The following is a 56364-nucleotide window of genomic DNA, read 5'->3' as shown; positions in this document are numbered from 1 at the left end:
CTGCCGCCGTCCGATCCCGTCAAGGCCGTCGGGAAGGGCGCCGATCTGGCCGGACGGCTGGTCGAGGAACTGCGGCCGGCCGTCCTGCACGCGGTCAGCAACCATCTGAACGCGGCCGTCGCGCTGGAACTGGGACGCCGCCACGGCATCCCCGTCGTCTACGAGGTGCGGGGCTTCCTGGAGGACTCCTGGCTGTCCCGCGACCCCGCCCACCGCGAGACCGACGACTTCTACCGGCTGACCCGCGAGCTCGAAACGCGCCGGATGGCCGAGGCGGACGCCGTCGTCACGCTCGGCGAGGCGATGCGGGCCGAGATCGCGTCCCGCGGCATCCCCGAGGAGAAGATCTTCACGGTCCCGAACGGCGTGGACGAGGCGTTCCTGGAGCCGCTCCCCGGCGCGCGGGACCTGCGCGAGCGACTCGGCATCCCGGGGACCGCGACGGTCGTGGGCCTCACCTCGTCGTTCTACGGCTACGAGGGCATCGACACGCTGATCGACGCCGCCGCCCTGCTCCGCGACCGCGGCGCGCCCGTCACGCTCCTGCTCGTCGGGGACGGCCCGGAGCGGACGCGGCTCGAACGGCGGGCCGCCCGGCACGGGGTTCACGCCGTGTTCACCGGGCGGGTGCCGATGGAGTCCGTTCGCCGATTCCACGCCGTCCTCGATGTGTTCGCGGTTCCGCGCCGGGCGGACCGGGTGTGCCAATTGGTGACGCCTCTCAAGCCGATCGAGGCGATGGCAGGGGGAATCCCCGTCGTAGCCAGTGATGTCAAAGCTCTGCGGGAAATCGTGGAACCGGGCGTGACGGGCGCGTTAACAGTTCCGGAAGACCCGGAAGCATGGGCGAATTGTCTGGAAGATCTGGCTTACGCTCCCGATCAAAGACAGAAAATCGGACGGTCGGCCCGGGAATGGGTCGCGGCGGAACGCACCTGGCGCGCCGTCACCGAGCGATACCGGGCCGCCTACCGACTCACCTAGATCGAAGGGAGCCGGGCGCATGGATCTTGTGGTCATCGGACTCGGCTACGTCGGCCTGCCGCTCGCGCGGGAGGCCTGCCGGGCCGGCCTGCGGGTCGGCGGCCTCGACCGCGACGCGCGCGTGGTCGCCGGCCTCAAGGCGGGCCTGTCGCACATCGACGACGTCTCGCCCGCCGAGATCGAGGAGATGCTGGAGGCCGGGTTCGCCCCGAGCCTGCACGAGGACGTCCTGGACGGCGCCCGCACCGTGGTCATCTGCGTGCCGACGCCGCTGTCGCCGGAGGGCGGCCCCGACCTCACCGCCGTGCGCGGCGCGGCGGAGGCGGTCGCGCGGCACCTGGAGCCGGGGACGCTGGTGGTGCTGGAGTCGACCACCTACCCGGGCACGACCGAGGAGGTCGTCCGGCCGATCCTGGAGACGTCCGGCCTGGTCGCGGGCGAGGAGTTCCACCTGGCGTTCTCGCCGGAGCGGATCGACCCGGGCAACCCGGTCTACGGGGTGCGCAACACCCCGAAGATCGTCGGCGGGCTGGGCCCGGCGTGCGCGTCGGCGGCGTCGGCGTTCTACGGCAAGTTCGTCGACCGGGTCGTGCAGGCCAGGGGCACCCGCGAGGCCGAGATGGCGAAGCTGCTGGAGAACACCTACCGGCACGTCAACATCGCGCTGGTCAACGAGATGGCGGTGTTCTGCAACGAGCTGGGCATCGACCTGTGGGACGCGATCGACTGCGCGGCCACGAAGCCGTTCGGGTTCCAGGCGTTCCGGCCGGGGCCGGGCGTCGGCGGGCACTGCATCCCGATCGACCCGAACTACCTGTCGTACAAGGTCAGGTCGCTGGGCTACCCGTTCCGGTTCGTGGAGCTGGCCCAGGAGATCAACGACCGGATGCCCCGGTACGTCGCGGAACGCGCCCAGCAGCTGCTCAACCGGGAGGGACGCGCGCTGAAGGGCGCCCGGGTCGTGCTGCTCGGCGTCACCTACAAGGCCGACATCGCCGACCAGCGCGAGTCGCCGGCCCGCCCGGTGGCGCGGCGGCTGGCCCGGCTGGGCGCCGACCTGGCGTTCCACGACCCGTTCGTCGCGTCCTGGGACGTCGACGGCGCGCCGGTCCCGCACGCGGGCGACGACCTGGCCGCCGCGCTCCGGGAGGCCGACCTGGCGATCGTGCTGGCCGACCACGCCGCCTACGACGCCGGGACGCTGACGCGGCACGCGCGGCTGCTGTTCGACACCCGCGGCCGGACGCGCGACTCCCAGCTGGACACCGTGGAACTCCTCTAGCAGAGGGGGACGAGTCGCCCGGCAGCGTCCATGTCGAGGACGGCGGGAATTCATCGGCAATTTCCCTCAGCCGCCGAGAATCGGACGTAGATGATGATTCCAGCGCGTTACGGAGTGAGTGTGATGCGGGTCTGTGTTTGCACGGTGGTGCACCATCCCGAGGACGCACGCATTCTGCACCGGCAGATTCGCGCGCTGCTCGACGCCGGCCACGAGGTCACATATATCGCCCCATTCCGGGCATGCAATGCGACCCCGTGGCGGCAGATCAGCCCGGTGGACGTCCCGCGGGCCACGGGGCGGCACCGGCTCCGGGCCCTGCGCGCCGCCCACCGGGCGCTCACCGAGCACGCCCGGTACGCGGACGTGGTCCTGCTGCACGACCCCGAGCTGCTGGTGTCCCTCCCCCGCGAGGTCCGGGAGCGGACGGTCGTGTGGGACGTCCACGAGGACACCGCCGCCGCGCTGTCCGCCAAGGACTGGCTGCCCGCCCCGGCGCGGCCCGTGCTGCGCCCGGCCGTGCACCGTCTGGAGCGGCGCAGCGAGCGGCGGCACCGGCTGCTGCTCGCCGAGGAGGGCTACCGGGCCCGGTTCCGCGGGGACCACCCGGTCGTGCCCAACACCACCTACGTCTCCGACCGGCCGCCCGGCCCGCCGGACGGCCGGCGCGCCGTCTACGTCGGGCAGCTGTCCCGGGCGCGCGGCGCCCTCGACATGATCGAGATGGCCCGCCCGCTGGCCGCCGAGGGCATCCTGGTGGAGCTGATCGGCGCGGCCGACGCCGACGTCCGGGACGCGCTGCGGAGCGCCCAGCGGGAGGGGCTCGTGCGCTGGTACGGGTTCGTCCCGAACGACCGGGCGCTGCGGATCGCCGAGGGCGCGATGGCCGGGCTGGCACTGCTGCACGACGAGCCGAACTACCGGCACTCGATGCCGACGAAGGTCGTCGAGTACATGGCGCACGGCATCCCGGTGATCACCACGCCGAACCCGGCGGCGGTCGGCATCGTCGAACCGGCCGGCTGCGGGCTGGTCGTCCCGTTCGGCGACCCGCAGGCCGCCGCGAAGGCCGTCCTGGGGCTGCGGAACGACCCGGCCCTCCGCACGGAGCTGGGCAAGCGCGGCTACGAGGCGGCCCGCGCGCGGTTCCACTGGCCCGTCCACGCCGCGCGCTTCGTCGCGCAACTGGAGGCCTGGGCGGACCGCTCCACCGAGGCGGTCGCCGAGCCCGTCCCCGAGTTCTGACCCGCCGGTCAGGTGGGGTGGTGCAGCCGGAACGCGACCGACCGGGCGATGCGCGCGGCGGCGCCCGGCGGGCGGTTCGCCTCCACCACCACGACGTACCGGGCGACGCGCAGCGCGATCATCCCGGCGGTCGGGCCGATCTCGTACGCCTCGTCCCCGCCGATGTCGCGGCGCCGCCGCGCCTGCGCCTGCGTGGCCTGCAGGGCGTCCAGCATCCGGGAGGCGGCCTCGTCCGTCTCGGCCACCCAGCGGACGCTCACGGTGAGGCCCCGCACGGCCGGATCGGTGTCCTCGGACGCGCGCACGGACGGCTTCGGCGACCCTGACGTGCTCGGCTTCGGGCTCTTCTCGTCGTCCGCGTCGTCCCCGGACTCCCGCTTGGCGCGTTTGCCGCGTTCGTCGCGTTCGTCGCGCGGCTCGTAGGTGCAGGACACCGGGCGCGGCAGCCGGACCGGCCCCGCCGACGCGCGGCTCGGCGCGGCCGTGTAGCCGTCCATCCGCGCCGTGACGAGGTCGGTCCTGGTGAGCAGCGAGCACGCGTCCGGCCAGTCCGCCACGGGCACCCCGCCGAGTTCGGCCGGGCCGGTGCCGGTGCGCCCGCCGCGCAGGGCGAGCAGCCGCGCCGCACCGTCCGGGCGGGGCGCCGCCTGCGGGACGGACACGTACAGCAGCCCGCCCGCCGCCGCGAGCCACGGCCGCGCGCCCGGCAGGTCCGGGTCCATCGAGAACGGCGCGGGCGCGGTGGTGGCGCTGCCGTCGCCGGGCTCGACGATGTCGACGCCGGCCGGCAGCAGCCCCTCCGACAGCCGCGGGCGCAGCGCGAAGACGTGCCCGCCGGCCTGCGCGAGCGCCGCGTACGCGGGGACGTCGCGGCCCCAGTCGACCCGCCCGGACGCCACGTCCACCGCCTCCATGCGGGCGCCGCCGGACCCGTCCGGGTGGTAGACGACCACGAGCCGCCCCGGCGTCAGCACCCCCGGGCACATCAGGTCGCCGCACACCCCGTCGCCCTTCCAGACGCCGAACTGGCCGCCGTCCGCGCCGAACGCGCGCAGCGCCGTCCCGTCCGAGGCGAGCGTCACCCCGTCCAGCATCGAGACCTCGGGCGACTCCTTGGAGCCGAGCCGCTCGTCCCAGCGGACGGTGCCCTTCGCCGGGTCGACGGCCAGCAGCCGGCTGCGGCGCCGCCCCGCCTCCTCCCGGCAGTCCAGGCCGAACGCGGCGAGGTCCTCCCGGCCGTCGGACGGGTGCGCGCCGCCCTCGAACAGCCGGCAGCCGCGCGGCAGCGCCAGCCGCCACACCCGGCTGCCCGTCACCGCGGAGACGCCGAACAGCGTGCGGTGCCGCTCGTCGGTGGTGAGGACAATGTCCGATCCGGCGGGCCAGCGCAGCGTCGTCCGGGACACCGCCGCGGGACGCTCGCCCTCCCGCCGCCACAGCAGCCCGCCCGAGAGCGCGTCGAAGGCGACGAGCGCCCGGTCGCGCCGGTCGCCGTTCCGCTCGAAGTAGGCGACCAGCCGGGACCGCGTGGACGTCCAGCCGAGCAGCGTCCACCCGGAGCGGCGGTAGCTCCAGCGGTCGCCGCCGGTCCGCGCGTCCCGCACCTCCAGCCCGTGGCCGGAGGCGGTCACGACCTGCCCCTGCGCGACCTGGTAGGCGACGCCGTCGTAGCCGCCGGCGGCGCCGTGCTGCATCCGGGTCGTCTTCTCCCAGCTCACCGCGAGCGGGCCCGGGGGCGGCCCGACCTCGCGCTGCGGCGTGACGGGCTCGCCGGTCACGGTGTGCCGCACCTGCCACCATTCGGCGCGCAGGACGTACGTGTCGACGAGCACGACGCACAGCGCCACGGCGACCGCGGCGGAGACCAGCCCGAGCACGACGCGGACCCTGCCCACGGACTCCGGTCGGCCACCAGGCCGCTGCCGGCTCCCGACCACTACCGCGCCGCCTCCTCCCGCTGATTACTGTGTCTGGGACGACACCCACCATGCCGTGTGAGAGGCGCCGGGCGCGACAGAACGGAGTCGAACCGTGGAGGTCTTCACCCGCTGGCACTCCTGGGACACGGTCCGTGCGGACATCGCCGCGTCCGGTGCGCCGGTCGACGTGGACGCGCTGGGCGCGGCCGTCGCCGCCGCGCGGCAGTGGCACGGCGATCAGAAGCGTCCCACGGGCGCACCCTACGTCGAGCATCTGCTGGAGGCCCTCGAAGTCCTGGTGCGCGGGGCCGGGGTGACCACACCGGCCGTGCTGACCGCCGCGATCCTGCACGACGTCGTCGAGGACACCCCCGCGACCCTGGCGGACGTGGAGGCCGAGTTCGGCGCGGAGGTCGCCGAACTGGTCGACTGGGTCACCAAGCCGCCCGCAGCCGGCGCCGGACGCCAGGCCAAGCGCGCCGCCAAGGCCGCCTACCTGCGCCGCCTCGGTGACGCCCCGGCCGAGGCCGTCCAGGTGAAGCTCGCCGACCGCGTGAGCAACGTCCAGACCCTCGGCGACATGCCCCCGGACTTCCAGCGCCGCTACTACGCCGAGACCCTCACCTACATCGTCCCGCTGACCGCGCCCCACCCCTGGTTCAGGGCCTGGTACGCGTCCTGGCGGACGGAGTACGCCCACCTGCTATGACCGGACGGTCACGGGGGTGGGATGATCGGTGCATGGAGCGGGAGTGGGTGGTCGAGGAGAGCGTCGCCGTCGCGGCGGAGCCCGGCGAGGTGTACGCGGCCGTCGCCGATCTGCGGCGGATGGGCGAGTGGAGCCCCGAGGTGTTCGCCATCTGGGTGCGCGGGCGGACGATCGGGCCGGACACGAGGTTCGTCGGGTTCAACCGCATCGGGTGGCGTGTGTGGTTCACCACGTGCCAGGTGACCGCGGCGGTGCCCGGCACGGCGTTCGCGTTCCGGGTGTCGAGCTTCGGGGTACCGGTGGCGTTGTGGGGGTACCGCGTCGAGGACGTCTCGGACGGCCCGTCCGCGCCCCGGACGCGGCTCACCGAGTACTGGGAGGACCTGCGCCGCGACGGCCGGGGCGCGAAGTTCGTCTCGGTGCTCGGCAAGGTCTTCACCGGCGTCCCGGCGGAGCGGCGCGCGGCCGTGAACCGCGCGGGCATGCGCGCCACCCTCGACCGGATCCGGACGGCCGCCGAGAAGCGGTAGGCCCCGGTTCTTGGCAGCAAAACGAGAACCTGTTCTACTAAGCGGTGTGACAAGCACCGTGCAAGCGCATGCGATCCAGGGCGAGCGGGTCACCCTTCCGGTGCGGATCCGCGACGCCGCCGTGGCGTCGGCGATGTTCGCCGTGCCCGCCCGCGCCGCCCAGGCCGTCATCGCCTACTCCGGGCTGGACGTCGCCGAGCCGCTGCCCGGCCGGGCGGTCTGCTCGCTGGCCTTCGTCCGGTACGCGGACGGAGACCTCGGGCCCTACCACGAGTTCGCCGTCGCGTTCCTGGTGCGCCCGCCCGGCCCCGCGCCCGCCGGGATGCGCGGACGGCTGCGCGGCGTCGGGGCGTTCATCCACTGGCTGCCGGTCAACCAGGAGTTCACGCTGGAGGCCGGGCGGACGATCTGGGGGTTCCCCAAGGAGATCGCCGACATCCCCATGGACCTGGCCGGGCGCGTCAAGCGGTGCGCGGTGCGGCTCGGCGGGAGGACGGCGATCGAGATCGCGGTGAAGCCGGGCGTGCCGATGCCGGGGAGCACCGCCGCGCCGAAGGTCGACGCCTACTCCTGCATGGACGGCGTCACGCGCCGGACGCCGTGGACGCTGACGCCGTCCGACGTGCGGACGCGTCCGGGCGGGGCGAAGGTCGTCCTGGGCGACCACCCGGTGGCCGAGGAACTGCGGGGACTGGGGCTGGATCGCGCGCGGGCGCTGAGCAGCAGCACGGTCGGGCATCTGCGGATGGTCTTCGACGGCGCCGAGGAGGTGCGCCGGTGAAGCGGACGGCGCTGGTCACGGGCGCGGCGGGCGGGCTCGGCGCGGCGGCCGCGCGGCGGCTCGCGGCGGCGGCCTGGGACGTCGTCGCGGTGGACGTCGACGAGGCGGGCCTGGCGGAGACCGCGCTGCGATCGCCCAACATGCACGTGCGGACCTGCGACGTCACCGACCCCAAGGCCGTCGTGGACGTCCTGGCGGTGATCGGTCCCGTGCACCGGGTCGTGCACGCCGCCGTGATCGCGCCGGCCGCGCCCGTGCTCGAGCAACCGCCCGCCGAAGTGAAACAGGTTCTCAGCACGGACGTGTACGGCACCATGCACGTCGTACGCGCCACGCTGCCCGGCATGCTGGAGCGCGGCGCCGGCGAGCTGATCCTCTGCGCCCCGCCGCCGGAGCCCGGCGCGACGACCGCCGCGTCCGGGGCCGTCGCCGCGTACGCCGAGGCCCTGTTCACGGAGCACGGCGGGCGCGGGGTGACGATCCGGTGCGTCCACCTGGACGATGAGACCCCGGCGCGCCTCGTCCTCGACGCGGTGGACCGCTCGCTCGCCCGCCCGCCCGGCGACCTGCACGTCCGCCCCCGGCGCGGACGCCGCCCGCTCGCCCGGACGGCCGCCCCGCGCTGAACCGGGGCCGACCGATTAAGCTGTCTCCTTCGCCCCTCCGGGGGGCCGGGGGACGTCCCCGGCGCGACACACGTCCGAGGAGCAGCCTGCATGTCGTCCCAGGTCACCGGGCGGCCGACCGGTCCCGGCGGCACGGTGAAGGATCAAGAGATCGCCGCCGAGCAGCGCTACGTCGACATCGCCTACGCCCGGCTGGAGGAGATGCGCGCCGACGCGCAGGCCATGATCCGCGAGGGCTTCCGGCAGTCGCTCGCCGGCACCAAGGCCTCGCTCGTGGACCGCGACGCCATGGTCCACCAGGCGTCGCTGCGCGCCCAGGCCCTCGACATCGCCGACGACGGCCTGGTCTTCGGCCGGCTCGACCTGCTGCCCGGTGAACAGGCGGCGGGTGAACAGGCGGCCGCGGAGGTCCGCTACATCGGGCGCATCGGCGTGCGCACCAGCGAGCACGACTCGCTCGTGATCGACTGGCGGGCGCCCGCCGCCGAGGACTTCTACCGCGCCACCCCCGAGGACCCGCGCGGCGTCGTCCGCCGCCGCGTCCTGCACTCGCGCGGGCACACCGTCGTCGACCTGGAGGACGACCTCCTCGACCCGGACGCGGCCGACGGCATGACGATCGTCGGCGACGGCGCGTTCCTCGCCTCGCTCGCCCGCACCCGCGAGGGCGCGATGCGCGACATCGTCGCGACGATCCAGCGGGAGCAGGACGAGGTGATCCGCGCCCCCGCCGACGGGACCGTCCTGGTGCGCGGCGCCCCCGGCACCGGCAAGACCGCCGTCGCGCTGCACCGCGTCGCCTACCTGCTGTTCCGGCACCGGCGCCGGTTCGGGTCGCGCGGCGTCCTCGTGATCGGCCCGAACCGGCGGTTCACCGCCTACATCGAGCGGGTGCTGCCGTCCCTCGGCGAGGGTTCGGCGACGCTGCGCTCGCTCGGCGACCTCGTCGACGGGGTCACGGCGACCGTCCACGACCCGCCGCGGCTCGCCCGCGTCAAGGGCGCGGACGCGATGGTGCACGTGCTGCGCCGCGCCGTCGCCGACCACGCGCCGGGCGCCCCCGACGAGCTGCGCGTCGTGTTCAAGGGCGTCGTCGTCACGCTCGACCGGAACCGCCTCGACCGGATCCGGAACGACCTCCACCGGCGCAGCCGCGGCAGCGTGAACGCGGCGCGCGGGCGGGCCGCCGAGATGCTCCTGGACGCACTCTGGGGCCGCTTCAACGACGTCGGCGGACCCGAGGCGGCCGAGGCCGAGGAGAGCGCCGAAGCGGGCCTGTGGAACGCGATCCTGGCCGCCGACGGCCTCGCCTCCCTCGACGACGAGCCCGCCCGCGGCCGGCAGAACGGCGACCCCAAGCGCGCGCAGTTCGACGCCCGCGTCCGCGAGCAGCGCGCGTTCACCGACTTCCTCGTCGCGTGGTGGCCGATCCGCCGCCCCCTGGACGTCCTGCGCTCGCTCGGCGCCCCGGCCCGCCTCCGCCGCGCCGCCGGCCGCGACGTCGACCGCGCCGACATCGACCCGCTCGCCGCGTCCTGGGCCGGCGGCGCCCCGCTCAGCTACCAGGACGTCGCGCTCCTGGACGAGCTCGACGCGCTGCTCGGCTCGCCGCCCCGCCCGTCCCGGCGCCGGAAGGCCCCGTCCGAGGAGGACCCGTTCGTCGTGGACGGCGTCAACATCCTCACCGGCGAGGAGGTCGTGGACGAGACGTGGGAGCCGGAGATGCAGGAGCTGACCACGTCCATGGAGCGCCTCGAACGCTCCCGCCGCGTGGACGACGGCGTGATCGAGGAGCGCCCCGAGTACGCGCACATCGTCGTGGACGAGGCGCAGGACCTCTCCCCCATGCAATGGCGCATGCTCGGCCGCCGCGGCCGGCAGGCCAGCTGGACCATCGTCGAGGACCCGGCCCAGAGCGCCTGGGAGGACCTCGGCGCCGCCCGCCGGGCCATGGAGACCGCCCTCGGCGGCGAGAGGCCGTCCCGTGGCCGCCGCCGCGCCCGCAAGCCGGCGCCTCGGATGCGGCACGAGTACGAACTCACGACGAACTACCGCAACTCCACCGAGATCGCCGCCGTTTCGGCCCGCGTCCTCGCCCGCGCCCTTCCCGAAGCCCGTCCGGCCCGCGCCGTCCGCACGTCGGGAATCGACCCGATCGTCCGCGTAGTCCCCGAGCCTGACCTGGCCGCCGCCGCCCGCCAGGCGACCGAACGGCTCCTGGACCAGGTCGAGGGCACCATCGGCGTCATCGTCCCCATGGCCTCGGACGAGTCCCGGCCATCGCCCACACCGCTTCCGCCACCGCCCGCCACCACCCAGACCTCCCTCTTCGACGACCCCACCAGCACGACCGGCACGACCGGCACGACCACGGCGGACGGCGGGAGTGCGGCGTGGACGGCGGCCGACCGGGAGAGGCTCGGGGAGGGACTGCCGGAGCGCGTCCAGGTTCTGGACGTGCTGGAGGCCAAGGGGCTGGAGTTCGACGCGGCCGTGATCGTGGCGCCGGAGACCGTCGCCGCGCAGTCGCCGCGCGGGATGCGCGTCCTCTACGTGGCGGTGTCCCGTGCGACGCAGCGGCTGACCGTGCTCACCGCCGATCCCGAATGGCGCGACACGCTGCTGACCGGCTGAGTCACGCCCATCGCCGATCTGCCCTGCCCGCGACACCGCCGCCCGGCTGCGGGAGGCGGCGCGCGAGGGATAAATGCCCGTCCGCGCGGGTTAGGCTGACGATGCCCCCTTTCGCCCGGGTGAACGGAGATCGATGAGCGGCCGGAACCCCGCGCCCAGACGCAGCTACGGCGGCCGGTCGGCGGAGGAGCGCCGCGCCGAGCGGCGGGAGCGGCTGCTCGCCGCCGGGCTCGAACTGTTCGGGACGCGCGGCTACGCGGCGACGTCCATCGAGCGGCTGTGCGCGACGGCGAGCGTGTCGACCCGCAACTTCTACGAGGAGTTCACCGGCCGCGAGGAGCTCCTCACCGCACTGCACAGCAGCATCAACGAGCGCGCGGCGCAGGCCCTCGCCGCCGCCTACGCCGAGGCCGCGGACGCCGACCTCGGTACCCGCGTCGAGGGCGCCGTCCGCGCGTTCGTGACCGTCACGGCGAGCGACCCGCGCTGGGCCCGCATCGCGTTCGTCGAGGTCATCGGCGTCAGCGCCGACCTGGAGCAGCACCGCTTCCGCTGGCGCGGCCGGTGGGAGGACTCGCTGACCACGATGGCCCGGGAGGCGGCCCGGCGCGGCGAGGCCGTCGACCGCGACTACCGCCTCACCATGATCGCCGTCATCGGGGCGGTCAACAACCTCGTCCACTACTGGTCCGCCCGCGACCAGGACATCCCGCTCGACGACATCATCGCCGAACTCACCCACCTGATCCTGGCGGCGGTGCGGACCCCCTAGATGATGGGCGGACGCCCCGTCCGGGTCATCCGCCAGGCGGTGCGGTAGGAGATCGGGCGGCGCGGCCCGGCGGGCTTGCGCCAGCCCTCCAGGAAGCCCCTGAACCACGGTTTGAGGGCGCTCGGCTTGCGCTCGCGGACGACGGTCATGCCGACCCACACGGCGAGGTAGGTGAGCGCCAGCGGCCACGGGAGGTTGCGGCGGGCCAGCCAGACGCGGTTGCGCGCGTTGTAGCGGTAGAACATGTCGTGCCGCGTCGGCAGGACGGCCGGGTGGAACATCACCGCGGACGCGTCGTAGACGATGCGGTACCCGGCGTTGAGGATCTGCCAGGCGAGGTCGGTCTCCTCGTGGGCGTAGAAGAAGTCCTCGGGGAGGCCGCCGCCGGCGTCGAACGCGGCGCGGCGGATCGCGCAGGCGCCGCCGAGGAACGTCGTGACGGGGGACGAGCGCTCCGGGTCGCCCGCGCGCAGCCGGGGGACGTGCCGGCGCTCGCCGCGCCCGCCCTCCGGGTCGCGGACGCGGAACGAGACGACGCCGAGGTCGGGTTCGGCGGAGAACCGGTCGCGCAGGTGGGCGCCGAGGCGGGGGGAGCGGTACCAGCCGTCGTCGTCCAGGAAGAGGATCACGTCGCCGCAGGACGCCTCCACGCCCCGGTTCCGTCCGCCCGGGATGCCCAGGTTCGTGGGGAGGCTGAGCGTCTTCACGCGCTCGTCGTCGAACGGCGCGGCGTCCGCGCGGCCGCCGACGGGGTCGGCGCCGTTGCCGACGAGGACGACCTCGACGTCCACGTGCTCCTGCTCCAGGGCGCTGCGGACGGCGCGGGCCAGCTCCTCCGGCCGGTTGCCCATGGTCAGGACGACGACGCTCAGTTTCACTTCAGTCTCCGGGAGGCCAGGATGCTGACCAGGTGAAGCAGTGTCTGCAGGACGGCGACGGCGGCCACCGCGACCATGAGGACGCGGACCGCGACCGGCGTGCCGAACCCGGAGACGGAGTCGATCACGGCCGCCGCGAGGATGAGCAGCGACAGCTCGACGGCCCCGATGATCCGGTGGAAGCGCAGCATGGACGCCGCCTGCCGGGCCAGCGCGATGCGGGTCGAGCGGGGCCGCAGCGCCCGGTCGCCGCCGGACGGGTCGGCGGTCAGCCCCGACTTGGCGCGGGCGACCACGACGTTGTCGGTCTCGGCCTTGATCAGCGCGGCGCCGAGCGCGGCGACGAGGCCGAGTTCCCCCCAGCCGCCGTTCTGCCAGCCGCCCTGGGCCATGAACCCGAGCCCGACGAGCAGCGAGATCTCGGACAGGTAGTGGCCGATGCGGTCGAGGAACACCCCGGCCACCGACGTCTGCCGCAGGTAGCGGGCGACCTCGCCGTCCACGCAGTCGAGCAGCAGGTAGACCTGGACGAGGACGGCGCCGCCGAGCGCCGTCCACAGCGGGTCGGCGGGCAGCGACACGACCAGGCCGGCGACGACGCCGCTCGCCATCATCAGGTAGGTGAGCTGGTTCGGGCTGAACCCGAGGCGCAGCGCGATCCACCCGAAGTACGGGGACAGGTCCCGCATGTAGAGGCGGCCCGCCCAGTGCTCCTCGTTGCGCCGGTCCTTCAGGCCGGGCGGCTGCCCGTAGCGGCGGACGTCGGCGACCTTCGCGCCCTTGCGGTGCGGCCGCTGGTCGCCGCCGGGGTCGTCCCCGGACGGTTCCGCGGAGTGCCCGGGGAGCTCAGCCTCCATGGGCCTGGACATACTCTTCCACCGCCTCGCGAGTCTCGCCCTTGTCGAGATTGAGGTATTCCAAGATGGTGTAGCGGCCGGGCCGGGTCCTCGGCGCGAACAGCACGGCCTCGGTGAACTGCTCGGCGCTCAGCCCGATGTCGCCGGGCAGGCGGGGCAGCTCGTGCCGGCCGAGGCAGGCGAGGATCTCGCGCAGCCGCTCCTCCCCCTCCGCGGAGCCGAGCCGGGTGGCGCGCAGGTGGTAGCAGAACGCCGTGCCGATCCCCGCGAGCTCGCCGTGGTTGGCCGTGTCCGGGTAGAGCTGGTCGATGGCGTGCAGGATCTCGTGGTCGCCGCCGCTGGCCGGACGGGAGTCGCCGGCGAACGCCATCGACATCCCGGACAGCACGAGGCTCTCGGCGAGGACGGTGAGGAACCGGTCCGACTCGATCGTGCCGGGCAGGTGCAGCAGCGCCTCGGCGGCGGTGCGCGACACGGTGAGCGCCATCCGGTCGACCCGCTCGCCGCACTGCTCGGCGGCGAGCAGCCAGTCGTCCACGGCGGAGAAGTTGCTCAGCACGTCGCCGATGCCGGCCCGGATGAGCCGTTTCGGCGCGGCGTGCACGTAGTCCAGGTCGACGATCATCGCGAGCGGCATCACGACGCCGAACGAGCCCTTGCCGCCGTCGTGCACGAGCGAGGCGACCGGGGAGCAGATCCCGTCGTGGGACAGGTTCGTCGCGACCGACACCATCGGGATGCCCGACAGCGTCGCCGCGTACTTGGTGGCGTCGATCGTCCGGCCGCCGCCGATCCCGATGACGGCCTCGTACGATCCGGCGCGCAGCTTGGACCCCAGCGCGACGGCCGCGTCCACGGTCCCGCCCTCGACCTGGAACACGTCGCAGGACGTCAGGGACGGCCGGACCTGCTCGGCGATCTGGTCGCCCTGGCCGGGGCCGACCGCGATCGCCACCCGTCCCTCGGTGGCGATCCGCCTGTCGGCGAGCAGTTCGCCGAGGGCGGCGACGGCGCCGCGCCGCACGTCGATGGAGAGCGGCGCGTTCAGCATCCGCGTCAGCAGGGGCATGTGCCTCCTCGCTCGGTTGAGCGCCTGGATCCGGCGGACGGCGGGTCAGTAGCCCTTGGCGATGCGCCGGGCCTTCTCCAGGTCGTCGTGGTTGTCGACCTCGACCCAGTCGACCTCGCCGATCGGCGCGACGCCGATCCGGCCGCCGCGGTTCACGAGCTCCTGGTAGCCGTCCTCGTAGTAGAGGTCGGGGTCGCGCTCCCAGGTGGCCTTGAGGGCGTCGGCCAGCGGCTCGGCCGCGGCGGGCTCGATCAGGGTGGCGCCGATGTACTCGCCGCCCGCGGTCGACGGGTCCATCAGCTTGGTGATGGTCTTCAGGTGGCCCTCGCCGTCGAGGATGACCTTCATCTCCTCGTCGGCCAGAGTTTTCACATCGTCCACGGCCAGGAGGATGTCCGGCCCGCGGCTGGCCAGTAGCGTCTTCTCGACGCCCACCGGATGGACCGTGTCGCCGTTGACCATGAGGACGCCCTTGGAGAAGTGCTCCCTGGCGAGCCACATGGAGTAGGCGTTGTTCCACTCCTCGGCCTTGTCGTTGTGAACCAGCGTGATGCTCACGCCGTACCGCTCTTCGAGGGCGGCCTGGCGGTCCTCGACGGCGCCGGCCTGGTAGCCGACGACGATGACGACGTCGGTCAGCCCGACCTCGGCGAGGTTGCGGAGGGCGATGTCCAGGATGGTGGTCTCGCCGTCCACGGGGACCAGGGCCTTGGGGAGGGTGTCGGTGTAGGGCCGCAGCCTCCGGCCCGCACCCGCCGCCAGCACCATGCCGATCATGCTTCCTCTTTCCTCAGGTCGAACGTGATCCGTGCCCGCAACGTAGGCGGTCGGCGCGGCACACGCGAACGAGCCGGGCCCTCGGCGGGGCGGACGGTGCCGTCGTGGTGGCGCGGTGCCTGCACCGCTTGCGCGGACCCCGGCACGGCGAGGTAACCATACTCGATCCCGCGCGATCGGGCGGTGCGAGCCGGTTCGTCCGCTCCCCGCCGGGAGCCTTCCGGTACGTTGAGCGTGGCCGGGATGCCGGGAGGACTGGGGTGACATGGCGGCGCGGACGGTTGCGGTGGTGCTCGCCGGCGGGGTCGGCGCGCGCATGGGCTCGGGACGCCCCAAGCAGCTCCTGGAGGTCGGCGGCCGGCCCATCCTGGCGCACGCGATCGGCGCGTTCGACGCGCACCCCGGCATCGACGAGGTCGTGGTCGTGATGGCGGCCGGGCACCTGCGGGACGCCGCCGCGATCGCCGCGCCGTTCCGCAAGACGGCCGCCGTGATCGAGGGCGGCGACACCCGCACCGCGTCGACGGTCGCGGCGCTCCGGGTCCTGGACGGACGGCCCGACGACGTCCGCGTCCTGTTCCACGACGCGGCCCGCCCGTTCGTGGACGGCCCCGTCATCGACCGCGTGCTGGCCGCGCTGGACGACCACGACGCCGTCGCCGTGGGCGTCCCGTCGCCCGACACGATCGTCGTGGTGGCGGACGGCGTGGTCGCCTCGATGCCGCCGCGCGAGACGCTGAACCGGTTCCAGACCCCGCAGGGATTCCGGCTCGGCACGATCCGCGCGGCCTACGAGCTGGCGCTCGCCGACCCGGCCCTGCGCGCCACCGACGACTGCGGAATCGTCCACCGCTACCTGCCGGACGTCCCCATCCGCGTCGTCGCGGGCAGCGAGCGCAACCTCAAGGTCACCCAGCCCCTCGACGCCGTCGTCGCCGAACATCTCGCATCCGGGGGGAACCCTTGATCTTCGAGAGCACGCCCGCGGTCATCGGGCATCGCGGGTACGGGTCGGGCGATCTCACGCCGCCGGGCGCCGCCGCTCCCGTCTCCGAGAACACGCTGCCGTCGCTGCTCGCCGCCGCCGACGCGGGCTTGTCCTGGGTCGAGATCGACGTGACGCGCACCGCCGACGACCACCTCGTCCTGCGGCACGACCCGACGACGGTGGACGGCGACCACCTGGTCGACCTGCCCGCCACGGCCAGCGGCCTCCCGCTGCTCACCGAGATCTTCGACGCGCTGCCGGCGGACATGGCGGTGGACGTGGACGTCAAGACCGTCCTCGAGGACGCGCTGGACGAGCCGGCCCGCCGCACGGGCCCGCTGCTCGTCCCGGTGCTGAGGCGGGAGGCGAAGCGGCGCCGGCTGCTCGTCACGTCGTTCGACCCGTCGCTGCTGGTGTTCCTGCGCGGCGAGCTGCCGGGCGTCCCGCTGGGGCTGCTGACGTGGCTGCGGTTCCCGCTGTGGCACGCCGTCCCGGCCGCCGCCGGGCTCGGCCTGGACGCCGTCGCCGTGCACACCGGGTCGTGCGGCATCGACCACCCCGACACGCGGCTGCGTCCGCTGGAGCACTGCGTGGACGTCGCGCACAAGGCGGGCCTGGAGACGATCGCCTGGTGCCCGTCGGCGGAGGCGGCCCCGACCTACGCCGAGGCGGGGTTCGACGCGATGGTCGTCAACGACGTCCCCGGCGTCCTCGCGGCCGTCTGACCCTCACCGGTTCCCGCCGTACATGCGCGTCCACTCGCCGGGCTCGTCATCGTCGCTGTCGATGGACGGCTCCGGCTTCTTCTCCGCGGCGGGCGCCGGCATGGGCGACGCCGGCGGAAGCGGCGGCGGGTTGGACGAGGCCGGCTGAGCGGGCGGCGCGCCGTACTGCGGCGCACCCTGCCACGGCGGGCTCTGCGCCGGCTGCTGCGGCGCGCCCATCGGAGCCTGCGCGCCGTGCATGGGCGGCGGGCCCATCGGCGCGGGCGGCGGCCCGGCGAAGCGCGGCGCGGCCCCGGCCGCGGCGCGGGCCTTCCACCGCGACGGCGCCAGCGACGCCACGACGAGCATCACGCCGAGCAGGAAGAGGACGGCCGTGGAGCCGAGCGTCACGTACCCGAGTTCCAGGTCGCGCGGAAACGTGTCCCGGGCGGGATGGGTGACCGCCCAGCGGGGAGAGGCGAACCACACGACGCCGAGGGCCGCGTAGACCACGCCCGGGATGAGCGACGCCAGCGGTGACAGCCGGCTGCCCGCCACGAGGCCGAGCAGGACGGCCGCCACGGCGAAGAGCACGGCGCCGATCCAGAGATTCCTGCCGTGGTAGTCCTGGAACCTCCCGAAGCTGAGGGTCATGACCAGGCGCAGCTTGCTCGTCCCGTACATGAGACACACGGCGATGACCGGCGTCACGACGAGGCCGATCACCACGCCGAGGCCGTGACGTGCTCCGTTGGACATGGCCACCTCCGAGCAGCGGGCAAGATCCCGCTCAACCTAACGCTGAGACGCGCGGGAGCGCACGCCGGTTCGACGGTGGATATGCCTTCTGCCCGCTACTGGACGGACTCGCCGGGTTTCACCGGCGTCGGCTGGCCGAGCCGCGGCGGGCTCGTCAGGAAGCCGAAGCCCCAGGTCAGGTGCATGGTGGCGAACACCAGCGGGAGACGCGCCCAGGCCGCGAGCGGCAGCCCGCGCCCCTCCACGGCGGCGCCGAGGACCATCGCGGCCGCGTATCCGCCGGGCAGGAGCCAGCCCGGCCAGAACCCGAACAGCCCGGCGACCGCGCCCGCCGCGATCGCGACCACGGCGATCGGCGGCGCCAGATAGCGCAGGTTCAGCGTGCCCTGGTGCTCGCGCCCGACGACGCGCCGCCAGCGTCCGGTGTGGAAGTACTGCTTGGCGAGGGCCCGCAGGTTCGGACGGGGCCGGTAGGTGACCCGCATGCGCGGGGTGAAGAAGATCCGGCCGCCGGTCTCCCGGATGCGGTGGTTCATCTCCCAGTCCTGGGCGCGGACGAACGTCTCGTCGTAGCCGCCGACCCGCTCCAGCGCGCTGCGGCGGAACGTCCCGAGGTAGACGGTCTCGACCTCGCCCGCCTCGCCGCCGGTGTGGAACCGGGCGTTGCCGACGCCGAGCTTGGACGTCATCGCGCGCGCCACGGCCTTCTCGAACGGGGTGACGCCCTCGGCCGCCATGATCCCGCCCACGTTGTCGGCGCCGGTGTCCTCCATGGTCTCGACGGCCGCCCGGACGTAGTCGGCGGGCAGCAGCGAGTGCCCGTCCACCCGGACGATGATCGAGTACTGCGACGCCTTGATCGCGATGTTGAGTCCCTGCGGGGTGCGCCCGGTCGGGTTGGCGACGACGAGGACGCGCGGGTCCTCGGCGGCCAGCTTCCGGGCGATCTCCTCGGTACGGTCGCGGGACGGCCCGATCGCGAGCACGAGCTCCAGCTCGCCGGGGTACTCCTGGCTCAGGATGCCGCGCACGGCGTCGGCGAGGTGGCGCTGCTCGTTGAGGACGGGCATCACCACCGACACCGCGGGCCAGGTGCGCTCACCGGACTCGGGACGGGTCTTCACGGCGTACTGGGTTTCCTGGTTCGTGGCGCGATGGGCACGGGGAGACGAATTCATGTGGGCTCGCGGACGCACGTCGACCGGGACAACCGGAGGCGGGCGCCCTTCCTCTCTTGCTCGCTTGCCTGACGCGGCCCACGCCACCCAGGTTCGCGTGCGGGCCGCCGGGGTGTGGTCAAGACGGCGCCACGTTACTGCAAGGACACGAGGGCCAGGTAGCGAACGGACGGGTGTCCCCCACTTTAGAGTGGTGGGGACGCACGGCGGAACGTGATCTTCGGGAGGCGGCGGCCGGCATGGCAGACGGGCACGACTCGGGTCGCGGCGAGGGCCGCGGTGAGGGCCGCTCGGCGGAGCCGGACCCGCTGGAGCGCTACTTCCGGCCGCGTCCGGGCGCGCAGCCGGCGCCGGGCGGCGACAGCGACGGCGACGCCGGCATCGACGGCGTGACGATCGACGGGATGCCCGCGCCGCGGGTGACGGTGGACGGCCCGCGCGGCCCGCGCCGTCCCGGCCGGCAGCTGAGCCCGCGCGCGGCGATGAGCGCGCGGCGGCAGAAGCGCTTCCTCACCCTGACCGGGACGATGTCGGCGTTCGTGCTGCTGACCTCGGGCGGCGCGTGGGCGTTCCAGAACTACGTCACCGGCGCGATCGACAAGGTCTCGGTGAACGGGCTCGGCAAGGGCGGGGACGCGCCGAAGGGCGCGATGACGATCCTCGTCGCGGGCGTCGACCGGCGCGAGGGGCTGACGAAGGCGCAGCAGAAGGCGGCGAAGCTCGGCCACGACGCCGGGGAGCGCTCCGACACGATGCTGCTGGTGCACGTGTCCCGCGACCACGACAGCGTGTCGGTGGTGAGCCTGCCGCGCGACTCCTACGTCACGATCCCGCCGCACAGGTCGAACGGCTCGGAGGGCGCGAAGGGGGCGCGCGTCGCGGCCCGTCCGGGCAAGCTGACCTGGGCGTACCAGTTCGGCGGGCCCGACCTCACCGTCAGCACCGTCAAGCAGGCCACCGGCGTGTCGATCGACCACTACGTCGAGGTGAACTTCTACGGCTTCGTGCACATGGTGGACGCGCTCGGCGGCGTGGAAGTGTGCACCGAGCAGGCGGTCGACGACCCGAAGAGCGGCCTCCGGCTGCCCGCCGGCAAGTCGCGCGTGGACGGCCTGAAGGCCCTCGCCTTCGCGCGGGCCCGCTACACGCTGACCGGCGGCAGCGACCTCGGCCGCATCGACCGGCAGCAGCAGTTCATGGCCGCGATGATGAAACAGGCGCTGTCGACGAAGACGCTGGGCGACCCGGTGAAGTCGACGAAGTTCCTGAACGCCGCGCTGAAGTCGCTGCGCGTCGACTCGAAGCTGGCCGACAGCCTGCCGAAGCTCGCCGACCAGATGAAGGGCCTGTCGACCGACGACCTGACGTTCGCGAACGTGCCGCTGTCCAACCCGGACTACAACGCCGTCCTGTGGAACGCGCCGACGCCGCAGTCGACCGTCCAGTGGGACCGGGGGAAGGCGCAGGACCTGTTCACCCGGATCAGGCGCGACCAGCCGCTGGCCCCGCACACCGCGAAGCCGAGCGCCTCGCCGACGCAGAAGCCCGAGGACGAGCTGACCGTGCCGCCGCAGGACGTCTCCGTCCGCGTCCTGAACGCGATCGGCACCAAGGGCCTCGCGACGAGGGCGGGCAGCCAGCTGCGGAACCTCGGCTTCAAGGTGACCGTCGCGCCGGGCGTGGCGCGGCGCGGGCTGCAGACCACCCAGATCCAGTACGGCCCCGGCCGGGAGGACTCCGCCAAGACGCTGGCCGCCGCGATTCCCGGCGCCAAGCTGAAGAAGGTGCCGTCCCTGGGCTCGCGCGTCCAGGTCATGGTGGGCGCCAACTGGGACGGCGTGAAGAAGGTGAAGGTGGCCCCGAGCGCGTCGCCGTCCTCGTCCCCCGCGATCAAGACGGGCACGGCCACGTCGAAGCTCTGCGCCTGAGCACCGCTAGAATAACGTTCTAGTGGACGTGGGAGGGAGCCGCATGAGCAAGGACGCGCCCGCCGGGGCCTACTACGAGCCGCTGGGCGACGGCCGCTTCACCAGCACCGCCGCCACGGCGGGCCCCTGGTCACCGGACTTCCAGCACGGCGGCCCGGTGTCGGCCCTGATCGGACGGGCCTTCGAGCGGCACGACCCCGTCCCCGGCACCCGCATCGCCCGCGTCACGGTGGAGATCCTGAGCCCCGTCCCGGTCGCCGCGCTCGACGTCGGCGTCCGCGTCGTCCGGCCGGGCAAGCGGGTCAGCCTCCTCGAAGGCGAGATCGCCCACGAGGGACGGACGGTCGTCCGCGCCACCGCCTGGCGGATCATGGCGGCGCCGTCCCACCTGGAACCCGTCAGCCACGCTCCCGCCCCGACACCGCTGCCCGGCTCGACTCCGGAGTTCGGGACGTGGCACGGCCTGCATGTCGAGGGCTACCTCGCGGCGATGGAGTGGCGTCCCGTCGAGGGTTCCTTCGGCGAGCCCGGCCCCGGCACGACCTGGGCCCGGTCCCGGATCCCGCTGGTGGCCGGCGAGGGCGACACGCCACTGGTGCACGCCCTGAGGCTCGCGGACAGCGCGTCCGGCATCGGCAGCCAGCTGGACCTCTCCAAGTGGCTGATCATCAACACCGACCTGACCGTCGCCCTGCACCGCGACCCGGTCGGCGAGTGGCTGTGCATGGCCGCGTCCCTGAACGCCGACCCCGGCGGCAGCGCCCTCTGCGAGGCGACCCTCGCCGACCGCTCCGGCGACCTCGGCCGGGCCCTGCAGACCCTCCTCGTGGACGAACGATCATGACGGGATGTTCTTGATCGAATACACTGGGTAACGGACCAGTGACAGAATGCAGTCATCGATCAGGAGTCCAGAGGATGTCGATCAGGGTTCTCGGCCTGCTCACCACGACCACCGCCGTCTCGCTGACGCTCACCGCCGGCATCGCCGCCGCGAGCGCCTACGCCGCCCCGCCGCCCGAACCGGCGGTGTCCGATGCCGCCCCGTCCGCGGCGCCATCGGCCGCAGCGCCGTCCTCCGACGCGGCGCCGTCCTCCGACGCGGCGGACCCGTCCGCCCCGCCCGCCGCCGAGGGCGACAAGGAGCTCAAGGAGTGCGCGGACGCCGAGTGCGAGGTCAAGGTCCGCGACGGCCAGACGATCAAGCTCGACAAGAAGTACGGCCTCGACCCGATCCACATCAAGATCGACGACAGCCGGGCGACCTTCACCATCCGCAGCAAGAGCACCAAGATGATCAGCACGGTGGACGCCAAGACGAACACCAGCGCGACCTACAACGGCATCACGTTCCGTCCCCGCCTGAACAAGGACGGCACGGTGACCCTGAAGATCTCCCACGACTGACCCGCACGCCCGGGGACGGGCCCACCGCCCGTCCCCCGCAGCCTGCTCCGCCCTGGCGGTGAGATGTTGATCACCAGTTGTGCGGCGTTACCGGATCCATGAGACCTTCGGCGGATGGCAGGTCGGCCGGATTCGCATCACTCGCGAACCCTGTGCTCTCGGCGAGCCCCCAGGCGGCCCACGCCACTCTGCCGCCCGCCTGCGCGTACACGCCCCACTCGGACGCGAGGGATCCGATCGGCGGGAGCCCTCGGCCGCTGCCGTCCGGCGCGGCCCGCGACCACCCTGAGCCGTCGTCGTGGACTTCGACGACGAGGTAGCGGGCGCACAACCGGAACCGCACCGTCAGCATCGCGGTACCGCGCGCCGCCGCCAGCGCGTCGCCGGCGAACTCCGCCACGACCTGCTGGCATGCCCACCGGCGGGCCTCCCCCACCTCCCAAGCTCCCAGCAGCGCGCGGGCGAAGTGCCACGCGGCCGGCACCGCGGACGGCAGCGCCGCCAGCCCGAGCACCTCCGTGCGACGGGTTCCGGCACCGGCCGGGGGACGTGTCTCAGGCATGGTGGCAACGGACACCGGCATCGAGAACTCCTGCTTCACATTCGGGGATGATCACCGACTGGCAGATGCACGGGGAATCTCGTCATTGTGTCACGGATTAATCGCTTACCGTGACGCAATCTGAACATCACCTCTGGGCGCGCTGAACGCGGTGCCGGCGGACGCGGCGTGTCGAGCGCCCTCGCCGCGCCGGCTGCGGGGCGAGGTGGTGCCGTCGAGACGGCGCGGTGGTCAGCGGTGCGGGCCGGACGTGGCGGTCGGGTCGGCGGACGCGTCCGGTTCGGTGGGGCGGGCCTTGTCGAGGGGGCCGCGCGGCGGACGCAGGATGCCTGCGGTGGACGCGGCGACGACGCAGAGGGCTACCGGCAGGAAGAACGTGAGGTTGAGCGGCACGAGGTCGGTCAAGGGTCCGATGACGGCGGGTCCGGCGAGCATGCCGAGGTAGCCGAGGCCGGCGACCCGGGAGACGTTGGCGCCGACGGCGTCCGGGTCGTGGTGGCCCGCCGCGCTGAAGAGCTGCGGGACGCAGCCGGAGAGCCCGGCGCCGAACAGGGCCCACCCGGTGAGGGCGGACGGGATCCGGGGGGACAGCGCCGCCACCGCCAGCCCCAGCGCGGCCAGGCCGGCACCGTAGCGGAGGACGGCCACCGGGCCGAAGCGCGCCGCCACCCGGTCGGCCAGCAGGCGGCCGACGGTCATGGCGGTGGCGAAGGCCCCGTAGGCGAGTGCGGCGGTGGCGGCGGACGCGTCCAGTCCGTCGCGCAGGTGCAGGGCGCTCCAGTCGTTGGCCACGCCCTCGGACAGCATGACCATCAGGGCGAGGGCGGCCATCATCCAGATGCGGCGAGGTGTCCTGGTCCGTCCTCCAGCGGCGGGTGCGGCGCCCTGGGGAGTGTCGGGGCGGAGGAGCACGGGGGCGGTCAGGGCGGCGGCGATGCCGCCGAGCAGGGCCACCGCGCCCAGGGTCGCCGCCGGGCTCCAGCCCCAGCCGAGCGTCCGGGCGCCGACCAGCGCGGCGAGGACGCCGCCGAGGGAGAAGGTCGCGTGGAAGGCGGACATGACGGGCCGCCGGTAGCCGCGTTCCACCTGGACGGCGTGCGCGTTCATGGAGACGTCCAGCGCGCCGTTGCCGACGCCGAACACCAGCAGTGCCGCGCCGAGCGTCCAGGCGTCGGCGGCCACGCCCGGCAGAACCAGCGCGGCGCTGCACACGGCGGCGCTGAGCGGCACGACGACGCGGGCGCCGGCGCGGTCGGTGAGACGCCCGGCGATCTGCATTCCGCCGAGGGCTCCGGCGCCGAGCAGGAGCAGGAGCCAGCCGAGGACGGCGTGGCCGATCCCCGCGCGGTCCTCGATGACCGGGATGTGGACGATCCACAGTCCCAGCAGGAAGCCGTTCAGCCCGAAGTAGGCGAAGGTGGCGATCCGGCCCGCGCGCAACGACCGCTGTGGATCAGACAAGGCGGACGTCCACCCCGGCGTCGCGGAGGCGCGACACGGCGGCCGCCGGCGCGGAGCGATCGGTGATCACCATGTCGAGCGTGGTGACGGGGCACACGAGCCCGAGCCCGGTACGCCCGAACTTGGTTCCGTCGCAGACGGCGACGACGCGCCGGGCCGAGGCGATCGCGGCCCGCTTGACCGGGACCTCGTCGAGTTCGTGGGCGGTGAGCCCGTGCTCGGGCGAAAGCCCGCACACCCCGAGGACGGCGGTGTCGACGCGCAGCGTGGCCAGCGACGCCTCGGTCAGCGGCCCGGTGAACGCGAGCGCCCCGGGAGCGGTCCGCCCGCCGGGGACGAGCAGCCGCACCTGCGGGGCGCCGCTGAGCGCGTTCGCCGCGTGCAGGTCGAGCGGGACGACGGTGAGCCGCCGCGCGGTGATCGCGCGGGCGACGGTGAGCGTGGTGGTGCCGCCGTCCAGGATGACCGCCTCGCCGTCGGCGAGCAGGCCGTCCACCTCGGCGGCGATGCGCTCCTTGGCGCCGGCGGCCTCCTGCTCGCGGACGGCGAAGGGCATCGCCTCACCGCGCAGCAGCAGGCTCACCGCGCCGCCCCGCACCCGCCGCAGCACACCGCGCCCGGCGAGCTGGTCGAGGTCGCGCCGTATCGTCATCTCGGACGCACCGGTCTCCTCGGCCAGCTCGACCACCGTGACGTGCTCGGTGGTCCGCAACCGCTCAATGAGCGCAGCGACTCGCTCCGAACCTTCCATGCGATGGATCGAACATGGATTTTGTGAGAAAGTCAACGCCGGGCTACTTCAGGCGCATCGGCATCAAGCGAGGCCGCCCATGGCGTCCGGAGGGCGGTTTCCCCACACGCGTTCCCATTGGCGGGTCAGCATCGGGTAGACGATGAGGTGGCGGAACGGTGCGATGAGGGCCATGTAGAGCCGTCCCAACCAGCCGTTCGGCTTGACCAGGACGGCCATCCGCAGCTCGTAGTCGCCGGCGGCGGTCGGCGCCCATCCCAGGTGCATGACGCCGTGGACGGTCTTGTTCGCCAGTTCACGGACGTCCTCGTTGCCGAGCCGGTACACGGGGGTGAACGGCGAGCCGCCGGAGTCCTGGGCGGTGGTCTCGGCGAGGTCGGCCGGCAGCCGATCGCGCAGCGATTCCACTCTGGTCCCGAGGCCCGTGCCGGGCTTGTCCCATCCGAGGAGGCGACCGAGTGTCCAGCGCACCGCGAACAGGAGCTTGACCGGACGGGGCTGGTGGCTGAATCCGCCGGCGTTCTCCATCAGCGCGAGCATTACGGGAAAGTCGTCCGGTCCAGCGCCGGGGGTGCGGTAGGACCACACGTCCTGCACATGGAAGTCGGGTGCGATGGCGTGGATTCGCCATGGCTGCCGCGCGTGGGCCGAGTTGGAAAGTCGCATCTTCACCTCATCAGGGCGTGCGAACGATGACGTTGGCGGTCGTCTCACCGCCCCGCAGGTATACGGTTACGTATAACGGCAGGCTAACCTGTTTATACGGCTGCGTATATGTGAGGCGGGACACACCATGGGCGCTCCCCGGACACCGCGGGAACACTGGATCGAGGAGGGTCTGCGCGTGCTGGCCACGGGCGGCCCGGACGCCGTGCGCGTCGAGGCGCTGGCCAAACGGCTCGGCGTCACCAAGGGCGGCTTCTACGGGTACTTCGCCGACCGCGGCGCGCTGCTGGAGGCCATGCTGGACGCCTGGGAGCGGGAGAGCGTCGACGAGGTGATCGACCGGGTCGAGGAGACGGGCGGCGACCCGAAGGCCAAGGCCCGGCGGGCGGGCGCGCTCACCTTCTCCAGCGAGCGGCTGCTTCCCCTCGACCTCGCCGTGCGCGACTGGGCCCGGCGGGACGAGGCGGTGGCCAAACGCCTGCGGCGGGTGGACAACCGGCGCATGGGCCTGCTGCGCGAAATGATCGGCACCTTCTGCTCCGATCCCGACGAGATCGAGGCCCGCAGCCTGATCGCCTTCTGCGTGGCGATCGGGCACCATTCCCTCGCGGCCGACCACGAGGGCCGCGACCGTGCGGACGTCCTCGACCTCGCCGCCGCCCTGGTCCTCGGCCCCACATCTGCTCCGTGAGGCCGGGGGCACGTTTCCGCCCCCGGCCTTCCGCGGCTACTTGAGGAGCTGGCGGGCCATGACCATGCGCTGGATCTGGTTGGTGCCCTCGTAGATCTGGGTGATCTTGGCGTCGCGCATCATCCGCTCCACCGGGAACTCCCGCGTGTACCCATACCCGCCCAGCAACTGGACCGCGTCGGTGGTCACATCCATCGCCACATCCGAAGCCAGCGCCTTGCACGCCGACGACACGAACGTCAGATCGGGGATCTTCTCACCGTGCATCGCCCGCTCGGACTTGATCGCCGCGTGGTAGGTCAGCTGCCGCGCCCCCTCCAGCCGCATCGCCATATCGGCCAGCATGAACTGCACACCCTGGAAATCCGCGATCGGCTTGCCGAACTGCCGGCGCTCCTTCACATACCCCAACGCGAAATCCAGCGCGCCCTGCGCGATCCCCAGCGCCTGCGCCGCGATCGTGATCCGCGTGTGGTCCAGCGTCGCCAGCGCCGTCTTGAACCCCGTCCCCTCCGCACCGATGATCCGATCCGCCGGAATCCGGGTGTCCTCGAAGATCACCTGCCGGGTCGGGGACCCCTTGATCCCCAGCTTGCGCTCCTTGGCCCCAAACGACACGCCCGGATCGGACTTCTCCACCACGAACGCCGAGATGCCCCGGGCACCGGCGGCCGGATCGGTCACCGCCATCACCGTGTAGAACTCCGACACCCCCGCATTGGTGATCCACATCTTGGCGCCATTGAGCACCCAGTCCCCGCCGTCGCGCACCGCGCGGGTCTTCATCCCCGCCGCGTCCGACCCCGCCTCGGCCTCCGACAGCGCATAGGAGAACATCGCCTCACCCCGCGCCACCGGCGCCAGGTACTTCTTCTTCAGCTCCTCCGAACCGGCCAGCAGCACCGGCACCGTGCCCAGCTTGTTCACCGCCGGAATCAGCGACGACGACCCGCACGCACGCGCGACCTCCTCGATCACGATCACCGTCGCCAGCGCGTCCGCTCCACCGCCCCCGTACGATTCGGGCACGTGCACCGCATGCAGGTCATTGGCGACCAGCGCCTCCAGGGCCTCCTGCGGGAACCGGGACTCCTCGTCCACCTCCGCCGCGAAAGGAGCGATCTTGGCATCGGCCAGCTCACGCACCGTACGCCGCAGCAGCTCATGCTCCTCGGACGGCGCATACGTGGGAAAGTCAGAACTCATGCCGCAGATGCTACCCGCCAGTAGGGCCTGCCGGGCGGCGCGGGTACGGGCCCGGAGCGGGCACGTTTCCACCAAGGCCGCTAGTCGGCGACCGCGAATCGAAGGGAGCGGGTCTTGACGTACCGGCTGACGGTCATCGGAACGGGTTACCTGGGCGCCACGCATGCGGCGTGCATGGCCGACCTGGGATTCGAGGTGCTCGGCCTCGACGTGGACGCCGAGCGGATCGCACGGCTGTCGGACGGCGACCTGCCGTTCTACGAGCCGGGGCTGGAGCCCGTCCTGCGGCGGGGCCTGGAGACCGGGCGGCTGCGGTTCACCACGTCCTACAAGCAGGCCGCGGAGTTCGGCGACGTCCACTTCCTGTGCGTGGGGACGCCGCAGAAGGCCGGGGAGTACGCGGCCGACCTGAGCTACGTCGACGAGGCGATCGCCTCGCTGGCGCCCCTGCTTCAGCGGCCCTGCCTCATCGTGGGGAAGTCCACCGTGCCGGTGGGGACGGCGGCGGGGCTGGCGGAGACCCTGAACAGGGTCGCGCCGGCCGGCGGCGACGCCGTGCTCGCGTGGAACCCGGAGTTCCTGCGCGAGGGGTTCGCCGTCCAGGACACCCTGCACCCCGACCGGATCGTGGCCGGGCTGCCCGCCGAGCAGGGGGCCGCCGAGCACGCCGAGAAGGTGCTCCGCGAGATCTACCGGACGATGATCGCGGAGGGGACGCCGTTCATCACCGCCGACTTCCCGACCGCGGAACTGGTGAAGGTGTCGGCCAACGCGTTCCTCGCCACCAAGATCTCGTTCATCAACGCGATGGCGGAGGTCTGCGAGGCCGCGCACGCCGATGTGACGAAGCTCTCCGAGGCGCTCTCCTACGACGACCGGATCGGCGGCAAGTTCCTCGGCCCCGGCCTCGGGTTCGGCGGCGGCTGCCTGCCCAAGGACATCCGGGCGTTCATGGCCCGCGCCGGGGAGCTGGGCGCCGACCAGGCGCTGACCTTCCTCCGCGAGGTCGATGAGATCAACATCCGGCGGCGGATAAGGATGGTGGACCTCGCCCGGCAACTGCTCGGCGGCTCGTTCGCCGGGCGGACGGTCGGCGTCCTCGGCGCCGCGTTCAAACCCAACTCCGACGACGTCCGCGACTCCCCCGCGCTGGACGTGGCCGCGTCCATACGGGCCCAGGGCGCCGAGGTGACCGTGTACGACCCGCAGGCCATGCGGAACGCACGCCGCGCCCAGCCGTCACTGGAGTACGGCGACTCGACGCTGTCCGCGGCCCGCGGCGCGCACGTCGTGCTGCTGCTGACCGAGTGGGCCGAGTTCCGCGGCATGGACCCGAACGCGCTCGCCGAAGTCGTCGCCGAACGCAACATCGTGGACGGGCGCAACGCGCTCGACCCCGAGCGCTGGCGCGCGGCCGGCTGGAACTACCGGGCCCTCGGACGCCCCTGAGCCGGGGGGAAGCAAAGGATCGCGGGAGCTGTTGTCGTGGGCATGGCTGACGAATTCGCCGACCAGGACGTGATCCGGCGGCTGCTGAAGGAGTCCGGGACGTGGGCGTTCGTCGGGCTCGGCGACAACCCCCACCGCGAGGTCTACAACCAGGCCCGGCTGATGCAGCAGCGCGGGAAGCGGATCGTCCCCGTCCACCCGGACGCGCGCGAGGTGCTCGGCGAGCGGGGGTACGCGTCGCTCGCCGACGTCCCCGGCACGGTGGACGTCGTGGGCGTCTACCGGCGCGCCGAGCACGCCGGGCGGGCGGTGGACGAGGCGATCGCGGCGGGCGCGCGGGCCGTGTGGCTGCCGCTCGACGTGATCGACGAGGCGGCGGCGCGGCGCGCGAGGGACGCCGGGCTCGACGTCGTCATGGACCGCTGCCCCGCCGTCGAGTGGGCCCTGCGCCGCTAGCTCTTCTCGCGGAGCCGCGCGCCCTTCGCCTTCGCCTGGCCGTAGAGGTCCTGCTGGAAGACCTTCATCTTGGCCCGCAGACCCTCGTCGGACGCGGCCAGGACGCGGACCGCCAGCAGCCCCGCGTTGCGGGCCGCGCCGACCGCGACCGTCGCGACCGGGACGCCGGCGGGCATCTGCACGATCGACAGCAGCGAGTCCATGCCGTCGAGGTATTTCAGCGGGACGGGCACGCCGATCACCGGCAGCGGAGTCACCGCCGCGAGCATCCCCGGCAGGTGCGCGGCGCCGCCCGCGCCCGCGATGATCACGCGGAGGCCGCGGTCCGCCGCGCCCTCCCCGTAGGCGATCATGTCGTGCGGCATGCGGTGCGCGGACACGACGTCGGCCTCGTAGGGGACGCCGAACTCGGCCAGCGCCTGCGCGGCGCCCTCCATGACGGGCCAGTCCGAGTCGCTGCCCATCACCACGCCGACGACCGGACCGGTCATCGTGCCTCCTGTGGGGGGACGACCCCCCACACCCCCCGGATCGCTCCGCTCATTTGGTGTGCTCCCCCATCTTCGTCCCCCACCGCAGGTAGTCGGCGGCGTGCCGGGCCCGTTCGCGGACGTCGGCGAGGTCGTCGCCGGACGCGGTCACATGGCCGATCTTGCGGCCCGGCCGCGACTCCTTGCCGTACATGTGCACCTTGACGGCCGGGTCGTGGGCCATCACGTGGAAGTAGCGGGAGTAGACGTCCGGGTCGTCGCCGCCGAGCACGTTCGCCATGACCGTGTACGGGGCGGCGGGCTCGGTGGAGCCGAGCGGCAGGTCGAGGACGGCCCGGAGGTGCTGCTCGAACTGCGACGTGCGGGCGCCCTCGATCGTCCAGTGCCCGGAGTTGTGCGGGCGCATGGCCAGCTCGTTCACCAGCAGGCCGTCGCCGGTCTCGAACAGCTCCACCGCGAGGAGCCCGACGACGCCGAGCTCGTCCGAGACGCGCAGCGCGAGGCTCTGCGCCTCGGCGGCCAGGTCGTCCGGCAGGCCCGGCGCGGGGGCGATCACCTCGGTGCAGATCCCGCCCTCCTGGACGGTCTCCACGACCGGGTACGCGGCGCCCTGCCCGTACGGGGAGCGCGCGACGAGCGCGGCCAGCTCCCGCCGGAACGGGACGTGCTGCTCGACCATCAGGTCGACGCCCTCCGCGATCAGCCGCTCCGCCTCTCCGGACGGCTCGTCGACGATCCAGACGCCCTTGCCGTCGTAGCCGCCGCGGGTGGCCTTGAGCACCAGCGGCCAGCCGTGCTCGCGGCCGAACTCCGCCAGGAACTCCGCCGGCGACGACGCCGGCACGTGCGCGTACGCGGGGCACGGGACGCCGAGGTCGCGCAGCCTGTCGCGCATGACCAGCTTGTCCTGGGCGTGGGCCAGGGCCGCGGCGCCCGGACGGCACGGGACGCCCGAATCCTCGAGCTCCCGGATGTGCGGGCCCGGGACGTGCTCGTGGTCGAACGTCACCACGTCGCAGCCCTTGGCGAACGCCAGCAGGTCGTCGCGGGACCGGTCGTCCCCCACCCTGGCGTCGGGCACGACCTTGGCGGCCGACTCGTCCGGCGCCCCGGCGAGGACGCGCAGCGACACGCCGAGCGCGATCGCGGCCTGCTGCGTCATCCGGGCGAGCTGCCCACCGCCCGCCATGCCGACGACCGGCGTTTCCGCCCGGCGCGGCCGATCCGGGGAGCGTTGGGGGCCGTCCCCCGTCGAAGGGCGCTGAACTGTCACGTCAGAAGGTTATCGGCCGCCCGCCCCGAACGAATCCCCGGCGTCCGGCGTCGTAGGTGTGTGGGGATCTCGGCAATGGGCAGGGAACGCCTGGTGAGGGTGAAACGTTCATGTTCCGACGCCCCCGCGGCAGCGGGCGTCTATTCTCGTGGTGCCTCCGCATCAGCCGCCGCGCCGTCGGCCGTGGCGTTCGACGAAGTCCGGAAGGACGGTTCCCCTTCGTGAGCCTGGTCGCCAAACTCCATCGGCGGTTCGCGCACCTCGTGCAGGAACTCGCCAAGTTCGGCAGTGTGGGCGCGATCGCGTTCGTGATCACGGTCGTGATCGGCAACGGCCTGCACACCGGGCTCGGGGTGGGCCCCCTGACGTCCAACGGCGTCGCCACGATCATCGCGACGACGTTCTCGTACCTGGCGAACCGCTACTGGACGTTCCGGCACCGCGACCGCACCGGCCTCGGCCGCGAGTACGTGCTGTTCTTCGCGCTGAACGGCGTCGGCCTCGTGATCACCGAGCTGTTCATCGGCTTCTCGCACTACGTCCTCGGCCTGGACGGCGCCGTCTTCTACAACATCGCCCTGATCATCGGCACCGGCGTGGCGACGCTGTTCCGTTTCTGGTCGTACAAGAAGTGGGTGTTCCTGCCGTCGAGCGCCCCGAGCGTCGACCCGGCGTCCGGCCTCCCCGAGGCCCCCGCCGCCCCGGACACCTCGGGCATCCACCGCGCCGGCGGCCACTCCCCCCGGCTGGGCCACCCCCTGGACACCCACACCGAGGACTACGCCGAGATCTGACGGCGTCGTCCACGACGGCGTCCTCCACCACCCCGGCCGCGAGCGCGGCGGGTCGCCGCGCTCGCGGCCCGGTCAGGCGGGGCCGATCACCACTCGTTCAGTGGCCAGGCGGGCTTCGGCGGGTTCGCGGAGGACTAAGCGGAAGACGGCGGGACGGGCAGTGACGAGTTGCAGGTGGCCGCCGTCCACGATGGCCAGGGAACGGGCGAGGTAGAGGCCGAGGCCGGTGCCCCCGGCGCCGCTGACGCTGCGGTCGAAGATGCGGGGTTCGAGTTCGGGCGGGATGCCGGTGCCTTCGTCGCCGATCTCGACGACCACCGAGCCGACGCCCGGTTTTGTGTGGATGGTGACGGTGCCGGCGCCGTGCGCGAGGGAGTTCTCCAGGAGCGTGGCGACGATCTGGGAGAGGCCGTCGGGGTTGGTGAGGCCGACGAGGCCCTGCTCGCCGATGATGCGGACGTCCCGCCCGGCCTTGCGGAAGCTGGGCCGCCACTCCTTGACTTGCTGGGCGATGATCTCGTCGATCGGGGACGGCACGGCGCCGCCGGTCGGGTCGTGCCGGGCGCGGGCGAGGAGCTGCTCGACGACGGCGACGAGGCGTTCGGCCTGCGCGACGGCGGCGGCGCCCTCCTCGCGGACGACGTCGGGGTACTCGGCCGCCTCGATCATCTCCTCCAGCCGCATGGACAGCGCGGTCAGCGGCGTGCGGAGCTGGTGGCTGGCGTCGGTGGCGAACTGGCGGCCGGCGACGACCAGGTCGGTGATGCGGACGGCGCTGTGGTCCAGCACCTCGGCGACCTGGTCGATCTCCGGGATGCCGTAGCGGCGGGGACGCGGCCGGGCGTTGCCGCTGCCGAGCCGGTCGGCGGTCTCGGCGAGCTCGCGCAGCGGCAGCATGAACTTGCGGGCCTGCACCATCGCGAGGCCGACGGTGACGGCGACGCCGAGCAGCGCCAGGCTGGCGATCAGCAGGATCAGCCGCAGCGCGGCGTCGCGGACCTCCGGCTCCGGGCGCGACACCCGGACGCGGACCCCCCCGTGCACGGCGGTGGCGCTGAGGACGCGGCCGCGGCGCGGCGGGCCGGCGGTGACGGTGCGGCCGTCCGGCAGGGTGACGGAAATGTGTCGGCCGGGATACTCGCGGGCGATGATCGCGCCAGTGACGGGCTGCGGTTTCTCCAGGCTGTACCCGACGCTGCCGGCGATGGAGGACGCCTCCCGGTCGAGCGACCGGGCGGCCTCCTCGTAGACGAGCTTGTGGGCGGCGTAGGCGAGGGGTATGCCGAGCAAGAGGATCGCGACCACCGCCACCGCGAGCGTCGACAGCAGGAGTCGGCGCCTCATCAGGGCTCCTTCGAGGGTGGGGCCGCGGGCGCGCGGCACGGGGACCGGGCGCCTCTCGGGAAGGCTCCCGGTCGTCCCGCGCGGCCGCGGCGGCCGGTGCTAGTCGCCGCGCTCGAACCGGAAGCCGACGCCCCGCACCGTGGTGATGTAGCGGGGGCTGCCGGCGTCGTCGCCGAGCTTGCGGCGCAGCCAGGAAATGTGCATGTCGAGGGTCTTCGTGGAACCCCACCAGTTGGTGTCCCACACCTCGCGCATGATCTGTTCGCGGGTCACGACCTTGCCCGCGTCCCGGACGAGGACGCGCAGCAGGTCGAACTCCTTGGTGGTCAGCTGGAGCTCCTGCTCGCCCATCCAGGCGCGGCGCGACTCCGCGTCGATCCGCACCCCCTGGACGATCGGGGTCTCGGTGCTGCCCCGGCGCAGCAGTGCCCGCACCCGGGCGAGCAGCTCGGCCAGCCGGAACGGCTTGGTCACGTAGTCGTCGGCGCCCGCGTCGAGCCCGACGACGGTGTCGACCTCGTCGGCCCGGGCGGTCAGGATCAGGATGGGCACGCCGTGCCCCTCGGCCCGTACCCTGCGGGCCACCTCAAGGCCGTCCAGTTCGGGAAGGCCGAGATCCAGGACGATCAGGTCCACCCCGCCGCCGAGCGCCCGCTCCAGCGCCTGCGGGCCGTCCGGGCTTACTTCGACGGTGTACCCCTCGCGACGCAGCGCGCGGGCGAGAGGCTCGGAGATGGACGTGTCGTCCTCGGCGAGCAGTACTGAGGTCATGAACCGATCGTATGACCATTCTTGACCATTACCGGGCCGCCTCCGCGCTCTTGACCTGCGGTTTGCCACTCGTAGTACATTCACGAACACGGCATATCCGGCAATACCCGGGTCTACGCCGCATTACGCGTGTGCAGGGGTCAGCGAAAAACCGCGACGGAGGCGGCCGGCAACTCCACCGAGGCCGTTCCGGAATCGCTGCCTTCGTCCGTATCGAGGTGAATTGCCGGATCTGAGGCGAGCAGCAGCCGGGGACGTACGCCGGCCGGAGCGGCCGGGAGCACGACCGGGACGTCGCCGAGGTTCGCCGCCACGCGGATCTCACCGCGCCGCAGCATCAGCCAGCGCGCCCCGTTCCCGTCCGCCTCGACCCGCGTCGCCGTCAGCCGGGGGTCGTTCAGCTCGGGCCTGGACCTGCGCAGCGAGATCAGGGCGCGATGCCATTCCAGCAGGTCAGCGTGGTGCGGATCGTCCGGCTCCGTCCAGTCGAGGACCGAGCGGCGGAACGTTTCCACAGCCTGTGGATCGGGAACCTCGCCCGTCCAGCCGTGCCGCGCGAACTCACGTCGGCGTCCCTCGCTGACGGCCCGCGCCAGGTCGGGGTCCTGATGGTCGGTGAAATAGCACCAGGGGGTGGACGCGCCCCACTCCTCGCCCATGAAGAGCATCGGCGTGAACGGCGCGAGCAAAAGCAGAGCCGCACCCACTTTGAGCAAGCCTGGGGACGGCAAGAGGGTGCCGATGCGGTCCCCCGAGGCGCGGTTGCCAACTTGGTCGTGGTTCTGCAGAAAGCCGAGGAAACGGTGTGCGGGTGTTTCCCGGACGTTCACCGAACGCCCGTGACGCCGCCCCCGGTAGGTGGACATGGTCCCGTCATGGACGAAGACTCTGGTAATGGCCTTCTTCAGCGTTTCCAGGGAGCCGAAGTCGCAGTAGTAACCCTGCCGCTCGCCGGTGAGGGCCGCGTGCAGGGCGTGGTGGAAGTCGTCGCTCCACTGCGCGTCCAGGCCGTACCCACCCGCTTCTCTGGACGTCACCAGTCGCGGGTCGTTCAGGTCCGACTCGGCGATGAGAAAGAGTTCGCGCCCGAGGTGAGCGGACTCCGCGGCCACCGCGCGTCCCATTTCTTCGAGGACGTGCACCGCGCTGTGGTCGGTGATGGCGTGGACGGCATCGATCCGCAACCCGTCGAAGTGGTAGTCGCGCAACCACATCAGCGCGTTCTGCACGACGAACGCGCGGACCTCGTCCGAGCCCTCCTGGTCGAAGTTCACTGCATCGCCCCACGGCGTGGCGTGCGCGCTGGTGAAGTACGGGCCGAAGCTCCCCAGGCGATTGCCGTCCGGGCCGAGGTGGTTGTAGACGACGTCCAGAATGACGGCCAGGCCACGCGCATGGGCGGCATCGACGAATCGCTTCAACCCGTCCGGACCGCCGTACGGCTCATGCGGCGCCCACAGGTGGACACCGTCGTACCCCCATCCGTGGTGTCCGGGGAAGGACGCCACGGGCAGCAACTCCACCGCGTCTATCCCGAGCGCCACCAGATGGTCGAGACGCTCGGCCGCGGCGTCGAAGGTCCCTTCCGGCGTGAACGTCCCGACGTGCATCTCGTACAGGACGCTCCCGGGGAGGGGACGGCCATGCCAGTGCTGATCCGTCCAGGCGAACCGGCCGTGGTCGTGGACACGGCTCTGACCGTGCACGCCATCGGGCTGCCAGGGCGAACGGGGATCGGGCAGTACTTCGTCGGCGCCGTCCAGGACGAACCCGTAGTCCGTCCCATGGCCCGCGTCGGGGACTCGGGTCTCCCACCAGCCGGATGACTGCGCCTCCATGGGCCGCGTCACGCCGTCGACCACGACCTCGACGCGTTGGGAGGCCGGCGCCCACACCGCGAACCGTGCGCTCACCTATCGATCTCCCTGGGGACGAGCAGCGCGACGGGCAGATGCTCGAAGACGCGGCCCGCGTCCAGGATCGGGCCCATGTGCGTGCAGCCGGTCAGCAGGTCCCGCCAGCCCTGGTGGCGGACGTCCACCCGCGTGCCGTCCCAGCCGCCGCGGCGCTCCAGCCCCACGGGCAGCCGGGTGGCGAGCGCGACCGCGTCGCCCCGGGCGAACCCGATCAGGTGCTCGGCGGCGGGCCCGCGCGCCGCGACCGGCTCGTGCCGCGAGCCCGGCCCGAACCACTCGGGGTGCGCCCGGCGCAGCCGCAGCGTCCGCGAGGTGACCAGCAGCTTCTCGTCGTCGGACTCCTTCGGCCGGCGGCCGGTGTCGAGCCGGGCGAGGTGCTCGCGGCGCCGCCCGTAGTCGACCGGCCGCCGGTTGTCGGGGTCGACGAGCGCCAGCCCGGTCAGCTCGCAGCCCTGGTAGACGTCCGGGACGCCGGGCATCGCCAGCTGGACGAGCTTCTGCCCCAGCGTGTTCACGCGCGCGTAGGGCGCCAGCTTGGCGACGAACGACGTCATGTCGGTGATGAGGTCGGCATCGGACAGCACGCCCCGCGCATAAGCGAGCACGGCTTCCTCGTAGCCGGCGTCCTGCTCGACCCAAGACGTACGGGTCTTGGCCTCGCGCATCGCCTTGATGAGGAACTCCTCCAGGCGGCCCTGGGTGATCGGCCAGGCGCCGACGAGCGTCTGCCAGAGCAGGTATTCGAGGTCGGGCTCCAGCGGCGACGGGGCGGAACCCCATGTCCGCCACCGTTCCACCGCGTCCGCCCACTCGCCTGGGATCTCCGCCAGCACGGCCAGCCAGGCCCGTACGTCTTCTTCCCGCTTGGTGTCGTGCGTGGAGAGCGTCGTCATCGTCAACGGCCAGTCGCGCGCGAGCCTGACGCAGTACGCGTGGAAGTCCTCTGGGCTGACGGAGAACCGCCCTGGGGCGCCGCCCACCTCGTTCAGCGCGGCCATGCGGTTCCACCGGTAGAAGGCGGTGTCCTCGACGCCCTTGGCCGCGAGCGGTGCGGACGTCTGCTGGAACCGCACGATGAACTCGGCATCGGTGCGCTCACCTCGTCCCAGAGCCAGGTCTACGACGGTCTCCAGGTCGTCGTGCAGGTCCTCGGGCAGGTGGGCACGGGCACGGTCGGCGGACTCGTTCAGCACGTCCACGGCCTGCTGCGGTGCGTCCTCCCCCGGCACGACATACGCGCGGTACACGGGCATGGCGACGAGCAGTTCGACCAGAGCCCGCTCCAGGCCGGGTCGACCTTCGCCCACGACCCGATGGAGGACGCGCAAGAGCCGGTCGATCTCAGGCTTCAACCCGTGCGTGGCTGCGTGCAGGCGCGCGTCGTGTTCGACCTCCTCGAACTCGGCCGGATTCCCCGTCAGCGACACGTAGTGGTCGGTGAGCGGCTTCTCGCCGGCCGGGTCGATGAAGAGCCCGCCGATCATGCCGAGCGAGTCGTAGCCGGTGGTGCCCGCGCACGGCCAGTCGGGCGGCAGCCGCTCCTCGCCCTCAGTGATCTTCTCGACGAGCACCCAGCGGTCCGGCGCGGCCTCCGCCAGCCGGCGCAGGTAGCCGCGCGGGTCGGCGAGCCCGTCCGGGTGGTCGACGCGCAGGCCGTCCACGAGGCCCTGCTCGATCAGGCCCAGCAGCAGCCCGTGGGTGCGCCGGAAGACCTCCGGGTCCTCCTGCCGCAGCCCGATGAGCCCGGATATGTCGAAGAATCGCCGGTAGTTGGGCTCGCCCTCACCGGGGAGGACGATCCGGCCGCCGCCCGCGTCCCAGTCGATGTCGAACCACGTCGCGAACGCCGAGTCCGGCCCGTCTTCGAGGACCTCCGCGAGCGGCAGGTTCAGGTCGTGCGGCTCGGGGATCGCCATGTGGTTGGGGACGATGTCGACCAGCACCCGCAGGCCGTGCGCGCGGAACCGGGTCGCCATCGCGCCGAACGCCTCGGCGCCGCCCAGCTCGTCCGAGAGCCGGGAGTGGTCGACGACGTCGTAGCCGTGCGTGGAGCCGGGCGCGGCCTGCAGGACGGGTGACAGGTAGACGTGGGACACGCCGAGAGACGCCAGGTAAGGGGCGAGCGCGGCGGCCTCGGCGAACCCGAAGCGCCCGTCGGGCGTCCCGCGGAGCTGGAGGCGGTAGGTGCCGGACGGCGGTGCGGCGAACGGGTCCTCGGCGGGGACGAGGTCGTCGGCCAGGCTCTTCTCGGTGCTGTGGTCCTCGGACACGGCTTCCTCTGGGGGGTCGGCGGGGAGCGGTTCCTCGGCGGCGGGTTCGGCGTGCATGTCGTCGTGCATGGAGGGAGCGTCCTCAGACCCGGCGCAGGACCTGGATGGAGCGGGCGCCCACCGGGACGTTCTCGCGGGCCTTCACGACGGGCGACTCCTCCTCGGCGAGCAGCGGGTCGGCGGTGTCGAGCATCTTGATCCACATCTGCCCGTAGACGGCGGGCGGGAGCGTGAACGCGAGGTCCCCGTCGTGCGCGTTGAACAGCAGCAGGAACGAGTCGTCGCGGACCTGCCGCCCGCGCGGGTCGGGCTCGCCGATCGCGTCGCCGTTCAGGAACACGTTGAGCGACTTGTTGAAGCCGGCCGACCAGTCCTTGTCGGCCATCTCCTGCCCGCCCGGTGTGAACCAGACCAGGTCGGGCAGCTCTTCGTACTCCGCCTCCGCGTCCGACTTGCGGCGCGCCGCCTTGCGGGCCCGTTTCGTCCGCTGGTCGCCGAGGAAGAAGCGCCGCCGCCGGAAGACGGGGTGCTCGGTGCGCAGCTTGGACAGGCGCCGGACGAAGTCGAGCAGCGGCCCGCGCTCGTCGAAGAACGTGTCGTCGCGCAGGCCCGTCCAGTCGACCCACGAGATCTCCGTGTCCTGGCAGTAGGCGTTGTTGTTGCCGCCTTGGGTCCGGCCTATCTCGTCGCCGTGCAGCAGCATGGGGACGCCCTGCGACAGGAACAGGGTGGTCAGGAAGTTGCGTTTCTGCCGTTCGCGGAGCGCGACGATGTCCAGGTCGTCCGCCGGGCCCTCGTGCCCGCTGTTCCACGACCGGTTGTCGTCGGTCCCGTCCCGGTTGTTCTCCCCGTTCGCCTCGTTGTGCTTGCCGTTGTAGGAGACGAGGTCGTTCAGCGTGAACCCGTCGTGGCACGTCACGAAGTTGATCGAGGCGATCGGGCGGCGGCCGTCGTCGGCGTAAAGATCGGACGAACCCGTCAGCCGGGAGGCGAAGTCGGGCATCGCGCCCGGCTGCCCGCGCCAGTAGTCGCGCATCGTGTCGCGGTACTGGCCGTTCCACTCCGTCCACAGCGGCGGGAAGTTGCCGACCTGGTAGCCGCCCTCGCCGACGTCCCACGGCTCGGCGATCAGCTTCACCTGCGAGACGACCGGGTCCTGCTGGACGAGGTCGAAGAACGCCGACAGCCGGTCCACCGCGTGCAGCTCGCGGGCCAGCGTCGCGGCGAGGTCGAACCGGAACCCGTCCACGTGCATCTCGGTCACCCAGTACCGCAGCGAATCCATGATCAGCTGCAGGACGTGCGGGCTGCGCATCAGCAGGCTGTTCCCGGTGCCCGTCGTGTCCATGTAGTAGCGCGGGTCGTCGTCCGCGAGCCGGTAGTACGAGGCGTTGTCGATGCCCCGGAACGACAGGGTCGGCCCGAGGTGGTTCCCCTCGGCGGTGTGGTTGTAGACGACGTCCAGGATCACCTCCATGCCCGCCTGGTGCAGCGCCTTCACCATCGCCTTGAACTCCAGCACCTGCTCGCCCCGCTGCCCGGACGATGAGTACTCGTTGTGCGGCGCGAAGAAACCGATCGTGTTGTAGCCCCAGTAGTTGCGCAGGCCGCGGCTCGTCAGCGCATCATCGTGGACGAACTGGTGGACGGGCATCAGCTCCACCGCCGTCACCCCGATCGAGCGCAGATGGTCGGTGACCACCGGGTGGGCGAGGCCCGCGTAGGTGCCGCGCAGCGCCGGCGGGACCTCCGGATGCCGCGCCGTGAGCCCCTTGACGTGGGCCTCGTAGATCACCGTCTCGTGGTACGGGATCCGGGGCGGGCGGTCGTCCCCCCAGTCGAAGTAGGGGCTGACCACCACCGACCGCATCGTGTGGCCCGCCGAGTCGGCGTCGTTGCGCGACCAGGGGTCGCCGAAGTCGTAGCCGAAGCACGACGCGTCCCAGTCGACCTCGCCCTCGACGGCCTGCGCGTACGGGTCGAGGAGCAGCTTCGCCGGGTTGCAGCGGAACCCGCGGCGGGGCTCGTACGGCCCGTGCACGCGGTAGCCGTACCGCCGTCCCGGCATGACGCCCGGCAGGTAGCCGTGCCAGACGAAGGCGTCCACCTCCGGGAGCGTGAGCCGTGTCTCCTCGCCGTCGCCCGCCGGCCCGTCGAACAGGCACAGCTCCACCCGCTCGGCCGCCTCGGAGAAGACGGCGAAGTTGGTCCCCGCGCCGTCGAACCGGGCCCCGAGGGGGTAGGCGTCGCCCGGCCAAACCTGTGCCACTGTCCCGTCCTCCCGTCCATGGCGCACCGCGGGCCGGGTGCCGAGGGCCCGGCGGCGCACGCCGGAAGCCCTTCCCCGTGAGGGGTGGATCACACCGATCGGGAGTCCACTGGCCAGAACGGACATACCTGAGCTACCTTAGGCATGCCTTACCTCAATAAGGGCACCCTAAGGGTCGGAGGTCGGGCACGCCGAGCCAGTTCCAGCCGCACGGAAGGCCCCCACCGGCATGTACGTCTGCATCTGCAACGCCATCACCGAGGACGACGTTCACGGCTGCATGACGAGCGGCTGCGCGACCGCCAAGGCCGTCAAGGCCGCGTGCGGCTTCAAGCCCGGCTGCGGGATGTGCACCAAGCGCATCCACACCATGGTCAGCGAGTACCGGACGGCCGGCGAACTGGCGGACGCCCTGACCGGCGGCCCCCTCGCCCTGATGGCCGCCCCGGACCCGGCTCCCGCCATGCCGGCCGTCCAGGCCGCCGCCGACTTCGCCCCCCGGGAAGCCGCCCCGCCGACCGCCGCCTGAGCCTTCCCCTCCGCACCCCGCACGGCCTGGCGGACACGCACCCGTGCGGGGCTTTGTGCTGTCCTCAATCAGGCGTGCATGAAAGCATGGGCGCCATGGAAGGCGACAAGGACATCATCGCGCTGCTGAACGACCAGCTCACCGCGGAGCTCACGGCCATCAACCAGTACTTCCTGCACTCCAAGATGCAGGAGAACTGGGGTTTCGTCCGGATGGCCAAGCACACCCGCGACGAGTCGTTCGACGAGATGCGGCACGCGGAGCGGCTCACCAACCGGATCCTGTTCCTGGAGGGGCTGCCGAACTACCAGAAGATCGGCACGCTGCGGATCGGGCAGACCATCGTCGAGCAGCTCAAGGCCGACCTGGAGATCGAGATGGAGGCCGTGGCCCGGCTGCGCCCCGGCATCGAGCTCATGCGCTCCCGCGGTGACATCACGTCCGCCCGGCTCTTCGAGGAGATCCTCGCCGACGAGGAAGAGCACGTCGACTACCTGGAGACCGAGCTCAGCCTCGTCCAGGCGCTCGGAGAGCAGAACTACCTGCAGCGCCTCACCGACTCGCCCGCCGAGAGCGGCCCCAGCGCCTACTGAGCCGCTACGACGCGTCCGGTCCGGGCTCGGCCTTGCGGCGCAGCACGTACGGCTGGACGATGCCGAGGCCGCGGACCGGGCGCCGCACGATCCGCGTCACCTGGTAGGCCGGGTCCTTCTCCAGCCGCGCGGCCAGCTCGCTGTCGATCACGACGGAGCCCGGCCGGGCCAGCGAGGTGAGCCGGGCGGCGAGGTTGACCGTCGTCCCGAACACGTCGCCCATCAGCGGCAGGACGGGCCCGTACGCGACGCCGACCCGCACGTCCGGGACCTCGGTCTCGTCCTGGATGGCCGCCGCCACCGTCAGCGCGATCTCCGCGCCGACCTCCGGCGTCTCCGCGCTGAACAGCACCTCGTCTCCGAGCGTCTTCACCAGCCGGCCGCCGCAGGAGGCGATGATGTCGGCGGCGGTCTCCTCGAACCACTCCACCACCCGGGCCAGCTCGATCTCCTCCAGCTCCCGGCTGACCTGCGTGAACGACACCATGTCGGCGAACCCGACGGTGGTCATCGGGCGGCCCGCCGGGTCGCCGTTCTCCCGGGTCGTCGCGGCGGCCAGCGCGCGCGTCCCGGCCGCGGCGAGCTGGCGCCGCCACGCGTGCACGACCAGCGGCTCGAACTCGCCGATGTGCTTCTCCGCGATGTCCACGACCGTGTCGACCGCCTCGGCGGACGGTACGTCGTGCGGATCCGGGGTGAGCATGCTGCGCAGCAGGCTGACCTGCCACTCCGCGAGCCGCGTCATCGTCTGCCCGTACGCCCGGACGAGGCGGATCACGGCGTCCTCGTCCAGGATCCCGTCGTCCACGAGCCTGCGGAGCCGGTCCAGCGCCGCGACGTCGCCCTCCGTGTAGGCGACCTCCTCGTCCGGCATGGACGGGTAGCCGAACGCCCGCCAGATCCGGCCGGCGAAGTCCCGGGAGACCCCGGCCCGCCGGACGGCCTGGACGCGGTTGTACCGCAGCTCGCCGCCGAGGAGGAGTTCCTCGATCTCCTTCGGATCGGGCAATCCGGCCGCCATTTCCCGCCCCTCAGTCCGCCGCCGCCATGGGCCGTGGCGACGACGTCGTGATTCGATACCAGAACATATCGGTGCAGATCAGCAATCGAATCAACGTACGGACGGCCAATCCTCGTTCCACGTTCACCGGACGTGCACCACATCGCCGGCGCTGATCGCGCTCTCCCCGGCCGTCCCCGCGACCAGCAGCCGCCCCGTCCCGTCCACGTCCCGCGCCGTCCCCACCAGCCGCTGGTCGCCCGGCATCTCCACCCTGACCTCGCGCCCGAGCGTCGTGCACAGGTCCCGGTAGGCGGTACGCAGGCCGCTGGCCTCCGGATCACCGTCCAGGGCCGTCCACTCCCGGTACCAGGTCGCGAACTCGCGCAGGATCGCGCGCAGCAGCGGCGCCCGGTCGCTGAGCGGCGCGCCCTCGATCGCCAGCGACGTCGCGGCAGGCACCGGCAGCTCCTCCGCCCGCAGGCCCACGTTCAGCCCGACGCCGATCACGATGCCGTCCTCGACCTTCTCGACGAGGATCCCGGCGAGCTTCCGGTCGCCGACGAGCACGTCGTTCGGCCACTTGAGCCGGGCGTCCACGGCCACGTCCGCCGCGTCGCCGAGGAACCCGTCCCCCGTCTGCGACCAGGCGGTCATTCTCCGTACGGCCATGGCGACGGCGACGCCCGTCAGCAGCGACGCCCACCCCAGCCGCGGCACCGGCACCACCGGCCGCAGCAGCATCGAGAACGTCAGCCCGGACCGCGGCGGCGCCGTCCACGTCCGGCCCTGCCGCCCCCGGCCCGCCGTCTGCAGCTCGGTGACCAGCACGGTCCCCTCCGGCGCGCCCTCCTTCGCGCGGGCCGCGAGGTCGGCGTTGGTGGAGCCGGTCTCGTCCACGACGCGGACCTCGCGCCACAACCCGCCGTCCCGGACGAGCGCCCGCCGCAGCGCCCCCTCGTGCAACGGAGGCCGGCCGAGATCCCCATAAGCGGTGTCCACGTCCTCCATCCAACCCCACCGGAACCCCGATCTTGGGGCCAGCCACCCGGAAAGGCATCGAGCGGTCGTTAAGGTGCGCTCTATGGATGGTGTGACGCTGCGGCGCGACGGGAACGTCGCCGAGATCGTGCTGGACCGGCCCGAGGCCCTCAACGCCCTGTCGACCGCGATGGCCCGGCGCCTCGCCGGCGTCTGCGCCGAGGTCGCGGTGGACGAGGCCGTCCGCGCGGTGGTGCTGAGCGCGGCCGGCGAGAAGGCGTTCTGCGTCGGCGCGGACCTCAAGGAGCGCAACGCGATGACCGACGCCGAGATCTTCGCGCAGCGGCCGGTCTTCCGCGCCGCGTTCGGCGGCGTCCTGAACCTGCCCCAGCCGGTCATCGCCGCCGTGCACGGCTACGCGCTCGGCGGCGGCTGCGAGTTCGCCCTCTCCACCGACCTGATCGTCGCGGACGAGACCGCCGTGTTCGGCCTGCCCGAGGTGAGCGTCGGCCTGGTCCCGGGCGGCGGCGGAACCCAGCTCGCGCTCCGCCGCCTCGGCCCCGGCAAGGCCGCCGACCTCGTCTTCACCGGCCGCCGCCTCGGCGTCGACGAGGCCCTCGCCTGCGGCCTCGCCGACCGCAAGGTCCCCGCCGGAGCGGCCCGCGAGGAGGCCCTGGCCCTCGCCGGCGTGATCGCGCAGAACTCCCCGGTCGCCGTCCGCGCCGCCAAGCGCGCCCTCCGCCAGGGCTCCGGCGTCAGCCTCGACGCCGGTCTGGACCTGGAGGAGAACGCCTGGCGCACCGCCGCCTCCTCCGCGGACCGCCGCGAAGGCATCGCCGCCTTCGCCGAGAAGCGCAAGCCCAACTGGGGCTGTTAGCCAAGCCGACGCCCCCGGAACCCCGGCGCACGCAGGGCGGGCCCGCCGCGCTCGCCGGGGTCCGGCGCGGTCAGCCGGGTCAGCCGGTGTTCTGGAGGCCGGCGGCCACGCCGTTGACCGACAACAAGAGCAGGTCTTCCAGGTGGGTTCGCTCTTCCTCGTTCTCCACGCCTGCTCTGAGGGCCTTCAGGGCTCGTAGCTGCAGGTGGGAGAGGGCGTCCACGTAGGGGTTGCGGAGTTCTACGGCCCGGGAGAGCACGCGGCGGTTCTCCAGGAGGCGTTCGTGGCCTGTCACCGCCAGGACCAGGCGGCGGGTGCGGTCGTACTCGGCCAGGACGGTCTCGGAGAGTTCGGGACGCTCGCCCAGCGCCAGGTAGCGCTCGGCGATCGCGCGGTCGGACTTGGCGAGGCTCATCTCGGCGTTGTCGAGCAGGGTGTTGAACAGCGGCCACGCCTCGTACGCCTCGCGGAGCTCGGTGAGGTCGCGGCCGTCGTCGGAGACGGCGGCGAGGCCGCTGCCCAGGCCGTACCAGCCGGGCAGGTTGACGCGGGTCTGCGTCCAGGCGAACACCCACGGGATGGCGCGCAGGTCCTCCAGGCCGCGGGCGGCCTTGCGGCGGGCCGGGCGGGAGCCGATGCGCAGTTCGGAGATCTCCTCCAGGGGGCTGACCCGGGCGAACCAGACGGCGAAGTCCTCGGTCTCGATCAGGCTGCGGAAGGCCGACCTGGCGGCGTCGCTGATCTTGTCGGCCAGCGGGCGGAAGCGGGCGGCGGCCTCGCGGGCACGGTCCTGGACGGCGTCGGTCGAGGCCAGCAGGACCGCGCTGGTGACCTGCTCGACGTGGCGGCGGGCGATCTGGCGGTGGCCGTAGCGGGCGAAGATGACCTCGCCCTGCTCGGTGACCTTGAAGCGGCCCGCGACCGAGCCGGGCGCCTGGGCGAGGATGGCGCGGTTCGCGGGACCGCCGCCGCGGCCGAGGGAGCCGCCGCGGCCGTGGAAGAGCGTCAGCCTGACGTCGTGGCGGGCCGCCCACGCGGCGAGCGCCTCCTGGGTGTCATAGAGGCGGAGGGTGGCGCTGGTCGGGCCCAGCTGCTTGGCCGAGTCGCTGTAGCCGAGCATGACCTCCATCCGGCGGCCGGTCTCGTCCAGGCGGCGCCGCACGGCGGGGATCTCCAGCATGCCGTCCAGGACGGACGGGGCCCGCTCCAGGTCCTCGCCGGTCTCGAACAGCGGGATCACGTCCAGGACGGGCGCGCCGTCGCCGAGCGTCTCGGCGAGGGCGTGCACGTTGGCCATGTCCTCGGCGGAGCGGGTGAAGGAGACGATGTAGCGGTGGCAGGCGCGGACGCCGAACCGCCCCTGGATCCAGGCCACCACGCGGAGGGTCTCGAGGATCTCCTCCGTCATCTCCGAGCGGGGGCCGCCAGCGCGGACCTCCTTCAGCGCCTGCTCGTGCAGTTCCGAGTGCTGGCGGATCTCCAGCTCGGCGAGGTGGAAGCCGAACGTCTCGACCTGCCAGATCAGCTGCTGGACGCGGCCGTACGCCTGCCGGGCGGCGCCCGCACCGGCGAGGGAGTCCTGCACGGCGCGCAGGTCGGCGAGCAGCTCGTCCGGGGACGCGTAGGCCAGGTCGGCGTCGCGCTCCCGGGTGGCGGCGATGCGGGCGGCGGCGTGCAGCAGGACTTGGCGGTGCGGCTCGCCGGGCGACCGCTTGCCGATCTCGGCGATCAGCCGCGGGTGCGCGGTGCGCGCGGCGGCGAGGACGTCCAGCAGGGCGCCCGAGGCGGGCGTGGTGATCTCGTGGACGGTCAGCTCGCGGCCGATCCGGGCGCACGCGTTCTCCAGGGCGTGCAGGACGTGCTCCGCCTGGATCATGACGGCGTCCCGGGTGATCTGCGCGGTGACGTACGGATTGCCGTCCCGGTCGCCGCCGATCCAGCTGCCGAACCGCAGGTAGGGGCGGGCCTTCGGCGGGCGGGTGCCGCTGCCGTCGCCGTTCAGCGCGCGGTCGAGGGAGCGGTAGATGTGCGGGACGACCCGGAAGATCGTCTCGTCGAACGCGGCCATCGCGGTGCGGACCTCGTCCAGCGGGTCGAGCTGGGTGTGCCGGCGCAGCGCCGTCCGCCAGAGGAGGTCGATCTCCTCGCGCAGGCTCCGCTCGGTCTCCTCGCGCTCGGACGCGCCCGGCGCGTCGTTCAGGTGCGTGAGCAGGTCGCTGATCCGCTGGATCGCCGTGACGACGGCGCGGCGGCGCGCCTCGGTCGGGTGCGCGGTGAAGACGGGGCGGAACTCCAGGCCGTCGATGATCGCGTCGAGGCGGCCCGCGTCGTCGGCGCCGGCGGAGGCGCGGATCTGCTCGATCGAGGCGGCCACGGAGCCGGGGACGGTGTCGCCGGTGTCACGTTCCCGGAGCGTCCGGATGCGGTGGTGCTCCTCGGCGAGGTTCGTCAGGTGGAAGTAGACGGTGAACGCGCGGGCGACCTGGCCGGCGCGCTCCAGCGTCCAGCCGTCGGCGAGCGCGGCGACCTCCTCGATGCCCGTCTCGCCGCGGCGGGCCGCGATCACCGCGTGGCGGAGCCGCTCGACGTCGTCCAGCAGCCCTTTCCCGCCGTACTCCACGAGGGAGTCGCCGAGCATCGCGCCCAGCAGCCGCACATCGCGGCGCAGCGGTTCGGGCATGTCCTGACGAAAGGTGTCACGCGTCTTCGTAGCCACCCGCCAAGCCTAACGAGCGCGGTCGGGCCGGAGTCGGTCCCGGTCACCGGCACCCGGGCGCACGGGCGAAATCAGCGTGCGGTTACCCTGACCGGCATGGCGACGGAAGCCCCTGAACCCCCCGTGGACTACGACGTCCACACCACGGCGGGAAAGATCGCGGACCTGGAGCGGCGCCGGCACGAGGCGGTGCACGCCGGTTCGGCGCGCGCCGTCGAGAAGCAGCACGCCAAGGGCAAGATGACGGCCCGGGAGCGGATCGACGCGCTGCTCGACCCCGGCTCGTTCGTCGAGTTCGACGAGATGGCGCGGCACCGGTCCACCAACTTCGGGATGGAGAAGAACCGGCCCTACGGCGACGGCGTCGTCACCGGGTACGGCACCGTGGACGGACGTCCGGTCGCGATCTTCAGCCAGGACTTCACGGTCTCCGGCGGGTCCCTCGGCGAGGTCTTCGGCGAGAAGATCGTCAAGGTCATGGACCACGCGATCAAGACCGGCTGCCCGGTGATCGGCATCAACGACTCCGGCGGCGCGCGGATCCAGGAGGGCGTGGTCGCGCTCGGCCTGTACGCGGAGATCTTCAAGCGGAACGTGCACGCCTCCGGCGTCATCCCGCAGATCTCGCTGGTCATGGGGCCGTGCGCGGGCGGCGCGGTGTACTCGCCGGCGATCACCGACTTCATCGTCATGGTCGACCAGACGTCCCACATGTTCATCACCGGGCCGGACGTGATCAAGACGGTCACCGGTGAAGAGGTGACGATGGAGGAGCTGGGCGGGGCGCACTCGCACAACTCCAAGTCCGGCGTCGCCCACTACCAGGGGTCGGACGAGGACGACGCGATCGAGTACGTCAAGGCGCTGCTGTCGTACCTGCCGTCCAACAACCTGTCCGACGCGCCCGCGTTCGACGTGCCGGTGGACGTGACCGAGCTGGACGAAGAGCTCGACACCCTCATCCCCGACTCGCCGAACCAGCCGTACGACATGCACACCGCCATCGAGCGGGTGCTGGACGACGGCGAGTTCCTGGAGGTCCAGGAGCAGTTCGCGCCGAACATCATCGTCGGCTTCGGGCGGGTCGAGGGCCGCTCGGTCGGCATCGTCGCGAACCAGCCGATGCAGTTCGCGGGGACGCTCGACATCGACGCGTCCGAGAAGGCCGCCCGGTTCGTCCGGACCTGCGACGCGTTCAACATCCCCGTGCTGACGTTCGTGGACGTCCCCGGCTTCCTGCCCGGCACCGACCAGGAGTGGAACGGCATCATCCGGCGCGGCGCGAAGCTGCTGTTCGCGTACGCCGAGGCCACCGTCCCGCTCGTGACGATCATCACGCGGAAGGCGTACGGCGGCGCGTACGACGTCATGGGGTCCAAGCACCTCGGCGCCGACATCAACCTGGCGTGGCCGACCGCGCAGATCGCGGTGATGGGCGCGCAGGGCGCGGTCAACATCCTGTACCGGCGCGACCTGGCCGCCGCGGACGACCCGGACGCCCGCCGCGCCGAGCTGATCACCGCGTACGAGGACACGCTCGCCAATCCCTACGTCGCGGCCGAGCGCGGCTACATCGACAACGTGATCAAGCCCTCGGAGACGCGCGGCCAGGTGGTGCGGGCGCTGCGGGCGCTGCGCGAGAAGCGCCAGACGCTGCCGCCGAAGAAGCACGGGAACATCCCGCTCTGATGCGAACACTCCCCGAAGGTCGGATCTCGTGAGCGCTGAGCAGAAGCCCTTCCTGCAGATCGTCCGCGGCGACGCGAGCCCGGCGGAGATCGCGGCGCTCGTCGCCGTGCTGACCGCCCGCGCCCGCGCCGCCGCCGCGGCCCGGGACGGCGCCGGACCGGCCCGCACGTCACGTTGGGCGGACCGGTCCCGGCTCGTCCGCAACACCTTCGCGGGCGACCTCGGGCCGCGCGGGCCGGGGGCCTGGCGGGCCAGCGGCCTGCCCCGCTGAGCCGTCCCGCCCACCTGGGAAGCCGCCGCGCGCGCGGCCTCTCACCGGCCGGTCCGAAGCGACATGTAACCGTGGTTCACGCCCAGCGGGGGGCTCGGCACGAATAAGGTGGAAGGCCATGGCCACCTCGGAGTACGTTGCCCAGCCCGCGCGATACGCGATCTTCGTCGACGCGGGATACCTTTACGCGGCCTCCGGTGCGCTGCTGCTCGGCTGCGGTTCCCGGCGGGAGTACCGCGTCGCGGCGGAGAAGCTGATCAAGGCTTTGACCGACCACGCCGACGGGCAGCGGCGCGGCGAACTGCTGCGGGTGTACTGGTTCGACGCGGCGCCGAAGAAGCAGCCCACGGTCGACCAGCGGGTGATCGCCAACCTGCCGCTGGTGAAGCTGCGGCTCGGCAACCTGAACGCGCAGGGCCAGCAGAAGGGCGTGGACGCGCAGCTGCGCGCCGACCTGGAGGCCCTCGCCCGGCACCGCGCGATCACCGACGCGGTGCTGCTGGCCGGCGACGAGGACATGCTGCCCGCCGTGGAGGCCGCGCAGCGCTACGGCGTCCGCGTCCACCTGTGGGGCGTGGAGCCGACGCACGGCTCCAACCAGGCCGAGTGGCTGGTGTGGGAGTCCGACACCGTCGAGGTGCTGCCCTCCGAGTTCCTCCGCCCGTACTTCACCAAGGCCAAGGTGCTGCCGGTGCCCGCGCCGGGCACCACCGCCGCCATCAAGGACGCCGCCGCCGCCGCGCAGCGGGCGAACCCCGTGCCGTCGCCGTCGCAGGTGTTCGCCGGCAAGCCGCCGTCGGTCAAGCCGGCGCCCGGCGCCGTCCGCACGGCCGTCCCGGTGACCGGCGCCGTGACGCCCGCCACGGTGGCCGCGTCGATGAACTCCGCGCAGGCCGACGGCAAGCTCGGCCCGGACCGCGACCACATGCTGGAGATCGGCGAGCACGTCGCACAGAAGTGGATCTTCGAGCGGGGCCGGGACAACATCCGCGACCTGCTGCCCGGCCCGATCCTGCCGCCCGTCATCGACAAGGAACTGCTGATCGAGGCGGAGAAGGAGCTCGGCGGTTCCCTGCGCCCCTACCAGGAGGCCCGCACGTGGCTGCGGGACGGCTTCTGGGAGCGCGTCTACCGCGAGTTCGGCATAGGAATCGGCAAGTCCGACTGAACGGGCGCCGGCCGGGCCCGGCTACGCCGTCTCAGCGCGAGCCGACGCGGTGCCAGTCGGGGACGAGCTCCTCCACCAGGGCCTCCGTCTCGGGCTGGAGCTGGTCGAGGAACGGGTCGCGGGCGAGGCGGGCGCGCAGCTCGTCCACGACCACCCGCACCTGCGCGACGTCGCCGGTCGCGTGGGTCGCGCGGAGCAGGTCGCGCCACAGGCCCTCGTCGGCGGGCGCGAGCCGCAGCCCGGCGCGGGCCGCGCCGACCGCGCCGCGCGGGTCGCCCTCGTCCAGCCGCAGGACGACGAGCCGGTGCGCGACGTCGATGATCCGCGCGGGCGTCTCGTACTCCAGGTCGTGGTTCGCCAGCCACGCGTACCGGCCGCGCGGCCGGTCGGCGAGCAGCGGGCCGCGGACGAGGTCCAGCGCGTACGCCATGTAGGCGGTCTCGGACGCGGGTTCGGCCGCCGACCGCCACACCAGCCAGCGGAACACGGCGATGTCGACCCGCACCTCCGAGCCGAGCCTGATCCGGCCGCGCTCGTCGTAGTACAGGTTGGGGCGGCCGCGCGCGTCCCGGCCGAGCCAGTCGGACACGCGCGCCACGCACGCGTCGCGGACGCCCGCGCTGGCGCCGCGCGGCCAGATCGCGCCGGACAGCACCGTCGGGTGGACGCCCTCCGGGTGCGCGGCGAGGAACACCAGCAGCTCGGTGCAGAGTTCGCGGCGGGTCTCGTCGATGGGGCCGGGGGCGTCGACCTCGATCGGGCCGAGCAGCCGGATGTCGACCGACGACTGCTGCGCGGTCGGCGGCTCCGCGCCGCCGGACAGCCCGGGCAGCTGCACGGAGTCGAGCCGCCCGGCGGTGCGGAACAGCTCGAACACGCCGCGGTAGTCGTCGTCGCGGACGAGTTGCGCGTCGACCTCGAAGCCGAGCACGCCGGCCTGGAGGTGCCCGGCGTCGTCGACGTCCCACGTCCAGGTGGCGCCCTGCACGTCGCCGGGGACGATGTAGCCGGCGGCCATCCGGGTGCCGGTGCGGGCGAGCGCGACGAGCCGGTCGGCCTCCTGCTCGTCCGGCCGGTCCGCCATGATCAGGTAGTGCGGCATCCACGCCTCGCCGAACACGCCGCGGCAGCGCCCGGTGAGCACCGAGTCGACGCCGGACGCGGCGAGCGCCTGCCGCACCTCCTCGCTGCGGCCCTCCAGCTCCGGCAGCGCGTCGCTGAGCGTCGGGACGGAGCGCACCCGGTCCGGGGCGATCTCGGTCAGGCCCTCGCCCAGTTCCGCGTCGAACCCGACGAGTGTGATCCGCATGTGGTCGGACCAGCGGTTGGTGGCCAGCTCCAGCGCGATCGCGGACAGCGCGGCGCGGCGGACGTCCTCGGGGCCGCGGACCGCGATCAGCCCGTGCGCGGCCTCCAGGTCGACGAGGATGCGGCCGTTGGCGTTCGTGCCGATCGACACGAGGCCCGGGTAGGGGGCGAGGACGTCGCCGAGGTCGGACGCCTCCAGCATGGGCAGCGCGTCGCCGCGCAGCCGCCACACCTGCCCGTCGTCGAACGCCTGCCAGGGGGCGGGCGGGTTCCGGTCGGCGGGCGCGATCCACAGGTCGAGGCTGCCGCGCCCGAGATGCACCCCGTAGACGGTCGGGAGGGCCCGGCCGCCCGCCGCCATGGACTTCGACATGTGCCGCAGCCCGAGGTCGAGGAGTTTCGCCGCGTCGTCGTCGGCGCCGATCCGCAGCGCCCGCTCCGCCTCGGCCGCCTCCCCCTCCGGCCGGACGACCATGTGCCCGAACGCGCGGTGCCACAGCTGGGCGCGGCGGCGCCGGCCGAGCGCGACGAGCAGCCCGGCGGCGACCAGCGACGCCGCGGCGAGGCCCTGCGGCCAGCCGAGGTCGAACGTCCCGCCGGTCTCCTCCCGCTGCGGCGAGCCCTCGCCCGGGACGGCCGCGCCGCCGCTGCCCGCGGCGCCGCCCATCTCGCTCGACGGCCCCTCCCCGTGCGCGGGCGGATGCGCGGGCTCGGACTCCCGCGGCGCGCTCTGCTCGGGTGCCCGGCTCTGCTCCGGCGCATGGGTCTGCTCCGGCGCCTGGGTCTGCTCGGGCGCCTGGGTCTGCTCGGGCGCGGGGCTGTGCTCGGGCGCCGGGCTTTCCGAGGCCGGCGGCGCCGGCGATGCGGGCGGCGCCTCCGCGGCCGGGGGCTCGGCCGGACGCTGCGGTGCCGGCTCGGGCGCGGGCTTGCCCGGTTCGTCCGGGACGGCGTGCCCGTACCGGAAGTACTCGTGGAGGTCCTCGGCCGGGATGACCTTCGCATGCTTGGCGTCCGCCGGCATCTCCAGGATCCAGCCCGGACGGATCAGGCTGGCGATCGTCAGGCGCGTCCCGTCCGGCTGGATGTGGTTCTTGTTGAGGGAATAGATCTCCTTGTACCGGCGGCCCTCGCCGAGGCACTTCTCGGCGATCTCCCACAGGCTCTCGTGGTGGCGTCCCTCCGGCGGCTGCACCCGGTAGATCTTCGTGGTGGCGGACTTCTCGGCGGGGTCCGCGGCGAGGTCGCCGGCGACCCGGCCGGCGGCGGCCTGTTGCTCGGGCGCGTCCGGGACCTGCTGGAACCGCGCCGACTGCGGCTGCATCTGCATCTGCACCTGGACCGGCGGGTGCTGCGACAGCCCGCCGGCGGAGAACGCGGGCATGATCGTGGTGGTGGCGGTGAACAGCAGCAGCGCGGCCACGACGAGCCGGTGCACGAGCGACTGCGTCCCGCCCGCGAGCGGCACCCGCGCGGGCACGCCGACCCCGCGGATCCCCGCGTAGAGCTCGACGGCGACGCACGCGGCGAGCTGCAGCCAGGCGAGCCACACCAGCGCCACCAGGATCGCGATGAGCGAACCCGGCCCGACCTTCTGCGTGAGGTCGGACGCGGACGGCACGTGGTCCGGCAGCGGCGACCCGAACAGCGTCAGCAGCGCGAACGGGACACCGATCATCAGCGCGGCCAGCGCGGCGACCGCGCCGATCCCGGCCAGAATGTCGCCCGCGCTGCGGCGCCCGTCCACCCGGACGGGCGTTCGCCGATCCTGCCGCGTCACCATCGCGTCCCTGCCGTTTCCCCGGACGTCGCCCTCATCGTAAGTCCGTTCTCCCGCACGATCACGGCCCATCTCCTCCGGTGACCGGGCGGGCGGTCGCGCTGGAGGTCAGCTGGAACGAGCCGAAGCCGGGGATGATCCCGAGCAGCTGCGGCTTCACGCTGATCTGGACCGTGACCGCGACCTCCTGGTCGTTGGCGTCGCACCGCGACCCGGTGACCTCGTCCGGGTAGGCGGCGAGCAGGTCGCACGCCGCCGCCCGGGCCCGGCCCGGATCGAGGACGGGTTCGCCGGTCTCGCGGAGGGCGTCGGTATCGATCTGGTTCGCGCCGGCGCGCGCCGCCTGCTCGGCCATGTCGGCGGCCCGCTGCCGGGCGTGGATGGCGAGGCCGCCGTCCACCAGCAGCCCGGCGAGCAGCAGGACGACCGGCGTGAACAGCACCGTGTACATCGCGATCGTGCCGCGGTCGCCGCGTTCGACACGGTCGGCGCGTTCGGCGGGGCTCATGGCGCGGCTCCCGGGTCGTCGGCGCCGCCCGCGTCCGTCCCGCGGTTGGTGAACGTGTCGACGGGCGCGATGGCGTGACCCTGCAGGCGCTTGGTGCCGGGCAGCCCGATGAACGCCAGGTCGCCGAGATCGACGTCGCAGGTGACGGTCACAGCGACGCTTCCACCCGGGCCCCAGGCGGACACGTCGGTCTGGACGCTGGGGCCGCCCGAGCACCAGTCGGTGCCGCGCATCCCGGCGGCGGCGGTGTCGGCGGCGAGGTTCTGCGCGGACCCGGCGCTGCGGGCGATGGACGCGGCGCGGGCGGCGTCGCGGGCGGCGCCGTCCACCTGGCTTTTCGCGTCCACCATCCGGCCCGCGCCCGCGAGGAACAGCAGGAACGCGATGAAGATGGGCGTGACCAGCACCATCTCCAGCGACATGGAGCCCCGCTCGCAAAGGCGCAGGGCGCCGCGGTCCCTCATGGGCCCGCCCCCTGCCGGCAGGCGGTGCCCGAGCCGACGTCGGGACGGAAGCACTCGATCGGCCCCTGCGAGCGCTGCGACACGTGGAACCTCATGAACGGGACGACCTGGACCGCCTCGCCGCTGACCTCCACCCACCGCTCGTCGTTCTCCTCACCGGCCCGCACCTGGAGCCCGCTCAGCAGGTCCGGGCCGATCTCCCGGACGGACCCGGACGCCTTCGCCGTCGCCGCACCCTCCCAGCCGCCGCCGACCGGGGACGTCCGCGCGACGCGGGCGCCCGCCTGCGCCGCGGCGAGCGCCACGTGCCGGGCGTGGAAGACCATGGCGAACTGCACGACGACGAGCATCACCAGGATGAGGACTGGGGTGAGCAGCGCCCACTCCATCGACGACACGCCCGCGTCCGACCGTAAGAGGGACGTGAGGCGCCCACGGGACCGCATCGGCGGTCAGCCCGTGTTGATGCTGTTGGCCTTGTCCTGGATCTTCTTCTGGATCACCGCGCCGATCGTGATCGCGATCAGCGCGAGGATCGCGGTGATGATCGCCCACTCGATGGCGGACGCGCCGCGGCTGCGCTCCTCCTCCGCGCGCAGCCGCGCCATCCGGGCGCCGAGCAGGGCGCGCAGGTACGCGACCGCCGGATCGTTCAGGGGGTTGAGCGGATTCATCCAGACACCTCCACGGGGTTTCGGGCAGGCCCTCGGGTCATGACGCGAGCACCCGCATCAGGGCCGGGTAGGCGAGGAAGATCAGGAATCCGGCGCAGAGGAACAGCTGCGCGACGAGCATCGACTGGGAGCGCTCACCGGCCTTGCCCTCCAGCTCCGACAGCTCCCGGCTGCGCATGGACGCGGCGCGGGCGGCGAGCGACTTGCGGATCTGCGCGCCGTCGTCGGAGACGAGCGCGAGCGCCCCGGCGAGGTCGCGCAGCTCGGCGATGTCGAGTTCCTCGCCGAGCCGGCCGAGCGACTGCCAGGGCGTCTGCCCGGTGATGCGGGCGTTGGACAGCGCGTCCCGGATGCGGTGCATCGCCCAGCCCTCGCCGACGTTGGACGCGGTCATCAGCGCCTCGGGGACGCCGCGCCCGCCCGCGAGGTTCATCGAGACGAGGTCGAGGAACGCGCCGACGACGTGCCGGAAGTCCTGCCGGCGGGCCTGCGCCTCCTGGCGGAGCTGCATGTCGGGGAAGAAGAAGAACAGGACGGCGAACAGCACGCAGATCCACGCGGGGACGGCGACGGACGAGCCGAGCCCGAGCAGCGTGAAGTAGGCGACGATCAGCGGGACGAACAGCAGCGCGCCGGCGGGCAGCAGGAACTTCGTGGCGAGGTACGCCTCCAGCGACCGCTCGGTGATCGCGAGGTCGGCGCGGACGGACCGGAGCCGCCAGCCGCGCGACTCGCAGAACCGGGCCAGCTCGCGTCCGATCCGGGCGCGCATGCCGCCGACCCGTTCCAGGGTCGGAGACATCCGGCCGAGCTGCTGCTCCTCCAGGTCGCGGCGGCGGGCCGCGTCGAGCGCGGCCATCCGGGCGGCGAGGCCGGGACGGGCCGGGAACAGCGCCCGGACGAGGACGTAGAGGCCGAGGCCGGCGACGGCGCCCGCGATCATCGCGGCGTTCACGACGCGCCACCCCCGCCGGCGTCCGTGGTGTGCCGGCCGCGCGGCGCGGGCTCCTGGGCCTTCCTGCCCTGCCAGCCGGCGACCGTGCTCGGCACCTCGCCCGGCACGCCCGGCTCGGCCGGTTTGCGGGGCTCGCTGAGGAACCGTCCCGGCAGCTCGTACCGCGACAGCCGCCGCAGCCACAGGAACGCCGCCCCGTACAGGGCGACGACGATGCACAGGACGAGCTGCCCGAGGAAGTCGTCGTACGGCTCGACGTAGGAGTGGTTGAACACGGCGAGGGCGAGGGCCGTCCCGACGGAGACGGCGACGACGATGCGGACGCTGCGCCGGGTGGCGCGCCGGTCGGCCTCGACGCGGCGGCGCATGTCCAGCTCGGCGCGGGCGGACGTGGCGAGCGCGCTCAGCATGTCGCGCAGGCCGGGCCCGCGCAGCTTGGCGTTCAGGATCAGCGCGG

Annotated in this window: 53 protein-coding genes (2 of these 53 only partly in view); 24 read left to right on the top strand and 29 right to left on the bottom strand. The window is 72.9% G+C overall.

Annotated elements, in window-relative coordinates:
• The 3 genes from AL2_RS05875 to AL2_RS05865 form a co-directional block, all read left to right on the top strand.
• Positions 1–984, top strand: partial view of a glycosyltransferase family 4 protein gene (locus AL2_RS05875; RefSeq protein ID WP_245666351.1) — the 3' portion only. The gene continues 459 nt to the left of window position 1, outside the view; only the last 984 of its 1443 coding nucleotides appear in the window; its start codon lies off the left edge, out of view; the stop codon is at positions 982–984.
• A 19-nt stretch (positions 985–1003) separates the two neighbouring features.
• Positions 1004–2266: a nucleotide sugar dehydrogenase gene (locus AL2_RS05870; RefSeq protein WP_067629973.1), complete on the top strand. Its 1263-nt coding sequence runs from the start codon at positions 1004–1006 to the stop codon at positions 2264–2266.
• Positions 2267–2389: 123 nt separating this feature from the next.
• Entirely contained in the window at positions 2390–3511 is a 1122-nt protein-coding gene (locus tag AL2_RS05865; protein WP_083945965.1) for a glycosyltransferase family 4 protein, read from the top strand.
• Between the two features lie 8 nt (positions 3512–3519).
• Here AL2_RS05865 and AL2_RS05860 read toward each other — a convergent pair whose 3' ends face one another.
• Positions 3520–5406: an outer membrane protein assembly factor BamB family protein gene (locus AL2_RS05860; RefSeq protein WP_067629971.1), complete on the bottom strand. Its 1887-nt coding sequence runs from the start codon at positions 5404–5406 to the stop codon at positions 3520–3522.
• A 136-nt stretch (positions 5407–5542) separates the two neighbouring features.
• Here AL2_RS05860 and AL2_RS05855 point away from each other — a divergent pair, with 136 nt between their 5' ends.
• The 6 genes from AL2_RS05855 (at position 5543) to AL2_RS05830 (ending at position 11482) form a co-directional block, all read left to right on the top strand.
• Complete coding sequence (locus AL2_RS05855; protein WP_067629968.1) at positions 5543–6139, top strand: HD domain-containing protein; 597 nt, start codon at positions 5543–5545, stop codon at positions 6137–6139.
• A 32-nt stretch (positions 6140–6171) separates the two neighbouring features.
• Positions 6172–6669: an SRPBCC family protein gene (locus AL2_RS05850; protein WP_067629966.1), complete on the top strand. Its 498-nt coding sequence runs from the start codon at positions 6172–6174 to the stop codon at positions 6667–6669.
• A 46-nt stretch (positions 6670–6715) separates the two neighbouring features.
• A complete protein-coding gene (locus tag AL2_RS05845) occupies positions 6716–7450 on the top strand; it encodes an acetoacetate decarboxylase family protein (protein WP_245666349.1) in 735 nt (244 codons plus the stop codon).
• Positions 7447–8076: an SDR family NAD(P)-dependent oxidoreductase gene (locus tag AL2_RS05840; protein ID WP_067629960.1), complete on the top strand. Its 630-nt coding sequence runs from the start codon at positions 7447–7449 to the stop codon at positions 8074–8076. The genes AL2_RS05845 and AL2_RS05840 overlap by 4 nt, the downstream gene beginning before the upstream one ends.
• Before the next feature lie 90 nt (positions 8077–8166).
• Complete coding sequence (locus AL2_RS05835; RefSeq protein WP_083945963.1) at positions 8167–10710, top strand: HelD family protein; 2544 nt, start codon at positions 8167–8169, stop codon at positions 10708–10710.
• Positions 10711–10843: 133 nt separating this feature from the next.
• Positions 10844–11482: a TetR/AcrR family transcriptional regulator gene (locus AL2_RS05830; RefSeq protein ID WP_067629957.1), complete on the top strand. Its 639-nt coding sequence runs from the start codon at positions 10844–10846 to the stop codon at positions 11480–11482.
• On the opposite strand, the gene AL2_RS05825 is transcribed toward AL2_RS05830, so the two are convergent.
• From AL2_RS05825 to AL2_RS05810, 4 genes are read right to left on the bottom strand one after another with little or no spacing between them, the layout of a single operon-like run.
• Complete coding sequence (locus AL2_RS05825; RefSeq protein ID WP_067630447.1) at positions 11479–12333, bottom strand: glycosyltransferase family 2 protein; 855 nt, start codon at positions 12331–12333, stop codon at positions 11479–11481. The genes AL2_RS05830 and AL2_RS05825 overlap by 4 nt on opposite strands.
• 23 nt (positions 12334–12356) lie before the next feature.
• A complete protein-coding gene (locus AL2_RS05820; RefSeq protein ID WP_083945961.1) occupies positions 12357–13217 on the bottom strand; it encodes a CDP-alcohol phosphatidyltransferase family protein in 861 nt (286 codons plus the stop codon).
• Positions 13207–14286, bottom strand: a complete 1080-nt coding sequence (locus tag AL2_RS05815; RefSeq protein WP_067629954.1) for an iron-containing alcohol dehydrogenase family protein — start codon at positions 14284–14286, stop codon at positions 13207–13209. Before AL2_RS05815 ends, AL2_RS05820 begins: the two co-directional genes overlap by 11 nt.
• Before the next feature lie 45 nt (positions 14287–14331).
• Positions 14332–15063, bottom strand: a complete 732-nt coding sequence (locus AL2_RS05810; RefSeq protein WP_067629951.1) for a phosphocholine cytidylyltransferase family protein — start codon at positions 15061–15063, stop codon at positions 14332–14334.
• A gap of 265 nt (positions 15064–15328) precedes the next feature.
• Here AL2_RS05810 and ispD point away from each other — a divergent pair, with 265 nt between their 5' ends.
• A complete protein-coding gene (gene ispD / locus AL2_RS05805; protein WP_067629948.1) occupies positions 15329–16030 on the top strand; it encodes a 2-C-methyl-D-erythritol 4-phosphate cytidylyltransferase in 702 nt (233 codons plus the stop codon).
• Positions 16027–16776, top strand: a complete 750-nt coding sequence (locus tag AL2_RS05800; RefSeq protein ID WP_067629946.1) for a glycerophosphodiester phosphodiesterase — start codon at positions 16027–16029, stop codon at positions 16774–16776. The genes ispD and AL2_RS05800 overlap by 4 nt, the downstream gene beginning before the upstream one ends.
• Positions 16777–16779: 3 nt before the next feature.
• Here the strand turns inward: AL2_RS05800 and AL2_RS05795 are convergent, their stop codons facing one another.
• Together AL2_RS05795 and AL2_RS05790 are read right to left on the bottom strand one after the other, a co-directional pair.
• Positions 16780–17514: a hypothetical protein gene (locus AL2_RS05795; RefSeq protein ID WP_067629944.1), complete on the bottom strand. Its 735-nt coding sequence runs from the start codon at positions 17512–17514 to the stop codon at positions 16780–16782.
• Between the two features lie 95 nt (positions 17515–17609).
• A complete protein-coding gene (locus AL2_RS05790) occupies positions 17610–18692 on the bottom strand; it encodes a glycosyltransferase family 2 protein (protein WP_083945959.1) in 1083 nt (360 codons plus the stop codon).
• A gap of 239 nt (positions 18693–18931) precedes the next feature.
• Between AL2_RS05790 and AL2_RS05785 the strand changes: the two genes are divergently transcribed.
• The 3 genes from AL2_RS05785 to AL2_RS05775 all read left to right on the top strand — a co-directional run bounded on the left by AL2_RS05785 (position 18932) and on the right by AL2_RS05775 (position 22027).
• Positions 18932–20620 carry an LCP family protein gene (locus AL2_RS05785; RefSeq protein WP_067629942.1) on the top strand — a complete coding sequence of 563 codons (1689 nt, stop codon included), beginning with the start codon at positions 18932–18934 and terminating at the stop codon, positions 20618–20620.
• 43 nt (positions 20621–20663) lie between these two features.
• Positions 20664–21464, top strand: a complete 801-nt coding sequence (locus tag AL2_RS05780; RefSeq protein WP_157438013.1) for a thioesterase family protein — start codon at positions 20664–20666, stop codon at positions 21462–21464.
• A 74-nt stretch (positions 21465–21538) separates the two neighbouring features.
• Positions 21539–22027, top strand: coding sequence for a hypothetical protein (locus AL2_RS05775; RefSeq protein WP_067629937.1), 489 nt, complete (start codon positions 21539–21541; stop codon positions 22025–22027).
• Between the two features lie 70 nt (positions 22028–22097).
• Here AL2_RS05775 and AL2_RS05770 read toward each other — a convergent pair whose 3' ends face one another.
• The 4 genes from AL2_RS05770 to AL2_RS05755 all read right to left on the bottom strand — a co-directional run bounded on the left by AL2_RS05770 (position 22098) and on the right by AL2_RS05755 (position 25467).
• Entirely contained in the window at positions 22098–22589 is a 492-nt protein-coding gene (locus AL2_RS05770) for an ATP-binding protein (protein ID WP_157438012.1), read from the bottom strand.
• A 231-nt stretch (positions 22590–22820) separates the two neighbouring features.
• Positions 22821–24050, bottom strand: coding sequence for an MFS transporter (locus tag AL2_RS05765; protein ID WP_210748488.1), 1230 nt, complete (start codon positions 24048–24050; stop codon positions 22821–22823).
• Entirely contained in the window at positions 24043–24801 is a 759-nt protein-coding gene (locus tag AL2_RS05760; protein ID WP_067629928.1) for a DeoR/GlpR family DNA-binding transcription regulator, read from the bottom strand. Before AL2_RS05760 ends, AL2_RS05765 begins: the two co-directional genes overlap by 8 nt.
• A gap of 63 nt (positions 24802–24864) precedes the next feature.
• Positions 24865–25467, bottom strand: coding sequence for a DUF2867 domain-containing protein (locus tag AL2_RS05755; RefSeq protein ID WP_067630437.1), 603 nt, complete (start codon positions 25465–25467; stop codon positions 24865–24867).
• Between the two features lie 127 nt (positions 25468–25594).
• On the opposite strand from AL2_RS05755, the gene AL2_RS05750 reads away from it, so the two are divergent.
• Positions 25595–26158, top strand: coding sequence for a TetR/AcrR family transcriptional regulator (locus AL2_RS05750; RefSeq protein ID WP_067629925.1), 564 nt, complete (start codon positions 25595–25597; stop codon positions 26156–26158).
• Between the two features lie 36 nt (positions 26159–26194).
• Here AL2_RS05750 and AL2_RS05745 read toward each other — a convergent pair whose 3' ends face one another.
• Positions 26195–27364, bottom strand: a complete 1170-nt coding sequence (locus tag AL2_RS05745) for an acyl-CoA dehydrogenase family protein (protein ID WP_083945957.1) — start codon at positions 27362–27364, stop codon at positions 26195–26197.
• Positions 27365–27478: 114 nt separating this feature from the next.
• Here AL2_RS05745 and AL2_RS05740 point away from each other — a divergent pair, with 114 nt between their 5' ends.
• Positions 27479–28813, top strand: a complete 1335-nt coding sequence (locus AL2_RS05740) for a UDP-glucose dehydrogenase family protein (RefSeq protein ID WP_083945955.1) — start codon at positions 27479–27481, stop codon at positions 28811–28813.
• A 42-nt stretch (positions 28814–28855) separates the two neighbouring features.
• Positions 28856–29269 carry a CoA-binding protein gene (locus tag AL2_RS05735; protein ID WP_067629922.1) on the top strand — a complete coding sequence of 138 codons (414 nt, stop codon included), beginning with the start codon at positions 28856–28858 and terminating at the stop codon, positions 29267–29269.
• Here AL2_RS05735 and purE read toward each other — a convergent pair.
• Positions 29266–29760, bottom strand: coding sequence for a 5-(carboxyamino)imidazole ribonucleotide mutase (gene purE, locus AL2_RS05730; protein ID WP_067629919.1), 495 nt, complete (start codon positions 29758–29760; stop codon positions 29266–29268). The genes AL2_RS05735 and purE overlap by 4 nt on opposite strands.
• Before the next feature lie 49 nt (positions 29761–29809).
• A complete protein-coding gene (locus tag AL2_RS05725; RefSeq protein WP_281181569.1) occupies positions 29810–31033 on the bottom strand; it encodes a 5-(carboxyamino)imidazole ribonucleotide synthase in 1224 nt (407 codons plus the stop codon).
• A gap of 221 nt (positions 31034–31254) precedes the next feature.
• Between AL2_RS05725 and AL2_RS05720 the strand changes: the two genes are divergently transcribed.
• Complete coding sequence (locus AL2_RS05720; RefSeq protein WP_245666347.1) at positions 31255–31827, top strand: GtrA family protein; 573 nt, start codon at positions 31255–31257, stop codon at positions 31825–31827.
• Between the two features lie 72 nt (positions 31828–31899).
• Here AL2_RS05720 and AL2_RS05715 read toward each other — a convergent pair whose 3' ends face one another.
• From AL2_RS05715 to glgX, 5 genes are all read right to left on the bottom strand, one after another.
• Positions 31900–33171, bottom strand: a complete 1272-nt coding sequence (locus tag AL2_RS05715) for a sensor histidine kinase (RefSeq protein ID WP_067629913.1) — start codon at positions 33169–33171, stop codon at positions 31900–31902.
• Positions 33172–33270: 99 nt separating this feature from the next.
• Positions 33271–33942, bottom strand: a complete 672-nt coding sequence (locus AL2_RS05710) for a response regulator transcription factor (protein ID WP_026402549.1) — start codon at positions 33940–33942, stop codon at positions 33271–33273.
• A 140-nt stretch (positions 33943–34082) separates the two neighbouring features.
• Entirely contained in the window at positions 34083–35837 is a 1755-nt protein-coding gene (gene treZ, locus AL2_RS05705; protein ID WP_369688482.1) for a malto-oligosyltrehalose trehalohydrolase, read from the bottom strand.
• Positions 35838–35851: 14 nt separating this feature from the next.
• The gene (gene treY, locus AL2_RS05700) at positions 35852–38197 is read right to left on the bottom strand and encodes a malto-oligosyltrehalose synthase (protein ID WP_218003629.1); all 2346 of its coding nucleotides are present in this window, start codon (positions 38195–38197) and stop codon (positions 35852–35854) included.
• Positions 38198–38210: 13 nt separating this feature from the next.
• Positions 38211–40397 carry a glycogen debranching protein GlgX gene (gene glgX, locus AL2_RS05695; RefSeq protein WP_067629906.1) on the bottom strand — a complete coding sequence of 729 codons (2187 nt, stop codon included), beginning with the start codon at positions 40395–40397 and terminating at the stop codon, positions 38211–38213.
• 229 nt (positions 40398–40626) lie between these two features.
• Here glgX and AL2_RS37255 point away from each other — a divergent pair, with 229 nt between their 5' ends.
• Complete coding sequence (locus tag AL2_RS37255; RefSeq protein WP_067629904.1) at positions 40627–40926, top strand: (2Fe-2S)-binding protein; 300 nt, start codon at positions 40627–40629, stop codon at positions 40924–40926.
• A gap of 95 nt (positions 40927–41021) precedes the next feature.
• Complete coding sequence (gene bfr / locus AL2_RS05685; protein WP_067630425.1) at positions 41022–41519, top strand: bacterioferritin; 498 nt, start codon at positions 41022–41024, stop codon at positions 41517–41519.
• Positions 41520–41523: 4 nt separating this feature from the next.
• On the opposite strand, the gene AL2_RS05680 is transcribed toward bfr, so the two are convergent.
• Positions 41524–42540, bottom strand: coding sequence for an adenylate/guanylate cyclase domain-containing protein (locus AL2_RS05680; protein ID WP_067629901.1), 1017 nt, complete (start codon positions 42538–42540; stop codon positions 41524–41526).
• A gap of 123 nt (positions 42541–42663) precedes the next feature.
• Positions 42664–43530: a biotin--[acetyl-CoA-carboxylase] ligase gene (locus AL2_RS05675; RefSeq protein WP_067629898.1), complete on the bottom strand. Its 867-nt coding sequence runs from the start codon at positions 43528–43530 to the stop codon at positions 42664–42666.
• Positions 43531–43603: 73 nt separating this feature from the next.
• Here AL2_RS05675 and AL2_RS05670 point away from each other — a divergent pair, with 73 nt between their 5' ends.
• Positions 43604–44377 (top strand): enoyl-CoA hydratase/isomerase family protein, encoded by a 774-nt coding sequence (locus AL2_RS05670; RefSeq protein WP_067629895.1) that lies wholly within the window; start codon positions 43604–43606, stop codon positions 44375–44377.
• A gap of 79 nt (positions 44378–44456) precedes the next feature.
• Here the strand turns inward: AL2_RS05670 and AL2_RS05665 are convergent, their stop codons facing one another.
• A complete protein-coding gene (locus AL2_RS05665; protein WP_067629888.1) occupies positions 44457–47057 on the bottom strand; it encodes a phosphoenolpyruvate carboxylase in 2601 nt (866 codons plus the stop codon).
• Positions 47058–47189: 132 nt separating this feature from the next.
• Between AL2_RS05665 and AL2_RS05660 the strand changes: the two genes are divergently transcribed.
• From AL2_RS05660 to AL2_RS05650, 3 genes are all read left to right on the top strand, one after another.
• Positions 47190–48782, top strand: a complete 1593-nt coding sequence (locus AL2_RS05660; RefSeq protein WP_067629886.1) for an acyl-CoA carboxylase subunit beta — start codon at positions 47190–47192, stop codon at positions 48780–48782.
• 28 nt (positions 48783–48810) lie between these two features.
• The gene (locus AL2_RS05655; RefSeq protein WP_067629883.1) at positions 48811–49053 is read left to right on the top strand and encodes an acyl-CoA carboxylase subunit epsilon; all 243 of its coding nucleotides are present in this window, start codon (positions 48811–48813) and stop codon (positions 49051–49053) included.
• A gap of 118 nt (positions 49054–49171) precedes the next feature.
• A complete protein-coding gene (locus AL2_RS05650; protein WP_067629880.1) occupies positions 49172–50221 on the top strand; it encodes an NYN domain-containing protein in 1050 nt (349 codons plus the stop codon).
• A gap of 31 nt (positions 50222–50252) precedes the next feature.
• Here the strand turns inward: AL2_RS05650 and AL2_RS05645 are convergent, their stop codons facing one another.
• The 7 genes from AL2_RS05645 to AL2_RS05615 form a co-directional block, all read right to left on the bottom strand.
• The gene (locus tag AL2_RS05645; protein WP_376741320.1) at positions 50253–53306 is read right to left on the bottom strand and encodes a BTAD domain-containing putative transcriptional regulator; all 3054 of its coding nucleotides are present in this window, start codon (positions 53304–53306) and stop codon (positions 50253–50255) included.
• Positions 53307–53367: 61 nt separating this feature from the next.
• Positions 53368–53814: a pilus assembly protein TadG-related protein gene (locus AL2_RS05640; RefSeq protein WP_067629874.1), complete on the bottom strand. Its 447-nt coding sequence runs from the start codon at positions 53812–53814 to the stop codon at positions 53368–53370.
• Entirely contained in the window at positions 53811–54278 is a 468-nt protein-coding gene (locus tag AL2_RS05635; RefSeq protein ID WP_067629871.1) for a TadE family protein, read from the bottom strand. The genes AL2_RS05640 and AL2_RS05635 overlap by 4 nt, the downstream gene beginning before the upstream one ends.
• Complete coding sequence (locus AL2_RS05630) at positions 54275–54667, bottom strand: TadE/TadG family type IV pilus assembly protein (protein ID WP_245666367.1); 393 nt, start codon at positions 54665–54667, stop codon at positions 54275–54277. The genes AL2_RS05635 and AL2_RS05630 overlap by 4 nt, the downstream gene beginning before the upstream one ends.
• A 63-nt stretch (positions 54668–54730) precedes the next feature.
• On the bottom strand, positions 54731–54952 hold the full coding sequence (locus tag AL2_RS05625) for a Flp family type IVb pilin (RefSeq protein WP_067629864.1): 222 nt from the start codon (positions 54950–54952) through the stop codon (positions 54731–54733).
• Positions 54953–54989: 37 nt separating this feature from the next.
• Positions 54990–55907 (bottom strand): type II secretion system F family protein, encoded by a 918-nt coding sequence (locus AL2_RS05620; RefSeq protein WP_067629862.1) that lies wholly within the window; start codon positions 55905–55907, stop codon positions 54990–54992.
• On the bottom strand, positions 55904–56364 hold the 3' end of the coding sequence (locus AL2_RS05615) for a type II secretion system F family protein (RefSeq protein WP_067629860.1). Its footprint extends 517 nt past the window's final position; the window shows 461 of its 978 coding nt (coding positions 518–978); its start codon lies beyond the right edge, outside the window; it ends in the stop codon at positions 55904–55906. The genes AL2_RS05620 and AL2_RS05615 overlap by 4 nt, the downstream gene beginning before the upstream one ends.

It is taken from the genome of Actinomadura latina NBRC 106108 (assembly GCF_001552195.1).
GTDB classification, from domain to species: domain Bacteria; phylum Actinomycetota; class Actinomycetes; order Streptosporangiales; family Streptosporangiaceae; genus Spirillospora; species Spirillospora latina.
The sequence above is the reverse complement of the archived record's forward strand: the minus strand, read 5'-3'. Positions and strand labels throughout refer to the sequence as shown.

Excerpts from the sequence above, each read along its gene's own strand:
- AL2_RS05870 (WP_067629973.1), top strand. The coding sequence starts at position 1,004 with ATGGATCTTGTGGTCATCGGACTCGGCTACGTCGGCCTGCCGCTCGCG.
- AL2_RS05865 (WP_083945965.1), top strand. The coding sequence starts at position 2,390 with ATGCGGGTCTGTGTTTGCACGGTGGTGCACCATCCCGAGGACGCACGC.
- AL2_RS05850 (WP_067629966.1), top strand. The coding sequence starts at position 6,172 with ATGGAGCGGGAGTGGGTGGTCGAGGAGAGCGTCGCCGTCGCGGCGGAG.
- AL2_RS05835 (WP_083945963.1), top strand. The coding sequence starts at position 8,167 with ATGTCGTCCCAGGTCACCGGGCGGCCGACCGGTCCCGGCGGCACGGTG.
- AL2_RS05830 (WP_067629957.1), top strand. The coding sequence starts at position 10,844 with ATGAGCGGCCGGAACCCCGCGCCCAGACGCAGCTACGGCGGCCGGTCG.
- AL2_RS05825 (WP_067630447.1), bottom strand. The coding sequence starts at position 12,333 with ATGGGCAACCGGCCGGAGGAGCTGGCCCGCGCCGTCCGCAGCGCCCTG.
- AL2_RS05820 (WP_083945961.1), bottom strand. The coding sequence starts at position 13,217 with ATGGAGGCTGAGCTCCCCGGGCACTCCGCGGAACCGTCCGGGGACGAC.
- AL2_RS05815 (WP_067629954.1), bottom strand. The coding sequence starts at position 14,286 with ATGCCCCTGCTGACGCGGATGCTGAACGCGCCGCTCTCCATCGACGTG.
- AL2_RS05810 (WP_067629951.1), bottom strand. The coding sequence starts at position 15,063 with ATGATCGGCATGGTGCTGGCGGCGGGTGCGGGCCGGAGGCTGCGGCCC.
- ispD (WP_067629948.1), top strand. The coding sequence starts at position 15,329 with ATGGCGGCGCGGACGGTTGCGGTGGTGCTCGCCGGCGGGGTCGGCGCG.
- AL2_RS05795 (WP_067629944.1), bottom strand. The coding sequence starts at position 17,514 with ATGTCCAACGGAGCACGTCACGGCCTCGGCGTGGTGATCGGCCTCGTC.
- AL2_RS05790 (WP_083945959.1), bottom strand. The coding sequence starts at position 18,692 with ATGAATTCGTCTCCCCGTGCCCATCGCGCCACGAACCAGGAAACCCAG.
- AL2_RS05785 (WP_067629942.1), top strand. The coding sequence starts at position 18,932 with ATGGCAGACGGGCACGACTCGGGTCGCGGCGAGGGCCGCGGTGAGGGC.
- AL2_RS05780 (WP_157438013.1), top strand. The coding sequence starts at position 20,664 with ATGAGCAAGGACGCGCCCGCCGGGGCCTACTACGAGCCGCTGGGCGAC.
- AL2_RS05775 (WP_067629937.1), top strand. The coding sequence starts at position 21,539 with ATGTCGATCAGGGTTCTCGGCCTGCTCACCACGACCACCGCCGTCTCG.
- AL2_RS05770 (WP_157438012.1), bottom strand. The coding sequence starts at position 22,589 with ATGCCTGAGACACGTCCCCCGGCCGGTGCCGGAACCCGTCGCACGGAG.
- AL2_RS05760 (WP_067629928.1), bottom strand. The coding sequence starts at position 24,801 with ATGGAAGGTTCGGAGCGAGTCGCTGCGCTCATTGAGCGGTTGCGGACC.
- AL2_RS05755 (WP_067630437.1), bottom strand. The coding sequence starts at position 25,467 with ATGCGACTTTCCAACTCGGCCCACGCGCGGCAGCCATGGCGAATCCAC.
- AL2_RS05750 (WP_067629925.1), top strand. The coding sequence starts at position 25,595 with ATGGGCGCTCCCCGGACACCGCGGGAACACTGGATCGAGGAGGGTCTG.
- AL2_RS05745 (WP_083945957.1), bottom strand. The coding sequence starts at position 27,364 with ATGAGTTCTGACTTTCCCACGTATGCGCCGTCCGAGGAGCATGAGCTG.
- AL2_RS05735 (WP_067629922.1), top strand. The coding sequence starts at position 28,856 with ATGGCTGACGAATTCGCCGACCAGGACGTGATCCGGCGGCTGCTGAAG.
- purE (WP_067629919.1), bottom strand. The coding sequence starts at position 29,760 with ATGACCGGTCCGGTCGTCGGCGTGGTGATGGGCAGCGACTCGGACTGG.
- AL2_RS05715 (WP_067629913.1), bottom strand. The coding sequence starts at position 33,171 with ATGAGGCGCCGACTCCTGCTGTCGACGCTCGCGGTGGCGGTGGTCGCG.
- AL2_RS05710 (WP_026402549.1), bottom strand. The coding sequence starts at position 33,942 with ATGACCTCAGTACTGCTCGCCGAGGACGACACGTCCATCTCCGAGCCT.
- treY (WP_218003629.1), bottom strand. The coding sequence starts at position 38,197 with ATGCACGACGACATGCACGCCGAACCCGCCGCCGAGGAACCGCTCCCC.
- AL2_RS37255 (WP_067629904.1), top strand. The coding sequence starts at position 40,627 with ATGTACGTCTGCATCTGCAACGCCATCACCGAGGACGACGTTCACGGC.
- bfr (WP_067630425.1), top strand. The coding sequence starts at position 41,022 with ATGGAAGGCGACAAGGACATCATCGCGCTGCTGAACGACCAGCTCACC.
- AL2_RS05680 (WP_067629901.1), bottom strand. The coding sequence starts at position 42,540 with ATGGCGGCCGGATTGCCCGATCCGAAGGAGATCGAGGAACTCCTCCTC.
- AL2_RS05675 (WP_067629898.1), bottom strand. The coding sequence starts at position 43,530 with ATGGAGGACGTGGACACCGCTTATGGGGATCTCGGCCGGCCTCCGTTG.
- AL2_RS05670 (WP_067629895.1), top strand. The coding sequence starts at position 43,604 with ATGGATGGTGTGACGCTGCGGCGCGACGGGAACGTCGCCGAGATCGTG.
- AL2_RS05665 (WP_067629888.1), bottom strand. The coding sequence starts at position 47,057 with ATGCCCGAACCGCTGCGCCGCGATGTGCGGCTGCTGGGCGCGATGCTC.
- AL2_RS05660 (WP_067629886.1), top strand. The coding sequence starts at position 47,190 with ATGGCGACGGAAGCCCCTGAACCCCCCGTGGACTACGACGTCCACACC.
- AL2_RS05650 (WP_067629880.1), top strand. The coding sequence starts at position 49,172 with ATGGCCACCTCGGAGTACGTTGCCCAGCCCGCGCGATACGCGATCTTC.
- AL2_RS05640 (WP_067629874.1), bottom strand. The coding sequence starts at position 53,814 with ATGAGCCCCGCCGAACGCGCCGACCGTGTCGAACGCGGCGACCGCGGC.
- AL2_RS05635 (WP_067629871.1), bottom strand. The coding sequence starts at position 54,278 with ATGAGGGACCGCGGCGCCCTGCGCCTTTGCGAGCGGGGCTCCATGTCG.
- AL2_RS05630 (WP_245666367.1), bottom strand. The coding sequence starts at position 54,667 with ATGGAGTGGGCGCTGCTCACCCCAGTCCTCATCCTGGTGATGCTCGTC.
- AL2_RS05625 (WP_067629864.1), bottom strand. The coding sequence starts at position 54,952 with ATGAATCCGCTCAACCCCCTGAACGATCCGGCGGTCGCGTACCTGCGC.